Annotated in this window: 53 protein-coding genes (1 of these 53 cut by a window edge); 36 read left to right on the top strand and 17 right to left on the bottom strand. The window is 57.0% G+C overall.

Features of this window, described 5'->3' with window-relative positions:
- The 3 genes from GYRE_RS19605 to GYRE_RS19595 form a co-directional block, all read left to right on the top strand.
- Positions 1-283, top strand: the 3' portion of a protein-coding gene (locus tag GYRE_RS19605; RefSeq protein ID WP_038257698.1) for a TehB family protein. The gene continues 77 nt to the left of window position 1, outside the view; only the last 283 of its 360 coding nucleotides appear in the window; the start codon falls outside the window, past its left edge; it ends in the stop codon at positions 281-283.
- 10 nt (positions 284-293) lie between these two features.
- On the top strand, positions 294-476 hold the full coding sequence (locus GYRE_RS19600) for a DUF1869 domain-containing protein (protein ID WP_006819847.1): 183 nt from the start codon (positions 294-296) through the stop codon (positions 474-476).
- 118 nt (positions 477-594) lie between these two features.
- Positions 595-987 (top strand): hypothetical protein, encoded by a 393-nt coding sequence (locus GYRE_RS19595; protein ID WP_146748681.1) that lies wholly within the window; start codon positions 595-597, stop codon positions 985-987.
- A 2-nt stretch (positions 988-989) separates the two neighbouring features.
- Here GYRE_RS19595 and GYRE_RS19590 read toward each other — a convergent pair whose 3' ends face one another.
- Positions 990-1790, bottom strand: coding sequence for an MBL fold metallo-hydrolase (locus GYRE_RS19590; protein WP_038257696.1), 801 nt, complete (start codon positions 1788-1790; stop codon positions 990-992).
- 356 nt (positions 1791-2146) lie between these two features.
- Here GYRE_RS19590 and GYRE_RS24015 point away from each other — a divergent pair, with 356 nt between their 5' ends.
- From GYRE_RS24015 to GYRE_RS19570, 4 genes are all read left to right on the top strand, one after another.
- Positions 2147-2431 carry a hypothetical protein gene (locus tag GYRE_RS24015; RefSeq protein ID WP_006819850.1) on the top strand — a complete coding sequence of 95 codons (285 nt, stop codon included), beginning with the start codon at positions 2147-2149 and terminating at the stop codon, positions 2429-2431.
- Between the two features lie 115 nt (positions 2432-2546).
- Positions 2547-2822, top strand: coding sequence for a metal/formaldehyde-sensitive transcriptional repressor (locus tag GYRE_RS19580; RefSeq protein WP_038257693.1), 276 nt, complete (start codon positions 2547-2549; stop codon positions 2820-2822).
- 24 nt (positions 2823-2846) lie between these two features.
- Positions 2847-3965, top strand: coding sequence for an S-(hydroxymethyl)glutathione dehydrogenase/class III alcohol dehydrogenase (locus GYRE_RS19575; protein ID WP_038257691.1), 1119 nt, complete (start codon positions 2847-2849; stop codon positions 3963-3965).
- A gap of 156 nt (positions 3966-4121) precedes the next feature.
- Positions 4122-5792 (top strand): methyl-accepting chemotaxis protein, encoded by a 1671-nt coding sequence (locus GYRE_RS19570; RefSeq protein WP_038257690.1) that lies wholly within the window; start codon positions 4122-4124, stop codon positions 5790-5792.
- Positions 5793-6059: 267 nt separating this feature from the next.
- Here the strand turns inward: GYRE_RS19570 and GYRE_RS19565 are convergent, their stop codons facing one another.
- On the bottom strand, positions 6060-6983 hold the full coding sequence (locus tag GYRE_RS19565; protein ID WP_006819855.1) for a LysR substrate-binding domain-containing protein: 924 nt from the start codon (positions 6981-6983) through the stop codon (positions 6060-6062).
- Positions 6984-7216: 233 nt separating this feature from the next.
- On the opposite strand from GYRE_RS19565, the gene hglS reads away from it, so the two are divergent.
- Positions 7217-8560 carry a 2-oxoadipate dioxygenase/decarboxylase HglS gene (hglS, locus tag GYRE_RS19560; RefSeq protein WP_038257689.1) on the top strand — a complete coding sequence of 448 codons (1344 nt, stop codon included), beginning with the start codon at positions 7217-7219 and terminating at the stop codon, positions 8558-8560.
- Positions 8561-8600: 40 nt separating this feature from the next.
- On the top strand, positions 8601-10109 hold the full coding sequence (locus GYRE_RS19555; protein WP_038257687.1) for a carboxylesterase/lipase family protein: 1509 nt from the start codon (positions 8601-8603) through the stop codon (positions 10107-10109).
- Here GYRE_RS19555 and GYRE_RS19550 read toward each other — a convergent pair.
- Complete coding sequence (locus tag GYRE_RS19550) at positions 10096-10944, bottom strand: LysR family transcriptional regulator (protein WP_038257686.1); 849 nt, start codon at positions 10942-10944, stop codon at positions 10096-10098. The two genes, GYRE_RS19555 and GYRE_RS19550, sit on opposite strands and share 14 nt — an antisense overlap.
- A gap of 112 nt (positions 10945-11056) precedes the next feature.
- On the opposite strand from GYRE_RS19550, the gene GYRE_RS19545 reads away from it, so the two are divergent.
- The 4 genes from GYRE_RS19545 (at position 11057) to rimL (ending at position 15491) form a co-directional block, all read left to right on the top strand.
- Positions 11057-12226: a pyridoxal phosphate-dependent aminotransferase gene (locus tag GYRE_RS19545; RefSeq protein ID WP_038257685.1), complete on the top strand. Its 1170-nt coding sequence runs from the start codon at positions 11057-11059 to the stop codon at positions 12224-12226.
- 11 nt (positions 12227-12237) lie between these two features.
- Positions 12238-13011 (top strand): transporter substrate-binding domain-containing protein, encoded by a 774-nt coding sequence (locus GYRE_RS19540; RefSeq protein ID WP_006819860.1) that lies wholly within the window; start codon positions 12238-12240, stop codon positions 13009-13011.
- 210 nt (positions 13012-13221) lie between these two features.
- On the top strand, positions 13222-14877 hold the full coding sequence (locus GYRE_RS19535) for a glucan biosynthesis protein D (RefSeq protein WP_038257684.1): 1656 nt from the start codon (positions 13222-13224) through the stop codon (positions 14875-14877).
- A gap of 56 nt (positions 14878-14933) precedes the next feature.
- Positions 14934-15491, top strand: a complete 558-nt coding sequence (gene rimL, locus GYRE_RS19530) for a 50S ribosomal protein L7/L12-serine acetyltransferase (protein ID WP_006819862.1) — start codon at positions 14934-14936, stop codon at positions 15489-15491.
- Here rimL and ydcK read toward each other — a convergent pair.
- The gene (gene ydcK, locus GYRE_RS19525) at positions 15483-16412 is read right to left on the bottom strand and encodes a YdcK family protein (protein ID WP_038257748.1); all 930 of its coding nucleotides are present in this window, start codon (positions 16410-16412) and stop codon (positions 15483-15485) included. The two genes, rimL and ydcK, sit on opposite strands and share 9 nt — an antisense overlap.
- Before the next feature lie 119 nt (positions 16413-16531).
- Between ydcK and tehB the strand changes: the two genes are divergently transcribed.
- Both tehB and GYRE_RS19515 read left to right on the top strand, forming a co-directional pair.
- Positions 16532-17128, top strand: a complete 597-nt coding sequence (gene tehB, locus GYRE_RS19520; protein ID WP_006819864.1) for a tellurite resistance methyltransferase TehB — start codon at positions 16532-16534, stop codon at positions 17126-17128.
- 136 nt (positions 17129-17264) lie between these two features.
- Positions 17265-17933: a DUF3313 domain-containing protein gene (locus GYRE_RS19515; RefSeq protein WP_006819865.1), complete on the top strand. Its 669-nt coding sequence runs from the start codon at positions 17265-17267 to the stop codon at positions 17931-17933.
- Positions 17934-17968: 35 nt separating this feature from the next.
- Here GYRE_RS19515 and GYRE_RS19510 read toward each other — a convergent pair whose 3' ends face one another.
- Positions 17969-18874 (bottom strand): DMT family transporter, encoded by a 906-nt coding sequence (locus GYRE_RS19510; protein WP_038257683.1) that lies wholly within the window; start codon positions 18872-18874, stop codon positions 17969-17971.
- A gap of 182 nt (positions 18875-19056) precedes the next feature.
- On the opposite strand from GYRE_RS19510, the gene GYRE_RS19505 reads away from it, so the two are divergent.
- Positions 19057-19926, top strand: a complete 870-nt coding sequence (locus GYRE_RS19505; protein ID WP_038257682.1) for a helix-turn-helix domain-containing protein — start codon at positions 19057-19059, stop codon at positions 19924-19926.
- On the opposite strand, the gene GYRE_RS19500 is transcribed toward GYRE_RS19505, so the two are convergent.
- Complete coding sequence (locus GYRE_RS19500; RefSeq protein ID WP_038257681.1) at positions 19909-21069, bottom strand: benzoate/H(+) symporter BenE family transporter; 1161 nt, start codon at positions 21067-21069, stop codon at positions 19909-19911. The two genes, GYRE_RS19505 and GYRE_RS19500, sit on opposite strands and share 18 nt — an antisense overlap.
- An 88-nt stretch (positions 21070-21157) precedes the next feature.
- On the opposite strand from GYRE_RS19500, the gene GYRE_RS19495 reads away from it, so the two are divergent.
- The 3 genes from GYRE_RS19495 (at position 21158) to GYRE_RS19485 (ending at position 26162) form a co-directional block, all read left to right on the top strand.
- Positions 21158-21712 carry a helix-turn-helix domain-containing protein gene (locus tag GYRE_RS19495; protein ID WP_038257680.1) on the top strand — a complete coding sequence of 185 codons (555 nt, stop codon included), beginning with the start codon at positions 21158-21160 and terminating at the stop codon, positions 21710-21712.
- A gap of 80 nt (positions 21713-21792) precedes the next feature.
- Complete coding sequence (locus GYRE_RS19490; RefSeq protein WP_038257679.1) at positions 21793-23757, top strand: peptidase U32 family protein; 1965 nt, start codon at positions 21793-21795, stop codon at positions 23755-23757.
- Positions 23758-23978: 221 nt separating this feature from the next.
- Positions 23979-26162, top strand: coding sequence for a glycosyl hydrolase family 18 protein (locus GYRE_RS19485; RefSeq protein ID WP_245939521.1), 2184 nt, complete (start codon positions 23979-23981; stop codon positions 26160-26162).
- Positions 26163-26218: 56 nt separating this feature from the next.
- Here GYRE_RS19485 and GYRE_RS24010 read toward each other — a convergent pair whose 3' ends face one another.
- Genes GYRE_RS24010 through GYRE_RS19475 form a run of 3 tightly spaced genes read right to left on the bottom strand, consistent with a single transcriptional unit; the run spans position 26219 to position 28751 of the window.
- Complete coding sequence (locus GYRE_RS24010; RefSeq protein ID WP_072009095.1) at positions 26219-26344, bottom strand: DUF2474 domain-containing protein; 126 nt, start codon at positions 26342-26344, stop codon at positions 26219-26221.
- Positions 26344-27354 (bottom strand): cytochrome d ubiquinol oxidase subunit II, encoded by a 1011-nt coding sequence (cydB, locus tag GYRE_RS19480; protein WP_038257678.1) that lies wholly within the window; start codon positions 27352-27354, stop codon positions 26344-26346. Before cydB ends, GYRE_RS24010 begins: the two co-directional genes overlap by 1 nt.
- Complete coding sequence (locus tag GYRE_RS19475; protein ID WP_038257677.1) at positions 27354-28751, bottom strand: cytochrome ubiquinol oxidase subunit I; 1398 nt, start codon at positions 28749-28751, stop codon at positions 27354-27356. The genes cydB and GYRE_RS19475 overlap by 1 nt, the downstream gene beginning before the upstream one ends.
- 232 nt (positions 28752-28983) lie before the next feature.
- Between GYRE_RS19475 and GYRE_RS19470 the strand changes: the two genes are divergently transcribed.
- A complete protein-coding gene (locus GYRE_RS19470; RefSeq protein WP_038257676.1) occupies positions 28984-29268 on the top strand; it encodes a hypothetical protein in 285 nt (94 codons plus the stop codon).
- A gap of 54 nt (positions 29269-29322) precedes the next feature.
- Here GYRE_RS19470 and GYRE_RS19465 read toward each other — a convergent pair whose 3' ends face one another.
- Positions 29323-29832 (bottom strand): hypothetical protein, encoded by a 510-nt coding sequence (locus tag GYRE_RS19465; RefSeq protein ID WP_006819877.1) that lies wholly within the window; start codon positions 29830-29832, stop codon positions 29323-29325.
- Between the two features lie 147 nt (positions 29833-29979).
- Here GYRE_RS19465 and GYRE_RS19460 point away from each other — a divergent pair, with 147 nt between their 5' ends.
- The 6 genes from GYRE_RS19460 to patD all read left to right on the top strand — a co-directional run bounded on the left by GYRE_RS19460 (position 29980) and on the right by patD (position 36965).
- Positions 29980-31395, top strand: coding sequence for an aminotransferase-like domain-containing protein (locus GYRE_RS19460; protein WP_006819878.1), 1416 nt, complete (start codon positions 29980-29982; stop codon positions 31393-31395).
- 208 nt (positions 31396-31603) lie between these two features.
- The gene (gene ydcS, locus GYRE_RS19455; RefSeq protein WP_038257675.1) at positions 31604-32749 is read left to right on the top strand and encodes a putative ABC transporter substrate-binding protein YdcS; all 1146 of its coding nucleotides are present in this window, start codon (positions 31604-31606) and stop codon (positions 32747-32749) included.
- Positions 32750-32766: 17 nt separating this feature from the next.
- A complete protein-coding gene (locus GYRE_RS19450; protein ID WP_038257674.1) occupies positions 32767-33780 on the top strand; it encodes an ABC transporter ATP-binding protein in 1014 nt (337 codons plus the stop codon).
- A gap of 1 nt (position 33781) precedes the next feature.
- Entirely contained in the window at positions 33782-34723 is a 942-nt protein-coding gene (locus GYRE_RS19445; RefSeq protein WP_051860999.1) for an ABC transporter permease, read from the top strand.
- Positions 34713-35519 carry an ABC transporter permease gene (locus tag GYRE_RS19440; protein WP_006819883.1) on the top strand — a complete coding sequence of 269 codons (807 nt, stop codon included), beginning with the start codon at positions 34713-34715 and terminating at the stop codon, positions 35517-35519. The genes GYRE_RS19445 and GYRE_RS19440 overlap by 11 nt, the downstream gene beginning before the upstream one ends.
- 21 nt (positions 35520-35540) lie before the next feature.
- Positions 35541-36965, top strand: coding sequence for an aminobutyraldehyde dehydrogenase (gene patD / locus GYRE_RS19435; RefSeq protein WP_006819884.1), 1425 nt, complete (start codon positions 35541-35543; stop codon positions 36963-36965).
- A gap of 49 nt (positions 36966-37014) precedes the next feature.
- Here patD and yncL read toward each other — a convergent pair whose 3' ends face one another.
- On the bottom strand, positions 37015-37110 hold the full coding sequence (yncL, locus tag GYRE_RS25365) for a stress response membrane protein YncL (RefSeq protein ID WP_071777529.1): 96 nt from the start codon (positions 37108-37110) through the stop codon (positions 37015-37017).
- Between the two features lie 191 nt (positions 37111-37301).
- Between yncL and GYRE_RS24000 the strand changes: the two genes are divergently transcribed.
- A complete protein-coding gene (locus GYRE_RS24000) occupies positions 37302-37475 on the top strand; it encodes a GhoT/OrtT family toxin (protein WP_006819886.1) in 174 nt (57 codons plus the stop codon).
- A gap of 143 nt (positions 37476-37618) precedes the next feature.
- Positions 37619-39085: a C69 family dipeptidase gene (locus GYRE_RS19430; RefSeq protein WP_038257673.1), complete on the top strand. Its 1467-nt coding sequence runs from the start codon at positions 37619-37621 to the stop codon at positions 39083-39085.
- A gap of 48 nt (positions 39086-39133) precedes the next feature.
- Here the strand turns inward: GYRE_RS19430 and GYRE_RS19425 are convergent, their stop codons facing one another.
- Genes GYRE_RS19425 through GYRE_RS19415 form a run of 3 tightly spaced genes read right to left on the bottom strand, consistent with a single transcriptional unit; the run spans position 39134 to position 45645 of the window.
- Complete coding sequence (locus GYRE_RS19425; RefSeq protein ID WP_038257672.1) at positions 39134-41281, bottom strand: virulence factor SrfC family protein; 2148 nt, start codon at positions 41279-41281, stop codon at positions 39134-39136.
- A complete protein-coding gene (locus GYRE_RS19420) occupies positions 41278-44259 on the bottom strand; it encodes a virulence factor SrfB (protein WP_038257671.1) in 2982 nt (993 codons plus the stop codon). The genes GYRE_RS19425 and GYRE_RS19420 overlap by 4 nt, the downstream gene beginning before the upstream one ends.
- Positions 44260-44262: 3 nt before the next feature.
- Positions 44263-45645, bottom strand: a complete 1383-nt coding sequence (locus GYRE_RS19415) for an SrfA family protein (protein WP_038257670.1) — start codon at positions 45643-45645, stop codon at positions 44263-44265.
- Positions 45646-45928: 283 nt separating this feature from the next.
- On the opposite strand from GYRE_RS19415, the gene GYRE_RS19410 reads away from it, so the two are divergent.
- Complete coding sequence (locus GYRE_RS19410) at positions 45929-47524, top strand: ABC transporter substrate-binding protein (RefSeq protein ID WP_006819891.1); 1596 nt, start codon at positions 45929-45931, stop codon at positions 47522-47524.
- 9 nt (positions 47525-47533) lie between these two features.
- Entirely contained in the window at positions 47534-47767 is a 234-nt protein-coding gene (locus GYRE_RS19405; RefSeq protein WP_006819892.1) for a YdcY family protein, read from the top strand.
- A 2-nt stretch (positions 47768-47769) separates the two neighbouring features.
- Here GYRE_RS19405 and GYRE_RS19400 read toward each other — a convergent pair whose 3' ends face one another.
- Complete coding sequence (locus GYRE_RS19400) at positions 47770-48219, bottom strand: DMT family transporter (RefSeq protein WP_006819893.1); 450 nt, start codon at positions 48217-48219, stop codon at positions 47770-47772.
- A complete protein-coding gene (locus GYRE_RS19395; RefSeq protein WP_038257740.1) occupies positions 48216-48734 on the bottom strand; it encodes a GNAT family N-acetyltransferase in 519 nt (172 codons plus the stop codon). The genes GYRE_RS19400 and GYRE_RS19395 overlap by 4 nt, the downstream gene beginning before the upstream one ends.
- A gap of 107 nt (positions 48735-48841) precedes the next feature.
- Between GYRE_RS19395 and GYRE_RS19390 the strand changes: the two genes are divergently transcribed.
- The 3 genes from GYRE_RS19390 to GYRE_RS19380 all read left to right on the top strand — a co-directional run bounded on the left by GYRE_RS19390 (position 48842) and on the right by GYRE_RS19380 (position 51395).
- Positions 48842-49417, top strand: coding sequence for a helix-turn-helix domain-containing protein (locus GYRE_RS19390; RefSeq protein WP_006819895.1), 576 nt, complete (start codon positions 48842-48844; stop codon positions 49415-49417).
- A 44-nt stretch (positions 49418-49461) separates the two neighbouring features.
- Entirely contained in the window at positions 49462-50499 is a 1038-nt protein-coding gene (locus tag GYRE_RS19385; RefSeq protein ID WP_006819896.1) for an NADP-dependent oxidoreductase, read from the top strand.
- Between the two features lie 236 nt (positions 50500-50735).
- Complete coding sequence (locus GYRE_RS19380) at positions 50736-51395, top strand: GntR family transcriptional regulator (protein WP_038257669.1); 660 nt, start codon at positions 50736-50738, stop codon at positions 51393-51395.
- A 73-nt stretch (positions 51396-51468) separates the two neighbouring features.
- On the opposite strand, the gene pqqU is transcribed toward GYRE_RS19380, so the two are convergent.
- Positions 51469-53580: a TonB-dependent receptor PqqU gene (gene pqqU / locus GYRE_RS19375; protein ID WP_038257668.1), complete on the bottom strand. Its 2112-nt coding sequence runs from the start codon at positions 53578-53580 to the stop codon at positions 51469-51471.
- A 258-nt stretch (positions 53581-53838) separates the two neighbouring features.
- Here pqqU and yncE point away from each other — a divergent pair, with 258 nt between their 5' ends.
- The 3 genes from yncE (at position 53839) to GYRE_RS19360 (ending at position 56984) form a co-directional block, all read left to right on the top strand.
- On the top strand, positions 53839-54900 hold the full coding sequence (gene yncE, locus GYRE_RS19370; RefSeq protein ID WP_038257666.1) for a 7-bladed beta-propeller protein YncE: 1062 nt from the start codon (positions 53839-53841) through the stop codon (positions 54898-54900).
- 81 nt (positions 54901-54981) lie between these two features.
- A complete protein-coding gene (locus tag GYRE_RS19365) occupies positions 54982-55200 on the top strand; it encodes a YgdI/YgdR family lipoprotein (RefSeq protein ID WP_006819900.1) in 219 nt (72 codons plus the stop codon).
- Between the two features lie 419 nt (positions 55201-55619).
- Positions 55620-56984 (top strand): BigA/YdbA N-terminal beta-barrel domain-containing protein, encoded by a 1365-nt coding sequence (locus GYRE_RS19360; RefSeq protein WP_038257664.1) that lies wholly within the window; start codon positions 55620-55622, stop codon positions 56982-56984.
- The last annotated feature ends 5 nt before the right edge of the window (positions 56985-56989 follow it).

The raw sequence follows: 56989 nt of genomic DNA, 5'->3' as shown, positions 1-56989 counted from the left end.
CTTTCAGCGTCACCTCGATAAAGGCACCCGTCCGGGCGTCTACCCGCGCCTGTCGGTGATGAAAGGCACGGTCAAATATTTAGGTTATGCCGACGAGCACAGCCCGGAGCCGGTAGAAGTGATGGTCATTGAGGCAGGGCATTTTGCCGTCTTCCCACCGGAGAAATGGCATCACCTTGAGCTGGTTGGCGACGATACCTGGTTTAACATCGATTTTTATGTTGCACCTGAAGTGCTGCTCGCCGGGTCCGGCATGCAGCAGAGTGCAAAAGCGAAGAAGTAAGGAGAAGAAAATGGCGAAGGCAACCTATACCGTGACGGTCACAAACAACAGTAACGGCGTGTCTGTCGATTATGAAACCGAAGCGCCGATGACCCTGCTGGTGCCGGAAATTGCCGCTAACGTGGTGAAAGATCTGGTTAACGTCGTCAGGGGCTATGACACCGAAGAAGACAAAGAGGTTTGTGGCTGGTAGTCATTAACCTGCAATATGCATGACGAAACGAGTTGTGCTTACCACATTAACCACAAAATCCGGGCGTATTATTCCTGCGTAACTTGAGGGATTAATGCAACCCAATCAGGAGATTTTTGTGGTTAATAAAATTGCAGAGCCTACGAAACCAGCGACTAAACCCACGGGCAGCACAGCAGGCTGGAAGGCGCTTTCGCCCGGCGGCGATCAGAACTTTACGGCGCTTCTGAGCAATGTCAAAACGGAGGCGAAAAGTAAAGTTCACTTTGCCAGACTAACGCCCTCCGTGCTCAAGCAAACGGTGAATTTTTTCAGCGCCCACAGCATGAGCACTCCGCATCCGGCGGCACATAAAAGCACGACAGCGAAGCCGCTATCTGACGAGCATAAAGCGCTGTTGCAGTTTAAAACGGCCCTGCTGGCGTCGCGTGAGAACTACGTCTCAACCACCCGGCAGTTGCTCAAACCTGATAGCGGGCAGTCGAAACTGCCGTACATCAAGCTTTCCTAGTATTATTCCAGCACGATGACATCGCCCGTTGCCGGGGAGACCATCTTCGGCAACCACAGCCGCGCCCAGTCGCCGGTGCAGTGGCAGCCCATCACCAGCTCCGGCTTTTCCTGCTTTAGAAACTGGCGAACCTGTAACAGCGTGCGCGGTGAGGCGCTGCGTAAATGGAATCCGCCAATCAACGCGTGAATGCGCTTGATACCGGTTATCTTCTGGCAGTGGCGCACAATATTGATAATCCCGCGATGCCCGCAGCCGGTCACAATCACCAGCCCGCGATCGGACTTATAGATAATCACCCCTTCGTCAATCACGTAGTCGATTTCTTCCGCTGCCCCACCCAGAGCACCGTAGGCGCGGGGATTGTCGACATGGATTTCGCCAGACCACATAAAGCGCTCGCTGATGTGTAGCGGCTCTGTGCGGTAATCCATCTGATGACGACTGTAGTCGTTAGCACGGGAGAGGGTTTTGATTCTTCGGCTAAAGCCAGCCAGCCTGACGACGGCGAAGCGTTCGCGGCCAACCTGGGGGTGGCAGATGATGCGCGTATTGTCGGCAAGCCAGGGCACACCACCGCAGTGGTCGTAGTGGCCGTGCGACAACACAACGGCGGTAAGATTGGCGAGTGAAATCCCCATACGTTGCGCATTATGCTGAAAACTGGCGTCCGGTCCGGTATCAAACAAGATGCGGGTCTCGCCGTCCTGCAGCAGCAGGCTCAGCCCGGCGCGGGCGATGAGGGCAGGGTCTGCGCCCGGGGCGCGGCGGTTTTCCAGCAGCACGCTGAGGGTAAGGGCCATGGGACTCGTTCCTGTGAGTTTCCGTTGCGTAGCAGTATATCCTGCGGCTTACGTCGCACCCAGCAAAAAAGATGCTCGCAAGCGCTAATGAAAAGGTGCTATATACTTAACCCTGGTCTTTGAGTGGTTATCAAAGACAGACTGTGAAACTGCAGCCGAATCGTCAGTGAAAGGCTTTACCTTAGCTGGCGTGCTCGAAAAGAGCGCATGAACATGCCGGTAACGCTGAACCATAGACCCACCAGTTATCGGAACATTTTCGCGAATACTTTCCTGGATGGTTGCGACACTATCGCGAGATAGGCTGACCTGCACTCCGTCTTCCTGTCCGCGTTTTATCAAACAGGAGGAAGAAAGTGAAAGCTGAATACCTCATCATTGGAAATGGACTGGACGGCGAGGTTATTGTTGAGGATTACCCCCAGAGAATACTCTCCCTGTCAGGCACCCCCCCGAAACTGACGGGTTCCCACCGTGGCCAGACCGCAAAAACGTTCGAAGTTGACCATATCCGCCATAACCGCCAGTTTTACGCCGTAGCGGTAGGCCGGGCGACCTGCGCCCAGGAAATTGTCACGCTGATTGAAAATAGCGGTATCAGGCCAATCCCAGAGGAGGTGCTGGACGTTTTTCATGCTTAACGGTTGGTAGTGAATGTTTCACCGGAGCCTGATCAACTCCGGTGAGATGGCGAGCCCCGTTTACAGGACAGAATAATATAGATACCATACCCCCCTATAGTATACAGGAGGGTTTATGCCACATTCCCCGGAAGACAAAAAACGCGCCCTTACGCGCGTGCGTCGCATACGCGGCCAGGTAGAAGCGCTGGAAAGGGCGCTGGAGTCTGGCGAGCCGTGCCTGACTATCCTGCAACAAATCGCCGCCATTCGCGGGGCCGCCAACGGCCTGATGGGCGAAATGGTTGAAATGCACCTGAACGATGAACTGGTCAGCGGGGACACCACGCCGGATCAGCGCGCGCTCAGAATGGCGGAAGTGGGTCATCTGCTACGCTCATATCTTAAATAATTCACCAATAAGGGAAGAGACAATATGAAATCACGTGCCGCCGTTGCGTTCGGGCCAGGTCAGCCGCTTAAGATTGTCGAGATTGACGTGGCGCCGCCGAAAAAAGGCGAAGTGCTGATTAAAATTACCCATACCGGCGTCTGCCACACCGATGCCTTCACCCTGTCTGGTGACGATCCGGAGGGGGTATTCCCGGCGGTGCTCGGCCATGAAGGCGGCGGGATTGTGGTTGAAGTCGGCGAGGGCATCACCAGCCTGCAGCCGGGTGACCACGTTATTCCGCTGTACACCGCCGAGTGTCGTGAATGTAAGTTCTGTAAGTCGGGCAAAACCAACCTCTGCCAGGCCGTGCGCGCCACCCAGGGCAAAGGGCTGATGCCGGACGGCACCACCCGTTTCTCTTATAACGGCGAGCCGATTTACCACTACATGGGCACCAGCACCTTCAGTGAATACACCGTTTGTGCCGAGATCTCTTTGGCGAAGGTGAACCCGCAGGCGCCGCTGGACAAAGTCTGCCTGCTCGGCTGCGGCGTGACCACCGGCATTGGTGCCGTCCACAACACCGCTAAAGTTAAAGAGGGCGATACCGTGGCGGTGTTCGGCCTTGGCGGCATTGGTCTGGCGGTTATCCAGGGCGCGGTGCAGGCGAAGGCCGGACGCATTCTGGCAGTCGACACCAATCCGGAAAAATTCACTCTCGCGCGTGAAATGGGCGCCACCGACTGCATTAACCCGAACGACTACGACAAACCGATTCAGGACGTGATCGTTGAGCTTACCGACGGCGGCGTCGACTTCAGCTTTGAGTGCATTGGCAACGTCAACGTCATGCGCGCGGCGCTCGAGTGCTGCCACAAAGGCTGGGGCGAGAGCGTCATCATCGGCGTGGCGGGCGCGGGCCAGGAAATCAAAACCCGTCCGTTCCAGCTGGTGACCGGTCGCGTATGGCGTGGTTCGGCGTTTGGCGGCGTGAAAGGGCGCACCCAGCTGCCGGGCATGGTAGAAGACGCGATGGCGGGTAAAATTCGCCTCGATCCGTTTATCACCCACCGTATGCCGCTGGAGCAGATCAACGAGGCGTTCGACCTGATGCACGAAGGCAAATCCATTCGTACCGTTATCCACTTCGGCGAGAAGTAATCTCTCTCCCGCGCCGGTTCCCGGCGCGGGCTATTCATAAATTGTGCTGAAGTGTGACCTGTGTAGCGATTTTAGCCGTAAGCAAAACAGCGGGCGGGCCGATGACAATCTTACGGGCGTGTTTGTACGCATAACGATAAGAGAGAGTCGAAGGTCATGGACACAACAGCAGCGCAAAAGCTGAGTTTTTTGCATCATATTCGCCTGGTTCCCCTGTTCTCCTCTATCCTCGGCGGCATCATGCTGCTGTTCGCGCTGAGCTCTGGCCTGGCGGGCTATTTCCTGCTGCAGGCAGATCGCGACCAGCGCGACGTCACCGAAGAGTTGCAGGTGCGAATGGGGTTATCTAATAGTTCGAACCACCTGCGCTCGGCGCGTATCAACCTTATTCACGCCGGGGCCGCCAGCCGTATCGCCGAAATGGACGATATGAAACGCAATATCGCCCAGGCGGAAGAGCGCATTGCCCAGTCGCAGGCCGGTTTTAATCAGTACATGGAGCGGCGGGTAAAAACCGACGCCGGAAAAGCGCTCGACAACGAACTGACCACGCGCTTCCAGGCCTATATTGCGGGGATGCAGCCGATGCTGAAATATGCCCGTAACGGTATGTTTGAGGCGATTATTACCAGCGAGAACGAGCAGGCTCGCCCGCTGGACGATGCCTATAACCAGGTGCTGCTGCAGGCGATTAATATCCGCACCGAGCGCGCTAATCACCTCACCGAACTGGCCCAGCAGCGCACCCGTCTGGGGATCATCTTCATGGGCGGGGCGTTTATTCTGGCGCTGGTGCTGTCGGTGTTAACCTTCGTCGTACTGCGCCGGACGGTGATCCATCCGCTGGTGCGTGCGGCAGGGCGCATCGAGCGCATTGCGGCAGGCGATCTGACCGTCGCCGATGAAGCGACCGGACGCAGTGAAATCGGTAAACTAAGCCGCGACCTGCAAAAAATGCAGCGCTCTCTGGTGCAAACGGTCGGTACCGTGCGTCAGGGCGCGGAAGAAATTTATCGTGGCACCAGCGAAATCTCCGTCGGTAACACCGATCTCTCTTCCCGTACCGAACAGCAGGCCGCCGCCATCGAAGAGACTGCCGCCAGCATGGAGCAGTTGACCGCCACCGTGAAACAGAACGCCGACAACGCTCATCACGCCAGCAAGCTTGCGGAAGATGCTTCCGGCAAAGCCACGCGCGGCGGGCAGATTGTCTCAGGGGTGGTCAGCACCATGGGCAGCATCTCTGCCAGTTCGAAAAAAATCTCTGAAATCACCGCGGTGATTAACAGTATCGCTTTCCAGACCAATATTCTGGCGCTGAACGCGGCGGTTGAAGCGGCGCGCGCCGGTGAGCAGGGGCGCGGTTTTGCGGTGGTGGCGAGTGAAGTCCGCACCCTGGCCAGCCGTAGCGCCCAGGCGGCAAAAGAGATCGAAGGGCTTATCAGCGAATCGGTGACGCTTATCGATCGCGGCTCCAGCGAAGTGGTTGCCGCAGGCAGCACCATGGGCGATATCGTTGACGCGGTGAAACGCGTGACCGACATTATGCTCGAAATTGCGGCGGCCTCCGATGAACAGAGCCGGGGTATTACGCAGGTGAGCCAGGCGATCACCGAGATGGATAACGTCACCCAGCAGAATGCGTCGCTGGTGGAAGAAGCCTCGGCGGCAGCGGCATCGCTCGAAGAGCAGGCGGCACGTCTCACCGAGGCCGTCGGTGCGTTTCGTTTGCAGAGCAGCCCGGCTGCCCGCAGGACGTCAACGGCACCGCTGCGCCAGCCGCTGCAACCCGCTACGGTTGAAAGTGAAAACTGGGAAACGTTCTGACAATTAAAGGGACCTGCGGGTCCCTGAGAGTGATCGCAGCCCCCTGCGTCGCGGTTTTGCCGGATGGCGCTTTGCTTATCCGGCCTACAAAACCCAATTATTCAGCGGATTGTAGGCCCGGTAAGCGAAGCGCACCGGGCATTCTCAGTTCACAGTAGATGCTTTTTTTCGACAGCGACTCACCTTCAAAGTGAGCTAAGTACCCGCTCTTTCACCGCCTGAATCTAAGGTGCTGATATATTCTGCAGCCGCGTGCCCGGTAGCTTATCAACCCGGCATGGATTTTCGAATCGCGCTCAGCAGCGTCTGTACCGCGGTCGAGTGCTGAGGATCCACACGGGTGATAATCCCGATCGGCTCACCGGCTCCTGGTACCGGGATCGGCAGCGAAACCAGCGCGGCGCGGCGCAAATCATCTTTCACCGCACCGGATGGCACAAACCACACGTAGTCATAGTCGACGGTAAGCTGGCGTGAGAGCGAAGCCGACAGCGTCTCAATGCAGCCTGCCGGCATTTTACAGCCCTGGCTTTGCAGCAGCGTATCGGCAATCTGGCGCGGAACCGTGCCTTTTGGCGAAGCAACCACCGGCCACTCCATCACCCGGCTTAAGGTCATGGTTTCCTGTAGCAGCGGATGATTCGGGCGCACAACCAGTTTTAGTGATTCGAGGAACAGCAGCTCGTAGTTCAGGCCGCTCATCAGCTCAGGATCGGACATCCGGCCAATACCGAGATCGATTTCACCGGTTTTCAACCCGGCAAGCAGCATCGGGTTGCTCATGGTGGCAACCTGGAGGGTGATGTCTTTCTGCTCTTTATGGAACTGACCAATGACGGCAGGAAGAATACCGAGCGCGGCGGTGGGCAGGGCACCCACGCGCACAATGTCGTTTTCCTGGCCTTCTTTACGCGTGAGGGACTGCCCGGCGGTGTTCAGGGCATCGAGCACTCTCACCGCATGCGTGAGGAACTGTTCCCCCATCAGCGTCAGCTGCGCGCCCAGCCGCCCGCGTTCAAAAAGTCGCGTGCCGGTAAGCTGCTCCAGCTCATTCAGCGTTTTAGACAGCGCTGGCTGGCTGAGGTTAAGGGTTTCAGCCGCGCGCCCCAGAGTTCCCTGTTGGGCGACGGCAACGAATGTATGCAAATGGCGCAAGCGGATGCGCTGACTGAACAAACCGTTTTTTTCCATAGTGAATGTTAAAAACAGAGCGACGAGAGAAACAAGTAAAGTTGTTTAATTTTGATAACCTGCTAGCAAAATATTATTAACATTCGATCTGTTTGACTTACAAGTAATTTCTGCTTTTGAGCTCGTTTTTTGCGCAAACCATCGCATCCGCGATCACAATTTATACATTCTCCCCAACGCGAATCGATGGCCTTCTCTACACTCCAGGTAATATTCACTGGAGACATGAGATCATGGCGAACACCATCACGGCGGATGAGATTCGGGAGCACTTTTCGCAGGCAATGTCGGCGATGTACCAGCAGGAAGTTCCGCAGTACGGTACCTTGCTGGAGCTGGTGGCGGACGTCAATCTGGCGGTACTGGAGCACAATCCTAAGCTGCATGAAAAATTAGCCAACGCCGATGAACTGGCGCGGCTGAACGTAGAGCGCCACGGCGCTATTCGCGTCGGCAGCGCCGAAGAGCTTTCCACGCTGCGGCGGATGTTTGCCATCATGGGGATGTACCCGGTCAGCTATTACGATCTTTCCCAGGCGGGCGTGCCGGTGCACTCCACGGCGTTTCGTCCGGTAGATGACAGCTCGCTCGCCCGTAACCCCTTCCGCGTGTTTACCTCGCTGCTGCGCCTTGAGCTTATCGATAACGCTGTGCTGCGCAAACGTGCGGCCAGCATTCTTGCTAAACGCGATATTTTTACTCCGCGCTGCCGCGAGCTGATTGCGCGTCATGAGAAGCAGGGGGCGCTGACCGAAGCCGAGGCGCAGGAGTTTGTCCGCGAAGCGCTGGAAACCTTCCGCTGGCACCAGCACGCGACGGTTGACCAGGAAACCTACCAGGCCCTGCACGACGAGCACCGCCTGATTGCCGACGTGGTGTGCTTCCCGGGCTGTCATATCAACCATCTCACGCCGCGCACGCTCGATATTGACCGGGTGCAGGCGCTGATGCCGGAGCGTGGGATCACCCCCAAGGTGCTGATCGAAGGGCCGCCGCGCCGTGAAGTACCGATTTTACTGCGCCAGACCAGCTTTAAAGCGCTGGAGGAGAAAGTCCTGTTCGCCGGTGAACACCTGGGGACCCATACCGCGCGCTTTGGGGAAATTGAACAGCGCGGCGTGGCGCTGACGCCAAAAGGCCGCGAGCTGTACGACTCGCTGCTGGGCGATGCGGGAACCGGCAAGGATAACCTGAGCCATCAGCAGCATCTGCTGGATATCTTCAAAGCCTTCCCGGACAGTGAACTGCTGATGCGTCGTCAGGAGCTGGCCTATTTCCGCTACCGTCTGACCCCTGCCGGAGAGGCGCATCGTCACGCCATTCGCCCGGGCGATGATCCGCAGCCGCTGATTGAACGCGGGTGGGTGGTGGCGCAGCCCATCACCTATGAGGACTTCCTGCCGGTGAGCGCGGCGGGGATATTCCAGTCGAATCTCGGTAATGAAACCCAGGCCCGCAGCCACGGTAACTCAAGCCGCCTGGCATTTGAAGAAGCGCTCGGCTGCCCGGTGCTGGATGAGTTTACCTTGTATCAACAGGCAGAAGATCGCAGTAAACGACGTTGCGGTCTGCTCTGAAACAGGTAATCTGCAGGGGTGTGCAGTAGAAGGACGGATCATGCAGAACCCCTCAACACCCCTCGTTATGACCACTCATGGCCCGCTGGCGGGCGTCGTGGATGGCAATATTCACCTCTGGCGTGGCATCCCCTATGCCGCGCCGCCCACAGGGCCACTGCGCTGGCGTGCGCCGCAGCCGGTTGAGCCCTGGCAGGACGTTCGCGTCGCCAATACCTTTTCTCCCGCGAGCTGGCAAAGTCTCGATTACTGCTGCGAGCTCGGCGGCGGTGACCCGGGCCAGTTCTCCGAAGATTGTTTGTATCTCAACGTCTGGTCTCCGGCGGTGCGCAGTGAACCCCTGCCGGTGATGGTCTGGCTGCACGGCGGTGGTTTTACCATTGGCTCCGGCAGCCTGCCACCCTACGACGGCAAGGCGCTGGCCGGACGCGGCGTTGTGGTGGTTACGCTCAACTATCGCCTCGGACACCTGGGCTTCTTTGCCCATCCGGCGCTTGAGAATGAGGACGGTGAGCGGCTCTATAACTTCGCGCTACTCGATCAAATCACCGCCCTGCAGTGGGTGCGCGATAACATTGCCGCGTTTGGCGGCGATGCCGAAAACATTACCCTGTTCGGTGAATCCGCCGGGGCGCGCAGCGTGCTGTCGCTGCTGGCCTCGCCGAAAGCGAAAGGGCTGTTCCACAAGGCGATTATTCAGAGCGGGTATACGCTGCCGGATACGCCGCGCGGTGATGCGCTGGTCAAAGGCGAGCAGATTGCCGCCCATTTCGGTTTCGAACGGGCTACCGCCGATGAACTGCGCGCTATCCCGGCGGAGGCGTTCTGGCCGTTGGAAGCGCCGCTCAACCGGGGGCCTACGCCCATTTCCGGCGATGCCGTGCTCCCGCACCCGATGCTGGATGTTTTCTTCGCCGGCGCGCAGCACCCGATGCCGGTGATGGTGGGCTCAAACAGCGACGAAGCCAGCGTCATGGAGGTGTTTGGCGTAGATGTGGCGCAGGAGATCCAGAAGCTGCGCCGCGATCGACGGCTGGGCCTCGGGCTGATTAAGCTGCTGTATCCCGGCGTCAGGGGAGATGCCGCGCTCGGGCGTCAGGTGTGTCGCGATATGGCATTTACCACGCTGGGTTATGTGGTGATGCAGGCGCAGCAGCGCGCAGGCGAACCCTGCTGGCGCTACTGGTTCGACTACGTCGCCGAGGCCGAGCATGAGACCTATCAACACGGCACCTGGCACGGTAACGAAGTGCCATACGTGTTCGACACGCTGCGTTTAGCGGAGCCCGCGCGCCAGTACGTGAACGATAACGACGTCGCCTTTGCCGGACATGTGGCCGATTTCTGGGTGAATTTCGCCCGTCACGCCAGCCGGGAACACACTACGCTGAACGGCGTGACACGCTGGCCTGCCAGCGTAAAAGGCCGCGACCGCCTGCTGCGGATTGGCTTAGACAAGCGCGCCGGGTTTAAGCTCGAAAAACGCTTTATGCGCGCCAGGCTGGCGCTCTTTAAGCGGGTGATGAAGCACCACGTTACCCTGGATTAACCAGCTCCTCGCGAAACCGCGCCAGCCCGTCCGCCTTGCCGGGAGATTCCCGCAGCAGCAGGCGGTAGCTGGCGCCGGTTTTCACACTCAGTGCATAAGGACGCACCAGCCGTCCACCGCGTAAATCCTCTTCTACCAGCGTTTCGTCGGCAATTGCCACGCCAAATCCCTGCACCGCGGCGGTGATCGCCAGATCCATGGTGTCGAAGTGTTGATTTTTTTGCATAGCCACCGGCTCGACGGGGGCGTAGCCCGCCAGCCACAGCGTCCAGTCGGTTTTATCGCGAGTAGGGTGCAAAAAGGTTTTCCCCTGTAGCGGGCTGTCACAGGCGAGAACCGGGCTTAACACCGGCGTTAACGACTCTTCAAACAGCAGGTCACCCATGGTCAGATGTGGGCCAAAGACAATCGCGGCATCGAAGGGTTCGGTCTTGAAGTTCACCTGATGGGCGGTGGTGGTGGTGAGCGCAATTTGCAGCTCCGGGTAGCGTTGTTCAATGGCAATCAGGCGCGGCACCAGCCAGCGCATGGCGCAGGTCGGCGCTTTTAAGCGCACCACGGTCTGCTGCTGGCGGGCCTGCTCGGCAATCACCAGCATTTTGCTGAACGCGCTTAAAAGCTCGGGATATAGCGCGCTGCCGTGCGGCGACAGGCGCAGCCCCCGGGCGTGACGTTCAAAGAGCGGAAACCCGAACCAGCTCTCCAGCGAGGCAATTTTGCGGCTCACCGCGCCCTGGGTCAGGCACAGCTCGCGCGCCGCATGGGTCAGGTTGAGATGACGGGCGGTCACGAGGAAGGTTTCAACGGCATTCAGCGGCAGGGTGCTACGCGACATCAGAGGCTCCAGCTATGCGTTTTTCTCATGGCTATTATGACAACAATTCGTTTGTCGCCACAACTGACTTTGGTTTGAATAGTTATGCACCTGAATCGAGAAGGGAAAAATAATGACTGTTCGTACACCTGTGAAAACGCGTTCTAAATTACCCGATGTCGGCACCACGATTTTTACCGTGATTGGCCAGCTTTCGGCGCAGCACGGCGCCATTAACCTCTCTCAGGGAGCGCCAAATTTCTCCTGCGATGCCGCGCTGATGGCGGGTGTCACGAAGGCGATGGAAGAGGGGCGCAACCAGTACGCGCCGATGACCGGCCTGCGGGCGCTAAAGGAGCGCATCGCGGAGAAAATTACCGGCCACTACGGCACCACCTACGACGTTGATGACGAAATTCTGGTGACCGCCAGCGCCAGCGAAGGGCTCTATTCCGCCATTAGCGGGCTGGTGCACCCCGGCGATGAGGTTATCTATTTCGAACCTTCCTTCGACAGCTATGCGCCGATTGTTCGCCTGCAGGGGGCAACGCCGGTTGCTATCAAACTCACGGTACCGGATTTCGCTGTGAACTGGGATGAGGTACGCGCCGCCATTACCCCGAAAACGCGGATGATCATCGTGAATACGCCGCATAACCCGAGCGGCCAGGTGTTCTCCCGTGAGGATCTCGACCAGTTGGCGGCGCTGACCCGCCACACCGATATCATTATCCTCTCTGATGAAGTGTACGAGCATGTGGTGTTCGACGGCGAAGTGCATCACGGCATGGCAACGCATCCGGCGCTTGCCGAGCGTAGCGTGATTGTCTCGTCGTTCGGTAAAACCTTTCATGTCACCGGCTGGCGCGTGGGGTACTGCGTGGCACCCGCTGCGCTAATGGATGAAATCTGCAAAGTGCATCAGTTTATGATGTTCTCGGCCGATACGCCGATGCAGTACGCCTTTGCCGAGCACATGAGTAATCCACAAACCTGGATGACGCTGTCGGCGTTTTATCAGCGCAAGCGCGATCTCATGCAAACGCTGCTGGCCGATTCGCCGTTCCGCCTGTTGCCAAGCGCCGGGTCGTTCTTCATGCTGGCGGATTACGCGCATTTCAGCGATGAAAGCGACAGCGAGATGGTGAAGCGGCTGATAACCGAATACGGCGTTGCCACTATTCCGCTGTCGGCGTTTTACACCGACGGAACAGATAACAAACTGATTCGCCTCTCTTTTGCCAAAGACGAGGCGACATTACGGGCCGGTGCGCAGGCACTGTGTCGCGTTAAGCCGCGTTAAGGAGCGATACCATGAAGATGAAAGCACTTTTCCTCGCCCTCGGGATGTTCAGCGCATTTTCCACCTTTGCCGCAGGCGATCTGCGCTACGGCGTAGAAGCGGAATACCCGCCGTTTGAAAGCCGCAACGCCGCCGGGCAGCTGGAAGGCTTCGACATTGAACTCGGCAACGCGATATGCGCCGCCGCAGAGCTTAAATGCGGCTGGGTCGAGACCTCATTCGATGCGCTGATCCCGGGCCTGACGGCGAAAAAGTTTGATGCCATCAACTCGGCAATGAACATTACCGAGCAGCGGCGTAAGAGTATTGATTTCACCCAGCCGATTTACCGCATTCCGTCGCAGCTGGTGGGTAAAGCCGACAGCGGTATGCAGGCGACGCCGGAAGGGCTGAAGGGCAAAACCATCGGCGTGCTGCAGGGCTCAATTCAGGAGACGTTTGCCAAAGAGCACTGGGAGAAGCACGGCGTCACGGTGGTGTCATACAAAGATCAGAATATGGCGTGGGCAGATTTACTTAACGGGCGTATCGATGCCTCGCTGGTGATGTCCGCTGCCGGTCAGGCCGGGTTCCTCAGCAAGCCGCAGGGCAAAGGGTTTGGCTTTATTGGTAAACCGGTTGCTGACGATACGATCCTCGGTAGCGGTATTGGTTACGGTATTCGTAAAGGCGATGACGCGACCAAAAAGCAGCTGGATACGGCGATCGACAAAGTGCGTGCCGACGGCACCATCACCCGCCTGGCGGCGAAATACTTCCCGGGAATTGATGTCAGCGTTAAGTAATCTCTGCACAGCCACTGCAACTTTTCACCCCTGCTGACGATGTCGGACAGGGGTTTTTTTATAGACACAAAATATTTACCTTTTTGCCTCATTTTTCTGCCCCCAACAATTGGATTATCAATCGTTTTTGTCTAGAGTGGGCGAATTCACGAGGCACCTGTTTTTCGCCGTAGCGCATCAATGGACTTACTAAAGGACGCTTTTTCAGGCATGAACCGCAGACGTTTTCTAAAATCCTCAATGGCTGTTGCCGCAGTATGTGGCACTTCCGGCGTAGCATCTCTTTTTACCCAGGCAGCCTTCGCGGCTGATTCGAACATCGCCGATGGCCAGACCCGCCGTTTTGACTACAACGTATTGCAGTCGATAGCGAAGGATCTGGCGCACCAGCCGTGGGGGGGAGCGCCGCGCGCGCTGCCTGACACTCTGGCAACGATGACCCCGCAGGCCTATAACGCCATCCAGTATGATGCGTCACAATCGCTGTGGAATAACGTTCCCGAACGCCAGCTTGATGTGCAGTTCTTCCACGTCGGGATGGGGTTCCGCCGTCGCATCCGCATGTTCTCCGTTGATGCCAGCACCCAGCAGGCGCGTGAAATTCACTTCCGCCCGGAGCTGTTTAAATATGACGGTACCGGGGTTGATACCCGCCAGCTGGAAGGGCAGACCGACCTCGGTTTTGCCGGGTTCCGCGCCTTCAAAGCGCCGGAGCTGGCGCGTCGCGATATCGTCTCGTTCCTGGGTGCCAGCTATTTCCGCGCCGTGGATGATACGTTCCAGTACGGCCTGTCCGCGCGCGGTCTGGCGGTTGATACCTTTACCGACACGCCGGAAGAGTTTCCGGACTTCACCTCGTTCTGGTTTGAAACCGTTAAACCGGGCGCCACGGTGTTCACCGTCTACGCGCTGCTCGACAGCCCAAGCGTGACCGGCGCCTATAAGTTCGTCATCAACTGCCAGCAAACGCAGGTGATTATGGACGTCGAGAACCACGTTTACGCGCGTAAAGACATCAAGCAGCTCGGCATTGCGCCGATGACCAGCATGTTCAGCTGCGGCAACAACGAGCGCCGGATGTGCGACACCATCCACCCGCAGATCCACGATTCCGATCGTCTGTCGATGTGGCTGGGCAACGGTGAGTGGATCTGCCGTCCGCTGAATAACCCACAAAAACTGCAGTTCAACGCCTATATGGATAAAAACCCGAAGGGCTTTGGTCTGCTGCAGCTGGACCGCGATTTCAGCCACTATCAGGACGTGATGGGCTGGTACAACAAACGCCCGAGCCTGTGGGTGGAGCCGCGTAACGCATGGGGGAAAGGAGCCGTCTCGCTGATGGAGATCCCGACCACCGGCGAAACGCTGGATAACATCGTTTGCTTCTGGCAGCCGGAAAAAGCGGTGAAAGCGGGCGATGAACTTGATTTCAAATATCGCCTCTACTGGAGCGCGCAGCCGCCGGTGCGTTCACCGCTGGCTCGGGTGATGGCAACCCGCACCGGCATGGGGGCGTTCCCGGAAGGCTGGGCGCCGGGCGAACATTTCCCGGAGAAATGGGCCCGTCGCTTCGCCATCGATTTTATCGGCGGCGACCTCAAAGCCGCTGCGCCGAAGGGCATTGAGCCGGTTATCACGCTCTCAAGTGGTGAGGCCAAACAGGTCGAGATCCTCTACGTCGAACCGTTTGACGGTTACCGTATTCTCTTCGACTGGTACCCGACCTCCGACTCGACTGACCCGGTTGAGATGCGCATGTTCCTGCGCTGTCAGGGAGACGCCATCAGTGAAACCTGGCTGTATCAGTACTTCCCACCGGCGCCGGACAAACGTACCTACGTTGACGACCGTATCATGAAATAACGCCCGAGTTCGCCCCGCCTGACGGTGGGGCGTTTCACTAAGCAGGGAGAAGAGGCATGACTTTGTGCAACGACGCGGTGATTGCGGTTGATGACCACATCCGGCTTCAGGCCATCGACGAGCGCTTTGTGCCAGAACTGCACCAGCTGGTGGTGAAGAACCGGGCGTTTTTGCAGCAGTCGCTGGACTGGCCACAGCACGTGACGGACGAAGCCGCGAGCCGCCAAAATGCCATCGGTAACGTGATGCTGCACCAGCGTGGTTACGGCAAAATGTTCCTGATTTTTGTCGATGAGCAGATGGTGGGCGTGCTCTCCTTCAACCTGATTGAACCACAGAATAAAACCGGCTATATCGGCTACTGGATAGACGAGTCGTGGCAGGGAAAGGGCATTCTTTCCCGGGCGCTTAACGCGTTTGTGGCGTTCTACAGCAAGGCCGGGATCGTGCGCCGCTTTGTTATCAAATGCCGGGTGGCTAACCTCGAAAGCAACCGCGTAGCGCTGCGCAACGGTTTCGTGCTGGAAGGCTGCCTGAGGCAGGCCGAATTCCTCAACGGCGAATATCACGACCAGAATATTTACGCACGCATTGTGGACCCCACCTCAGAGTGAACCCAGCAGCGGTGAGCGGGTAATGCGCTCGCTGCCGTTAATCACTTTTTGCCCGTGAACGTGGATCCGTTCGCCGTCGAAGGTTTCAATCACCGCGTCATCGCTCATTTCCACCTGGTGCTCCACAATCACATCTCCCCGGATCCGCGCGCGCCCCTGGATAATCACCCGGTCGTCCAAAAGTACCGGGCCGCCCTGGATCCAGGCACGGCCTCCAACCAGCACATGACGGCGCAGCACGCAGTTGCCTTCCACCACCGCGTTCTCGGCCACCTGCGCGTTGTAGCGTAGCGTGGGGATCGCGTCTTCGCCGAGCCCGGCGATAAGCCGCGCATTGCCATAGACTTTGGCGCAGTCGCAGACCCAGACGTTGTTCTCTTCATTACCTTCAATCATGGCGGTATCAAAAATCTCAGCGCGGTGCTCGATAAAGCCCTGATGCACAATCGCATCGCCGTAAATTTGCGCCTGATGAACCACTCGGGAGCGGCTGACCGTGGCGCGATCGTAAATCTGCAGGTACTGGTCGTGCTCCGGCGTCATGCCCCGGGCGGCAATGATTTCGCTGCCATCAAGAATACGGGCGTGGCCGAAGAGGTGACACTCGCCGCGAATTTGTGAAGCCTGTATAGTGACGTTGTCACTGATTAACGCCTGGTGACTGATAACGCAAGGGTCGACAATCCGGGCGTTATGCTCAATGCGCGCACCGGCAAAGGCCACGCTCTCCGGGTCGTAGATCCAGCAATGCCCCTCCTGCGACAGCACCGAATCCTCGCTAATCCAGCCGCCGTAGCTACCCGCCGTGACGTCGGCGAAATCGCGCAACGCAATAATCTGCCGCAGCGAGACGCTTGTCCTGTTTCCTGCATGCAGGTAGTCATAGGTGCGGGTTTCTTCACTCAGGCGATACTTGTTCATCATGCGCATCTCTTCACGGACGGGTAACATAAACGTAGCAAAGAAAGGCGTAGCGCGGGTTTAAAGGTTACTTTAAAATGCATGTTATAAATTGCGCCTGTTGATAAAAAGGAAGAGCTATGACCCGCTGTGATGACAACTACTTTACCGACAAATACGGCATGACCCGCACCCACTCAGAGGTGGTCCACGCGGCAACGATAGTCGCGCCCGGGAAGACCCTCGATCTTGGCTGCGGCAATGGGCGCAACAGCCTTTATCTCGCGGCAAACGGTTTTGACGTCACCGCGTGGGATAAAAACCCCAACAGCATCCAGAATCTGGAAAATATCCGTCGCGAAGAGGGGCTGGAAAACCTGCACAGCGCCATTCAGGATCTGAATAACCTGAGCTTTGACGGGGAATACGATTTTATTCTTTCAACCGTCGTGCTGATGTTCCTCGAAGCGAAAACCATTCCGGGACTGATTGCCAATATGCAGCGCTGCACCAAACCGGGCGGCTATAACCTGATCGTCGCGGCAATGGATACTGAAGATTATCCGTGCACCGTCGGCTTCCCGTTTGCGTTTAAGCCGCAGGAGCTCAGCAATTATTACGCCGGCTGGGAGCTGCTGAAATACAATGAAGAGGTGGGCGAACTGCACCGGACCGATGCTAACGGTAACCGGATTAAGCTGCGTTTTGCCACGATGCTGGCGCGTAAGCCTTTCTAATTACATCTGAATCGTGCCGCTCTGCCAGAGCGGCACTTATTTTTCATTCCTGAGATCTGCCACACTTTTGCCTCAACAAATTCCCGCTCCGTTTGCTATAACTAACTGGCACTCTTGCATTTACAGGGATTATTTCATGCGTACTAAAGTACTTTTAAGCGTTGCTGCGCTTACAGCAATGCTTGCTTTGACGGGCTGTGCTTCTAAAATTGCGCAACCCACTCAATATTCGGGATTTTTAAAAGATTATTCTAATCTGAAGGAGACAACATCCGCTTCCGGCGCGCCGGAGTTACGTTGGATTGATCCAAACTATAATCCGGCGAATTACGACAACGTCGTCTACAACCCGATTATTTATTATCCGGTGCCGAAGCCGAATACTCAGGTAGGGGAAAAGGCGCTCGATCAGATCCGTAACTACACCAACACCCAAATGAAAAAGGCGATTGCCGAGCGTAAACCGCTGGCAACCACCGCGGGTCCGCGTAGCCTGATCTTCCGTGGCGCTATCACCGGCGTAGACTCCAGTAAAGAAGGATTGCAGTTCTATGAGGTTATCCCTGTCGCGATGATTGTTGCGGGAACTCAGGCGGCAACCGGCCACCGTACCATGGATACCAGCCTGTACTTTGAAGGCGAACTGATTGATGCCCGGACCAACAAGCCGGTTATCAAAGTGGTGCGTAAAGGTGAAGGGAAAACGCTTGCCAATGAAAACACGCCAATGACCATTGATACCCTGAAGCAGGTTATCGACAATATGGCGATTGACGCGGTTAAGTTTGATCCGACCCAGAAGTAAAACCGGTAGCGCCATCTTCCGATGGCGCTTTTTTATCATGCCGCGTTTCGTACCGCCCGCCCTCTGAACCAGGTCTCTGGTTTAGCAAACATCACCAGGTTACCCAGCAGGATCAGCGCCAGCCCGGCCACCGCGTTAATATGCCAGACATAGCCCTCATAGAACGTGGAGATGGTGAGCGCCACCAGCGGGAACAAAAGGGTGCTGTAAGCCGCATTGCTGGCGCCGATGCGTCCGACCAGCGTGAAATACGCCCCAAAGGCAATCACCGAGCCAAACAGCGCCAGGTAGAACAGCGCGCCCATGTAGCTTATGGTGAATTCCGGCATAAAGCTGTCCCCGCGTACCAGCGCGATAGCCCCCATGACGATGGTGCCGTAAAGCATCGCCCAGCTGTTGGTGGTGAGCGTTTCCAGCCCGCGACGCTGATGGCGCAGGCTCAGCATGTTACCCAGCGAGAAGCCATAGGTGCCAAGCGCGCTGAGGCCAATACCCAGCAGCAGAGAGGCGTTAAGCCCGCTTGCCAGCAGATCGTCCCAGAACAGCGTCACAATCCCGAGCAGACCAAGCAGGGCGGCAAGATAAAAACGGCCCGGCGGCTGCTGGCGGAAGAAAATAAAGCAGTTGATGGCGTTAAACAGCACCGCCATCGAGAAAATCACCGATTCGAGCCCGGTATTGATATACGCTGCGGCGGTATAAAAGCACCAGAAGTTGAAGCAGAACACGCAGCAGCCCTGCACCATACAGAACAGGTGATCGCGAAGTGTCAGCCTGCGCAGCCGACGCATCACCAGCAGCACGACCATCAGCGTGATGCTTGCCACCGCAAAGCGCCAGAAAATAGACACCGGGGCCGGAACGGGGCCCTGTTGCAGAAAAATCGCTATCCATGTGGTTCCCCAGATAACCACCACCAGCACGTACAGTAATGCGTTCATTTTTTCTCTCTTATGATGACTGCCAACGGACAGTCTGGCCCGGATCGCGGTCGGGCGCTTTCACCATGCTGCGCTGAACTTGCAAATTCTTGCGCTTTTTATCCGGCGGGTTGATGTGGGGCTGGCATCAGCGCACGTCTGTACATAGACTAGAGTTTTACTGAACAGGAAACGCTGCCGGAATGTCTCACGCCTACGATACCTTTGAAACGCTACGCAAACAGAAAGCCATTCTGCGGGATACCGTTTCACTGAATTCAGGCATTCAGCTGGCGGCGTGGTACAACAAGCGCGATACGGTCACGGTGCAGAGCTCGCACCACACGCTGAGCCTGTACGTGGCGGATGGCTACGAGAGTTACCAGAAAACGCCACAGGGGTGGAAAAACGGTGGCGGGCCGGATCGCTTTTGCCTGATGCCGAAAGCCTGTGAAACCACCTGGGACATTCGCGACGATCTGTCGTTTGTGCATCTGTACTGTACCGACGAACACCTGCGTGAAGTGGGAGAGAAAATCTGGGATCGCAGTCCGGCTAGCTTTACCCTCGATGAAAAAACCTTCGCCAACGATCCGAAAATCACCGCCGTCTACCGCCAGTTTCTGCTCGGCTGCGACTGGCAGCAGCAGGCCAATCAGCTGACGCTCAGCACCGCCAGCACGCTGCTGCTGACCCATCTTATTCAGCATTATTCGAACGTGCAGTGGCAGTTGCCCGTGGTCACCGGCGGCCTGGCGCCGTTCGTGCTGCGCCATATCCTTGGCTTTATCGAAGCGCACCTTGCCGAACCGCTAACGCTTGCCACGCTTGCCCAGCAGGCGGCGCAGAGCGAATATCACTTCGCCCGCATGTTCCGCCACTCCATGAAGATGGCCCCGCATCAGTACGTGATGCAGCGGCGGATGGTGAAGGCGACCGAGCTGGTGCGCCACTCAACGCTGTCGCTCACCGAGGTGGCGCTGGCCTGCGGATTCAGCTCTGCCAGCCACTTCAGCAACCGATTTAAGGCTTCAACCGGGCAAACCCCTTCGCAGCTACGCGCGGCGCAGTGACAGCACCGCATAGCACAGCCCGCCCGCCACTAATCCCCAGAATGCCGAGCCCACGCCCGCAATCGTGATGCCGCTGGCGGTGACGAGAAAGGTGACCATCGCCGCATCGCGTTCATTTTCCTGCGCCATTGCCTGCACCAGGCTGCCGCCGAGGGTGCTGAGCAGCGCCAGCCCGGCGAGCATCTGGATCCACGCCGCCGGTAATGCGCTCATCAGCGCGGTGATGGAGCCACCAAACGCACCTGCCAGCAGATAAAATCCCCCGGCTGCCGCCGCGGCGCGCCAGCGCTGGCTGGGCTCCGGGTGAGCGTCCGGGCTCTGGCAGATGGCGGCGGTAATGGCGGCAATGCAAATCGAATACACGCCAAACGGCGACAGCAGCAGCGCCAGCGCGCCGGTGAAGATAATCAGCGGTGATACCGGCACCTGATAACCGTTGGCCTGCAGGGTGGCAAAGCCCGGCGCATTTTGCGATGCCATGGTGACGAGGAAAAACGGGATCCCAACGCTAATCAGCAGCTGTGGCGTAAAGACGGGGGCGATAAATTCTGGTGCGGCGAAGCTAAAAGAGAGCGCAGAAGTATTCACTTCACCGTTCATCAGCGCCGCCGCGCATCCCACGACCAGCGCCGCCACCACCGCATAGCGCGGCGAAAATGCTTTTAACGCCAGCCACGCCAGCAGCATACTGCCGCAAAGCAGCAGGTTGTCCTGCAGGCTGACGAACGCCTGTAAACCAAAATGCAGCAGGATCCCGGCAAGCATTGCGGCGGCAAGCGAATGGGGGATCACCCGCATCAGGCGGGCGAAAAGCCCGGTCACGCCGCAGAGCACAATCAGGGCGTTTGCAAAGATAAATACCCCGACGGCTTCGGCGAGAGTCACATGCTGCAGCCCGCCCACCAGCAGCGCGGCTCCCGGCGTGGACCAGGCGGTGAGCACCGGCGCTTTGCGCCAGAAGGTCAGGGCGAGGGTGCTTATCCCCATCGCAAAACCCAGGGCGGTCATCCACCCGGCGATTTGTGCAGAACTGGCCCCGGCGGCGGCCGCGGCCTGCCAGATAATCGCCGCCGAACTGGCGTAACCCACCAGCACGGCGACGAAGCCGGATAGCAGCGTCGGAAAGGGAAGTATCTGGCGCATGTTGACTCCTTGTGCGTTATAGCGTCCGAGAAATGTAGCACTGTGCGCTATAGCGTACAAGTGATAAACTGATGAAAAAGGAGACGCTATGGAACTTGCTCACCACTTATCATCAACGCTCAAATCCCTTCGCCAGCAGCGAGGCTGGAGCCTGTCGCGGCTGGCAGAAGAGACGGGCGTGTCGAAAGCGATGCTGGGCCAGATTGAGCGTAACGAATCCAGCCCGACGGTTGCGACGTTATGGAAAATCGCTACCGGACTCAACGTACCGTTCTCGCTGTTTATCAGCCCGCCGCAGGCCAATGAGCCGCCGGTGTTTGACCCGCAGCAGCAGGCGATGGTGGTTACGACGCTGTTCCCGTGGGATCCGAAGCTGCATTACGATCACTTTTCTATCACTCTGGCGCCGGGGGCGCTCAGCGAATCGACGCCGCACGAAGCGGGGGTGATTGAGCATGTGGTGGTGATAGCGGGCGTGCTCGACATGTGCATCGATGGTGTCTGGCAGTCGTTAAACGCCGGTGAAGGACTGCGTTTTGCCGGTGACCGCGCGCATGCCTATCGCAACAGCGGCGAGGCGACGGTGCATTTTCACTCGCTGGTGCACTATCCTGAAGGAAAACCCGGCAAAGCCGTAGCGTAAACGGTGGAAAATGATTTCGTCCGGCGGCAGTTCTGACTACAATAGCCGCCATTTTGACCATAACGGATAAAAACCAGAGTATGCGCCTGCAAAACCATCATCTTGAACTGCTCAGCCCGGCACGTGACGCGTCGATTGCCCGTGAAGCTATTCTTCACGGCGCGGACGCGGTGTATATCGGAGGGCCGGGATTTGGTGCGCGTCATAACGCCAGCAACAGCCTGAGCGACATCGCCAGCCTGGTGCCCTTTGCTCATCGCTATGGCGCGAAGGTGTTTGTGACGCTGAATACCATTCTTCATGATGACGAGCTGGAACCGGCGCAGAAGCTGATTACCTCGCTGTACGATGCGGGCGTGGATGCGATGATCGTGCAGGATATGGGGATCCTCGAACTGAGCCTTCCGCCGATTGAGCTGCATGCCAGTACCCAGTGTGATATCCGTAGCGTCGAGAAAGCAAAATTCCTCGCCGACGTTGGCTTCACCCAGATCGTGCTTGCCCGCGAGCTGAACCTGCAACAGATTGCCGACATTCGCGACGCCACCGATGCCACCATTGAGTTCTTTATTCACGGTGCGCTGTGCGTGGCTTACTCCGGCCAGTGCTATATCTCTCACGCCCAGACCGGGCGCAGCGCCAACCGCGGTGACTGCTCTCAGGCTTGCCGTCTGCCGTACACCCTGAAAGACGATCAGGGGCGCGTGGTATCGTTTGAGAAACACCTGTTGTCGATGAAAGATAACGATCAGACCGCCAACCTTGGCGCGCTGGTTGATGCCGGTGTGCGTTCCTTCAAAATTGAAGGTCGCTACAAGGACATGAGCTACGTGAAGAACATCACCGCCCATTATCGCCAGATGCTCGATGCGATTATCGAAGATCGCGGCGACCTGGCGCGGGCCTCTTCCGGGCGTACCGAGCACTTCTTCATTCCGTCGACCGATAAGACCTTCCATCGCGGCAGCACCGACTATTTCGTTAACGACCGTAAAGGGGATATTGGCGCCTTTGATTCGCCGAAGTTTATCGGCCTGCCGGTGGGCGAAGTGCTGAAGGTCAGCAAAGACCACCTGGACGTTGAAGTGACCGAGCCGCTGGCGAACGGCGATGGGCTGAACGTGATGATCAAGCGCGATATCGTCGGTTTTCGCGCTAACACCGTGGAGAAAACCGGGGAAAACCGCTACCGCGTGTGGCCGAACGAGATGCCGGCCGACCTGCACAAGGTGCGCCCGCACCAGGCGCTCAACCGTAACCTCGATCACAACTGGCAGCAGGCGTTGACCAAAACCTCAAGCGATCGCCGCGTGGCGGTGGATGTTGAGCTTTCCGGATGGCATGAGCAGCTCGTGCTGACGCTGACCAGTGAAGAGGGCGTCAGCGTCACCCACACCCTGGAAGGCCGCTTTGAAGAGGCGACCAACGCCGAAAAAGCGATGAACAGCCTGCAGGACGGGATCGCTAAACTTGGGCAAACGATGTACTACGCCCGCGAAATTAGCGTCAATTTGCCGGGTGCACTGTTCGTACCGAACAGCATGCTCAATCAGCTGCGACGCGAAGCGGTAGAGATGCTGGATGAGGCGCGTCTGGCGAATTACCAGCGTGGCAGCCGTAAGCCGGTGTCTGTACCGCCGCCGGTGTTCCCGGAGACGCATCTGAGCTTCCTCGCGAACGTCTACAACCACAAGGCGCGTGAATTCTATCATCGCTACGGTGTGCAACTGATTGATGCTGCTTATGAAGCGCACGAAGAGAAGGGCGATGTGCCGGTCATGATCACCAAGCACTGCCTGCGTTTTGCCTTCAATCTGTGCCCGAAACAGGCGAAAGGCAATATCAAGAGCTGGCGCGCCACGCCGATGCAGCTGGTGCACGGCGATGAGGTGCTGACGTTACGCTTTGACTGCCGCCCGTGCGAGATGCATGTGGTCGGGAAAATCAAAAACCACATTCTGAAGCTGCCGCAGGCGGGCAGTATTGTGGCTTCCGTCAGTCCGGAAGATCTTCTGAAGACCCTGCCAGGGCGTAAAAATAGCTAATCAATAACAGGAGCCTCGGCTCCTGTTTCTTTATTTGTTCATTATGTTTGTTTGTGCAGATATTCACAATATCGATAAATTAATACAGTGAATATATTAGTTTTTCTTAATTTACAACTCAACTATTTCTAAATTGTCGTTAGTGTTTCTATTCATTAAATTCCCCTCCGAAGTATGAAATAAACCGAAGCGAAACAATAACTCACAGTCAAGGAATGAAAATGACATTAAATAAGCTAACAAAAGCGATGCTTTTTAGCGGGCTGATTTTACCTTTCGCCGCCTCCGCGGCATCGCTCACCATGAATGATGACACCAATACTATTAGTGGCCTGACCACCAGCGAGATGCTGAGTAAAGATAATGGTGAATCCTGGGTAGCTTATACCAGTGCGACACAAAATAGCTTCCCGGGCACCGTCACCGTGACGGTGGCGACCAAAGATGATAACGCGATCAAGGCCGTGGCCTACGATCCTGACTCATCCTATGCGGGGGGGGCCGTGGTGAGTTACAACGGTCATTACTGGAGCGCGCAGTGGTGGGCTGAAGCGGGCCAGACGCCGGGCTCCAGCAGCGGCAACATGTGGACAGATTTAGGCGTTATTTCTATCAATACGCTGGCAACGTTCAAATTCACACCTTATACCGGGCAGAAAGCCGCCGATATTCAGAGCAATGGCAAAGCGACCGTTGCTGCCCAGCGCAAGATCATCGGTTATTTCCCGGAATGGGGCGTCTATGATGCCCATAATAACTTCACCCCGGATAAAATTGATTTCACGGGCCTGACGCACCTCAACTACGGCTTTGGTATTGTTGAAGACGGGGAGGTCATTATCCACGATACCGATAAAGGCCCGGGTCTGCTGAAGCAGCTCGATGAGCTGACCGAAGAGAACAGCGTCAGCTATATGATTTCAGTCGGTGGCTGGGACAACTCACAGGAAGGCGTCTTTGAGACGGCAACCAAAACCCAGGACGGCACCGATAAGCTTGCTGACAGCATGATTGCCTTTATGCAGAAGTACGGCTTTGACGGTATCGACGTTGACTGGGAATATCCGGACACCGATGCAGAAAAAGCCCAGTTCACCAGCCTTATCCAGACGCTGCGCAGCAAGCTGGATACCGCAGGTTTAGCCAGCGATAAGTATTATCAGCTGTCGGCGGCGGTGACCACCAATCACAATAACATTCAGTACATTAACCCGAAAGTGACCGCACCGCTGCTGGACAGCGTTAACGTGATGGCGTACGACATCCACGGCGCCTTCGACGCGATCACCGGGCATAACGCGCCGCTGTTTGCTAACAGCATGGATAGCGATCCGCTGTTAAACGTGGCATCGACCATGAAGGAGTATAACGAGACCTGGGCGGTACCGAAGCAGAAGCTGATGATGGGGCTGCCGTACTATGGCCGTGGCTGGGGTAGCGTCGCGTCAACCGAACTGGAAGCCGGCCTGCCGGGGCTGTTTGCCGCCGGTTCGGCGACGGTTCACGGGCAATGGGATGATGAGGGTCAGTACACCGGGACGAACCCATACGCGACCCTGAAGACCATGCTGGCGAGCGGGAAGTATACCCGCTACTGGGACGATCAGGCGAAAGTGCCGTATCTGTACAGCAACTCGACGCAGGAGTTTTTCACCTATGACGATCCGGAGTCGATTCAGGGGAAAGTCGACTACATCAACGCCCAGGGCTTCGGCGGCGCGATTATCTGGGATCTGAGCGGTGACACCACCGATCATGAGCTGGGTGATATCGTTAAGCCGTTAAAAGATACCCAGCTGACCGGCTACCTGGGGTATACCACCAATACTATTGCCAACTCCACGACAAACAATGTCAAAACCACGTTCATGATCCTGAACCTGGACAAATCCTTCCAGGAAGGGAGCTATGAATATAAGCTGACGCTCAACGGCAATGTCGTGTGCAGCAGCAGTAACGGTAAAGTCACTGGCGGAACTAAATCCGTTAACGGCAGCACCGTATCGTTATCATGCAACCTTAAAACGCCGGTAGCGGGGGATGTACTTACGTTCACCGTAGGTGGTACGACTATTTTTGAAAAAACATTGACCGATGACATTCGTTTTGAGACAGACAATAATATAAAGGCACTGAATCTTAACGGGACCTCATTTACTTTCGATTTCACCCCTTCCGGCAGTGAGCAGTATGTTATTTATCTGAACAATAAATATAGTGGGGATTTCCGTACCAATCCTAATAACAAGAATGGTATGGGTACAACTGCTTATTTGTCTTATGTCACTATGGCGAATGGCGAACTCAATATCAGGGCGCGTTCGTGGGGTAATATTAAGTCTGGTGATAAGATCGAGATTATCCGTAATGGCAATACGTTGGTAGGGACTCTCATCGCACCATAACTGTTGTGAATATAACAACCCCCTCAGTAATGAGGGGGTTGATTTAATTTACATCATCACGATTTAAAACCTGCAGCCGTCATCAACAGCCGGAAAAATGAACCGACTGCTGCCAGCGCCATAACGCTGCCGCCCCACAGAATAACCAGCCAGAATAGCCGCTTGAACAGTGGTTGTTGCATCAGTGATACCCCTCGCCGTGTTGAACTTTGCCGCGAAAGACGTAGTAACTCCAGAAGGTGTACACCAGAATTACCGGAATGATAAGCAGCGCGCCCACCAGCATAAAGCCCTGGCTTTGCGGCGGCGCGGCGGCCTGCCACAGGGTGACATCAGGCGGGATGAGGTTCGGCCAGATGCTGATCCCAAGCTCGCTGAAGCCAAGAAAGATAAGCCCAAGAGTGAGTAAAAACGCCGAGGCATGGTACTCCGGATGCGTCAGCACGCCCCACAGCCACAGACTCAGGGCCACCACCAGAATCGGTACCGGCAGCAGGAAGAACAGATTCGGCAGGCTGAACCAACGCTCGGCGATGGCGCTGTGTGCCAGCGGCGTCCACAGGCTGATAATGCCTATCACCACCAGCAGTGCCAGCAGCAGTTTTTTCGCCGTGGCGCGCATTTTTTGCTGCAGGGCATTCTCCGTTTTCATGACCAGCCACGTCGCGCCTAACAGCGCATAGGCAATCACCAGCCCCAGGCCGCAGAACAGGGTGAAAGGGGTGAGCCAGTCGAACGGCCCGCCGCTAAAGGTGCGGTTAGCCACCGGGAAACCGTTCAGTACGGCACCCACCACCACGCCCTGGCTGAAGGTGGCGAGGAGTGAGCCGCCGAGGAAGGCTTTATCCCAGAAGGGGCGGTGCGATGGCGTTGCCTGAAAGCGAAACTCAAACGCGACGCCACGGAAAATCAGACCAATGAGCATAAGCGTCAGCGGAATGGTCAGCGCATCAATAATCACCGCGTAGGCCAGCGGAAAGGCGCCAAACAGCCCGGCACCGCCGAGCACCAGCCAGGTTTCGTTACCGTCCCAGACCGGGGCGACGCTGTTAACCATCACATCGCGGTCGGCGGCGTCACGGGTAGCCGGGAAGAGAATGCCAATCCCGAGGTCAAAACCATCCATCACGATGTACATCAGGGTGGCAAAGACGATAATCACAAACCAGATGACGGAAAGATCGATACCCATCAGCGCTGCTCCTCAGAATGAAAATGTTCTACCGCCGCTGAGAGCGGGCGAGCCGGCGTCCCGGTTGGTTCAGGGACAAACGCCTGCGGGCCTTTACGAATCAGGCGGATCATGTAGCTATAGCCAACGCCAAACACCGCGCTGTAGACCACAAAGAACGCCAGCAGGCTGATGCTCATGTGCAGGTCACCGTGGGCGGAGACCGCGTCTTTGGTGCGCTGTAAGCCGTAAACCACCCACGGCTGGCGGCCGACCTCCGTCGTCACCCAACCGGCAAGAATAGCGATAAGCCCGGAAGGTCCCATCCACAGCGCAAAGCGCAGGAACGGGCGAGACGTATAAAGACGCTGTTTTCGACGCAGCCACAGTGCGGCGACGCCAAGCAGTATCATCAGCATGCCGAGCCCGGCCATAATGCGAAACGACCAGAACACCATCGTCGAGTTGGGGCGGTCCTCTTTCGGGAAATCCTTCAGCGCCGGAACCTGTTTATCAAGGCTATGGGTCAGAATAAGGCTGCCCAGCGCCGGGATTTCCAGACCATAACGGGTACGCTCCTGCTCCATATCCGGCCAGCCGAACAGCAGCAGCGGCGTAGGCTCGCCCGGCGGGTTTTCCCAGTGACCTTCAATGGCGGCAATTTTGGCAGGCTGGTGCTTGAGCGTGTTCAGACCGTGCATATCGCCAATCATCGCCTGTAACGGCGCGACAATCAGCGTCATCCACAGCGCCATCGAGAACATCGCGCGAATGGCTGGAGTGTTATTACCGCGCAGCAGGTGCCAGGCGGCAGAGGCCGCCACGAACAGCGCACTACTAAGAAATGCCGCCGTTGACATGTGCAGCAGGCGGTAAGGGAATGACGGGTTGAACACCACCGCGAACCAGTCTACCGGCACGACCTGACCATTGACGATTTCATAGCCCTGCGGGGTCTGCATCCAGCTGTTGGAGGCAAGGATCCAGAAGGTGGAAATAATCGTTCCGAGCGCCACCATGCAGGTGGAGAAGAAGTGCAGCCCGGGGCCGACTTTCTTCCAGCCGAACAGCATCACGCCGAGGAACCCGGCCTCGAGGAAGAAGGCGGTGAGCACTTCGTAGGTCAACAGCGGGCCGGTAATACTCCCGGCAAACTGGGAAAAACCGCTCCAGTTAGTGCCGAACTGATAGGCCATCACCAGGCCTGACACCACGCCCATCCCGAAGTTAACGGCAAAGATTTTTGACCAGAACTGATACAGCGAGCGCCATACCGGATTTTTACTTTTTAGCCATAACCCTTCGAGTACCGCCAGATAGCTGGCAAGGCCGATGGTTATCGCCGGAAAGATAATGTGGAAGGAAACCGTAAACGCAAACTGGATCCTTGCTAAATGAAAGGCATCAAGACCAAACATGCAGAACTCCGCAGAAAATTGATTCAGCGCAATTCTAGAGCCAGGGGATGGGCAGCGGCAGAAACAGAAAAGGCTTATTTATGTATAACAGTTGCCATACTGTTATGATTCTGCGAAAAGGCCGCCGTAATAAAGTGTTACTTTCTCCAGCATTCCAGGCTACAAAAAAATAAGCGCCGCTCTTCATACTCCCGACTTCTTGTTATTTCCTCATTTATTGCGAGATATTCTTGTGAAGAGACGTTGCTTATTGGCAGTGGCATTGATGGGTTGTACGGGTATGGCGATGGCGCAGAACGTGACGGTGGATGTTCCCAGTGGTTATAAACTGGTGATGGTGCCATCGTCGGTGAGCGTGCCGGAATCAACAACGATTGTCAGCACCGCACCGCAGACGACCTATGTTGCACCGACGCAAACGGCGGCACCGGCACCGGTGTATCATCCCCGTGCGCGGCATGTGGCAAGCGTAGCGGAAGGTATGGTGATAGAACATCAGTATGACGATCACCACTAAGCGTTAAAACGTAGCAAAACCCCGCCAGTATTCTGGTGGGGTTCACGGTGGGTGCTACAGCGAAATGTTGCAGGCAGAAATAAACTTCTTCACTGATTTGTTCGCGAACGACACCGAGCCGGCGCCGGACGAGAGCTGATTACCTTTACCGTCTTTCACCCCGACCAGAAAATCTTCTCTGGACTGCTGGGCCAGCAGCTGCGACAGCAGGGTTTTAATTTTGCCATTCTCACGGCTTTCGAGCTGAATAGACTGCGGGTTGCGTCTGGCAAGCGTGGCGTTAAACGTCAGCGGCGCGTTGTCTGCTACTTTAATCAGCGACTGGTAATGGTGCGTGCCTTTTACGACGGTGTTGCTGTTTTGCTCAACCTGGCTTACCGAAAGCTGCCCGGCGGCGCAATCAAAGATAAGCGACTGGTTTTTATTGCTGATATCACCGACCAGTTCGGCACTTTTCCCGCCGGTAAAAATATCGTTTTCAACGTTGGTTTTCCATGCCGCCTGAGCGAAGGGCAGATAACCTGCCAAAAGAAAGGCGGAGGCTAAAACGGTTTTCTTAAACATATAATAAGTCCCACGCAAAAGCGCCTTTCTACCAGTATTCTGGTCATGGCTTGTGATTAATATTGCTTTATTTTTTTAGTGAATTTATCCGTATAAACCCATTTGGTTGGGATATGATTGTGAACCGGCTCCAGCAGGAACTCATTGATGAAAAAGTATCAGCGTCTCGCCCAGCAAATTACCGAACAGATAGCCCTTGGCGTCTGGCAACCGGGCGATCGACTGCCGTCCCTGCGTGAGCAGGTGGTCAGCAGCGGGATGAGCTTTATGACCGTGGGGCATGCCTATCAGCTGCTGGAGAGCCAGGGGCGGGTCGTTGCGCGTCCGCAGTCGGGCTACTACGTGGCACCGCGCCCGGTCAAACCGCAAAAAAGCATGCCGCCGCAGCAGGTGATGGGCGACGAGAGCGTCGACATTAACACCTATATATTTGAAGTGCTGCAGGCGAGCCGCGATGCGTCGGTGCTGCCGTTTGCCTCCGCGTTTCCCGATCCGCGCCTGTTCCCGCTGCCGCAGCTTAACCGCTCTCTGGCGCAGGTGAGTAAAACCGCCACGGCGATGAGCGTGATTGAAAATCTTCCCCCGGGCAATGCTGATCTGCGGCACGCCATCGCGCGGCGTTATGCGCTGCAGGGAATGAATATCTCCCCGGACGAAATTGTGATTACCGCAGGCGCCCTGGAGGCGCTGAACCTCAGCCTGCAGGCGGTGACCGAACCCGGTGACTGGGTGATTGTCGAGAACCCCTGTTTCTATGGCGCCTTGCAGGCGCTGGAGCGTCTGAAGCTGAAAGCGCTGTCGGTAGCGTCTGACGTAAAAGAGGGGATCGACATGCAAGCGCTGGCCCAGGCGCTGCGCGATTACCCGGTGAAAGCCTGCTGGTTGATGACCAACAGCCAGAATCCGCTCGGATTTACGCTAACCGCTGAGAAAAAAGCGCAGCTGGTGGCGTTATTAACCGAACACAACGTGATGCTGATTGAAGATGACGTCTACAGCGAGCTCTATTTTGGCCGTGAGAAACCGCTGCCTGCCAAAGCCTGGGATCGCGATGACATGACGCTGCACTGTAGCTCGTTCTCTAAATGCCTGGTGCCGGGTTTTCGTATCGGCTGGGTCGCCGCCGGGAAGCACGCCAGAAGGATCCAGCACCTGCAGCTGATGAGTACGCTCTCGACCAGTTCGCCCATGCAGATGGCGCTGGTGGATTACCTGTCGACCAAGCGCTACGACGCGCATTTACGCCGCCTGCGCCGTCAGCTTGCCGAACGCAAACAGCTCGCCTGGCAATCGCTGCTGCGCCACATGCCCGCAGAGGTGAAAATTCACCATAACGACAGCGGCTATTTTCTGTGGCTTGAGCTGCCGGAGGGCATCGACGCCAGCAAACTGAGCGTGCTGGCGCTTGAGAAACACATCAGCATAGCCCCCGGCAAGATGTTCTCCGTCAGCAACAGCTGGGCGTCATTTTTCCGCTTTAATACGGCGTGGGGATGGGGCGAAAGGGAGGAAAAAGCGGTCGCAGAGCTCGGCGATATTATTCGCCAGATTCTTGTTTCCTGAACAACTTATTCACGTTGCGAAAGCAACTCCCGCCCGTCAGCATTCTCTTTTTTATCAGCGTTTTCAGCGTAATGCGCGGCTTGTCACAACCTGAGCAAAATTCCTGGCAGCGGCGGGTGCGTCGTCACTCTGCCGTCTACTGTTAATGAGGGAGATATTTTTACGGCACGGCTGCCGCCAGAATTCATTGTGACAGGAGTAAGATTCTATGAGCAAGAAATTTGCCCGCAGCAGCCTGTGTGCGCTGGGAATGACCGTGATTGCCGCGCAAGCCGCAGAGCCGCCAACGACGCTTGATAAAGGCGAAGGGCGGCTGGATATCATCGCCTGGCCGGGCTATATCGAACGCGGCCAGACGGATAAAAACTACGACTGGGTCACCGCGTTTGAAAAAGAGACCGGTTGTGAAGTCAACGTCAAAACCGCCGCCACGTCTGACGAAATGGTCAGCCTGATGGCGAAGGGGGGCTATGACCTGGTGACCGCCTCCGGGGATGCCTCTTTGCGTCTGATTATGGGTAAACGCGTGCAGGCGATTAACCCGGCGCTGATCCCTAACTGGAAAACCCTCGATCCACGCCTGGTGAAAGGCGGCTGGTTTAACGTTGGCGATAAAGTCTACGGTACGCCGTATCAGTGGGGCCCGAACCTGCTGATGTATAACACTAAAACCTTCCCGACGCCGCCGGACAGCTGGAACGTGGTGTTTGTGAAGCAAAATCTGCCGGATGGCAAAACTAACCAGGGCCGCGTACAGGCCTACGATGGTCCTATCTATATCGCCGATGCGGCGCTGTTCGTGAAAGCCACGCAGCCGCAGCTGGGTATCAAAGATCCGTATGAGCTGACCGAAGCCCAGTATCAGGCGGTACTGAAGGTGCTGCGCGATCAGCACGCTCTTATCCACCGCTACTGGCACGACACCACCGTGCAGATGAGTGACTTCAAAAACGAAGGCGTGGTGGCCTCCAGCGCCTGGCCGTATCAGGCCAACGGCCTGAAGGGTGAAAATCAGCCTATCGCCACCGTATTCCCGAAAGAGGGGGTTACCGGCTGGGCGGATACCACCATGCTGCACTCCGAAGCAAAACACCCGGTCTGCGCTTACAAATGGATGAACTGGTCGCTGACGCCAAAAGTACAGGGCGACGTTGCGGCATGGTTCGGCTCGCTGCCGGTGGTGCCGGAAGGCTGTAAAGCCAGCACCCTGCTGGGCGATAAAGGCTGCGAAACTAACGGCTACAACTTCTTCGACAAAATAGCGTTCTGGAAAACGCCGGTGGCGGAAGGCGGGAAATACGTGCCTTACAGCCGCTGGACGCAGGATTACATCGCCATTATGGGCGGGCGCTAACGCCGCAGGAGTGTAGTATGACGTACGCAGTAGAATTTCAGGACGTCTCGCGCCTGTACGGGGACGTGCGCGCCGTGGATGGCGTCAGTATGGCCATCCGCGACGGCGAGTTATTTTCTATGCTGGGGCCGTCCGGCTCCGGCAAAACCACCTGCCTGCGCATGATTGCGGGGTTTGAACAGCTTTCCGGCGGCTCAATTGCCATTTTTGGCAAGCAGGCGAGCGAGCTTCCGCCGTGGGAGCGTGACGTCAACACCGTGTTTCAGGACTACGCGCTGTTTCCGCATATGTCGGTGCTGGAGAACGTCGCCTACGGGCTGATGGTGAAAGGTATCGACAAAAAAACGCGGCTTGCCCGCGCCCAGGAAGCGCTGGAGAAGGTGGCGCTGGGCTTTGTGCGCGACCGCCGTCCATCCCAGCTTTCCGGTGGTCAGCGTCAGCGCGTGGCGATTGCCCGTGCACTGGTCAATCAGCCGCGTGTATTGCTGCTGGATGAACCGCTGGGCGCGCTGGATCTCAAACTGCGCGAGCAGATGCAGCTGGAACTTAAAAAGCTGCAGCAGGAACTCGGCATCACCTTTATTTTCGTCACCCACGATCAGGGCGAAGCGCTGTCGATGTCCGATCGCGTTGCGGTATTCAATAACGGGCGCATTGAGCAGGTTGATTCACCGCGTGACCTGTACCTGCGGCCGAAAACCCCGTTTGTGGCCGGATTTGTCGGCACCTCCAACGTCTTTGATGCCGCCATGAGCGAAAGACTGTGCGGAATGCCGGGGACCTGGTCGCTGCGCCCGGAGCATATTCGTCTTAATGAAGGCGGCGAACTGCAGGCGAACGGCGTGGTGCAGGCGGTGCAGTATCAGGGGGCGGCAACCCGGTTTGAAATAGCGCTCGACGGCGGCGGCAGGCTGTTGGTCAGCCAGGCCAACTTCAGCGGCGGCATTCTGCCGGCCGGGCCGCAGCCGGGGCAGAACGTGCTGGCATCCTGGGCACGCGATGCGATGGTTCCCCTCGACGGAGGGAGGTGAAATGGAGATGAGCGTTTCACCGGTTTCCTCACCCTCATTACTTAGCCGTGTATCAGGCCTGTTCTGGCGCAGGCCATCGCTGGGCCTGTTCCTGCTGTTGCTCGGGCCATTGATGTGGTTTGGCATCGTCTATTTAGGTTCGCTGCTCACGCTGCTGTGGCAGGGGTTCTACACCTTCGACGACTTTACCATGTCGGTAACGCCGGATCTGACGCTCGCCAACCTGTGGGCGCTGTTCAACCCGGCCAACTACGACATTATTATCCGCACGGTGGTCATGGCGCTGGCGGTGACGATTGCCAGCGCGATTCTGGCGTTCCCGATGGCCTGGTACATGGCGCGCTACACCAGCGGTAAATGGAAGGCGTTCTTCTATATTGCGGTGATGCTGCCGATGTGGGCGAGCTACATCGTGAAAGCCTACGCCTGGACCCTGCTGCTGGCGAAAGATGGCGTGGCGCAGTGGTTTTTAAGCCACATGGGGCTGGAAGGGCTGCTGAATCAGTTTCTCCTGCTGCCCGCGGTGGGCGGCAACACGCTGTCAACCTCCGGACTCGGGCGTTTTCTGGTGTTCGTCTACATCTGGCTGCCGTTCATGATCCTGCCGGTACAGGCGGCGCTGGAAAGACTGCCGTCCTCGCTGCTGCAGGCTTCCGCCGATCTCGGGGCGAAACCGTCCCAGACCTTCCGCTTTGTTGTGTTACCGCTGGCCATTCCTGGCATTGCCGCCGGGTCGATTTTTACCTTCTCGCTGACGCTCGGCGATTTCATCGTGCCGCAGCTCGTCGGGCCGCCGGGGTATTTCATCGGTAACATGGTCTATTCTCAACAAGGGGCGATAGGCAACATGCCGATGGCGGCGGCGTTTACGCTGGTGCCCATCGTACTGATCTCTCTTTATCTGGCGTTCGTGAAGCGCCTGGGAGCCTTCGATGCACTCTGAACGCGCACCCTGGTTCCTCAAACTGGCGGCGTGGGGCGGCGTCATTTTCCTCCATTTCCCGCTGGCGATTATCGCCATCTACGCCTTCAACACCGAAGATGCGGCGTTCAGTTTTCCGCCGAAGGGGCTGACGCTGCACTGGTTTAGCGTGGCCGCCAGCCGTGGTGACATTCTGGATGCGGTGACGTTGTCACTTAAAATTGCCGCGCTGGCGACGCTGATTGCCCTGGTGCTTGGCACTCTGGCTGCAGCGGCGCTGTGGCGCAGTACGTTCTTTGGCAAGAATGCTATCTCGCTGCTGCTGCTGCTTCCCATCGCGCTGCCGGGGATCATCACCGGTCTGGCGCTGCTGACCGCGTTCAAGGCCATCAATCTTGAGCCGGGCTTCCTGACCATCGTCATCGGCCACGCCACCTTCTGCGTGGTGGTGGTGTTTAACAACGTAATTGCACGTTTCCGTCGTACCTCGTGGAGTCTGGTTGAGGCGTCGATGGACTTGGGTGCCAACGGCTGGCAGACCTTCCGCCACGTTGTGCTGCCTAACCTGGGGTCAGCGCTGCTGGCCGGGGGCATGCTGGCGTTTGCCCTGTCATTTGACGAAATCATCGTGACCACCTTTACGGCAGGTCACGAGCGGACTTTGCCGCTATGGCTGTTGAACCAACTTGGCCGTCCTCGCGACGTGCCCGTAACTAACGTGGTAGCGCTGCTGGTGATGCTCGTTACTACCGTTCCAATTCTGGGAGCCTGGTGGCTGACCCGCGATGGCGAAATGGTCGCCGGTAGCGGGAAATAAGTGAAAAGTAAGGAGTGAGTGATGCAACATAAATTACTGATTAACGGTGAACTGATTGCAGGTGAAGGCGAAATGCAACCAGTGTACAACCCGGCAACGGGAGAAATTATTCTCGAAATTGCGGAAGCCACCGCCGCACAGGTAGATGCGGCGGTACGCGCCGCCGACCGGGCATTTGTTGAGTGGGGGCAAACCACCCCAAAAGCACGTGCTGAACTGTTACTGAAACTGGCTGACGCCATCGAAGAACACGCCGATGAATTTGCCGAGCTGGAATCGCTGAACTGCGGTAAACCGCTGCACTGTGCGCGCAACGACGAGCTGCCGGCGGTGGTCGACGTATTCCGCTTCTTTGCCGGGGCAGCGCGCTGCCTGAACGGCATGGCGGCCGGAGAATACCTTGAAGGCCACACCTCGATGATCCGCCGTGACCCGATAGGCGTTATCGCCTCTATCGCGCCGTGGAACTATCCGCTGATGATGGCGGCCTGGAAGCTGGGGCCTGCGCTTGCCGCCGGTAACTGCGTGGTGATTAAACCCTCTGAAATCACGCCGCTGACCGCGCTGCGCCTGGCTGAGCTGGCGAAAGATATCTTCCCGGCAGGGGTCGTGAACGTCCTGTTTGGCCGTGGTAAAACCGTGGGCGATCCGCTGACCGGACACGAAAAAGTGCGCATGGTGTCGCTGACCGGCTCCATCGCCACCGGCGAACACATCATTCGCCATACCGCATCATCGATTAAACGTACCCATATGGAGCTGGGCGGCAAAGCGCCGGTCATCGTCTTTGACGACGCCGATATCGATGCGGTGGTGGAAGGGGTTCGTACCTTTGGTTTCTACAACGCCGGGCAGGATTGTACCGCCGCATGTCGTATTTACGCGCAGAAGGGCATTTACGATCGTCTGGTGGAAAAACTCGGCACCGCTATCTCCAGCCTGAAAATTGGCGCGCCGGATGACGAATCCACCGAACTGGGCCCATTGAGTTCGCTGGCTCACCTTGAGCGCGTAAGCGCCGCCGTGGATAAAGCGCGTCAGCTAAGCCACATCACCGTGGTCACCGGCGGTAGCAAAGCGGAAGGCAAAGGCTACTGGTACAAACCGACGCTGCTGGCGGGTGCGCGCCAGAATGACGAAATTGTGCAGCGTGAAGTGTTTGGCCCGGTGGTGAGCGTCACGGTATTCGACGACGAAGCGCAGGTGCTGGAGTGGGCGAACGACAGCCAGTACGGCCTGGCGTCATCGGTGTGGACCCGCGACGTAGGCCGCGCGCACCGCATGAGCGCGCACCTGCAGTACGGCTGCACCTGGGTGAATACCCACTTTATGGTGGTAAGCGAAATGCCGCACGGCGGGCAGAAGCTCTCTGGTTACGGCAAAGACATGTCGATGTACGGTCTGGAAGATTACACCGTGATCCGCCATGTGATGATTAAGCACTAAGACCGCTCCCCCCAAAGCTGCAATGGCGATGGGGGGAAACCAATGTGTATCAGCTGAACACGTTAAATCTGAAGCAAAGCATGCTAATCAGCAGGAGCGCCGCGACGACGTTGATTACCGCTACGGTTTTACTGGAGACGTCCATAACATCACCTCTTTGATTTGACCTCCTGTTATATAGTCGTGTATTCCGGGTTGCGCAATCGGACAAAGGGTGAGATTGATTAAAATCAGACTTCTTACACTTTTTAACATTTTTCCCCGGCTTTACTTGATGGCTGTCAAAAAAAGAGGCATAGTGCGGCCGTTTTATCTCCAAGGAATGGCACTTCCCCCATGACGCTGTACCAAAAAATGCTGATCTTCTACGCCATCATGGCGGCGATCTGCGCCTTTATTACCTGGTTTTTGACCAAAGAATCCCTGTGCATTCGTCTGATTGCTGCTCTGCTGATAGGGGCGACCTGGCCTTTTAGCTTTCCGGTGGCGCTGCTGCTCTCTCTGTTCTGACGAAAGTAGTCAAATCTTCCGGTGATGGCGGCAATCTCTGCTTACAAAAACTATTCCACATGTTCCTTATGGTATTTGTAACTGGTTTTCGATAGGTCTATGGTGGTTTTGTTTTCTGAAACAAAACTTTAATGGAGCTGTCTATGAAAATCTCAGTACTTGCCTCAGCCATAGCGTTGTTAAGTATGGGGCAGGCAATGGCGTGTACCACCATTCTGGTCGGCGATAAAGCCTCGGACGACGGATCGTTTATTGTTGCCCGTAACGAAGACTATTCGGCAACGAACGCCAAGCATATGGTTATCCACGAGGCGGTAGATAACCAACAGGGCGAATTCAAATCCCACAGCAACGATTTCACCTGGCCGCTGCCGAAATCCGCCATGCGCTACACCGCCATTCACGATTTTGATACCCAGGATAAATCGATGGGGGAAGTGGGCTTCAACTCGGCGGGAGTCGGGATGAGCGCCACGGAAACCATCTATAACGGTAAGCCCGCGCTGACGGCCGATCCTTACGTCGAGAAAACCGGGATCACCGAAGACTCCATTCAGACGGTGATTCTACCGGTGGTGAAAACGGCGCGCGAAGGGGCGGAAATGCTAGGTAAAATTATCGAGCAGAAGGGTGCCGGTGAAGGATTCGGCGTCGCGTTTGTCGACAGCAAAGAGGTCTGGTACCTCGAAACCGGCAGCGGCCATCAGTGGCTGGCGGTGCGTTTACCGGCCGATGAATATTTTGTCTCTGCCAATCAGGGACGTTTACGCCAGTACGATCCCGCAGACACCGCCAACTATATGGCTTCGCCTACGCTGCTGAGCTTTGCGGAAAAACACGGGCTGTATAACCCGAAAGACGGCGCGTTTGATTTCCATAAAGCCTATTCCCAGGATGTCGAAAACGATGTGGTTTATAACTATCCGCGCGTCTGGACGTTACAGCACATGTTCAACCCGGCGCTGAAAACCACCGTTGAAGACGGGAAAAACTTCCCGGTATTCCTCAAACCTGAGAAAAAAATCAGCGTCGCGGATGTCAAACAGGCTCTGCGTAACCACTATCAGGGCACGTCTCACGATCCATATGCCAACAACAATCCGAAAGAGCCATGGCGGCCGATCTCCGTTTTCCGCACGCAGGAATCGCATATTCTGCAGGTAAGACCGAATCTGCCGAAGGCGATTGGCGAGGTGCAGTACGTGGCCTACGGCATGTCGACGCTTGGGGTATACGTTCCCTATTATCAGGGGATGAGCCATTATCTGCCGGGCTATGACAAAGGCACCGATCAGGCGAGCGACGACTCGGTGAACTGGAAATTCCGCAAACTGCAAACCCTGGTGATGCAGGATTACAACGCCTATGCGCCGGACGTGCAGCGCGCGTATCTGGCGTTTGAGCAGCAGACCGCCGAGAAGCAGAAAACGATGGAGCAGGAGTATCTGAAACTGTATAAATCGCAGCCGAAAAAAGCGCAGGAACTGCTGCAGAGTTTTGAAGATAAAACCATGCAGGACGCGCTGAATCTTACCGATAGCCTGACGAATCAGGTGTTCAGCAAAATGACGCACGCCACGGACATGAAATACCACTTCGAAGGAGCGTAACGTAAAGAAGGGCCTGTCTTACCGCGTGATGGTAAGACAGGTCAGGCATCAGGAAAAATAACCCTGTAGCTGGCGGCGTGCCTCGGGAGAAATATCATGAGGATGCTGCCAGCCGGCGTTTTCGGTGGCGCGGCTGTACAGCGCTACCAGCCAGTCATAGACATAGCGGGTGGCGGCGTGGACCGGCTGTTCTCCAAGCTGCGTCAGGCGTGCGCGGGTATCCGGCGCCTTCAGGGCAAAAATGGGGCTACCTTTCGCAATACGGCTCGCCGGACGCGTTTGCGCGGGCATTCCGGCATAATCAAACCAGGCAATAAAATTACCGATAGTGGCGCGCAGCTGTGCGGCGCTCGGATTTTCGCTGCGCATCACCTGCTGCAGCCGTGCGGGCAGGCCAAGACGGTAGCTGGTGACGATAATGCTTTCAGCCAGCTGATGCAGCACGTCCGCCGATAGCCCACTCTGGGCGGCAATTTCCTGGCGGCGGCTCCACTGGCGCAGATAACGCACCCACAGCGCATGGGCCAGGGTACCGGTATCCTGGTCGTCGGCGGCGGCGAGCGCGCCGTCTTCCGGTTGAGCAAACAGATCCACGCTTTCGCTGAATAGCCCGGCGACTTTCTCTTCGCGCGGCTGCTGCGCCTGGCACAGCGCTTCAAACGCCTGTAGCGGCGGCAGCAGACCTTCGAGCATTTCACCTAACACCGCCGCCCGCGCCTGGAGCTGACGCACGATGTTTTCCGCCTGGGTCTGCATGGTGGCAGCGTCCTGATGTGCCGGGTTGAGATACTGGCTCAGCAGGGCGCGGGCATTGCCGTGGAGTTCACGTTCAATCAGCTGTAAACGCGCATCACGCAGCGTCGGGTTCAGCGCCTGCATTAGCCATTCGGTTAAACGCTGCAGGCTGCTACTGTCCAGCGCCTGTAACGTTCCCCAGCGCTGGCCCGGGTGCTTAATCAGCTGCTGCACGGCTTCATCGAGGTTTTGTTTACGGGTGAAGCGGTGATCCTGCGGGGTGATCGCCCACACCAGGCCCGGCAGGGCGCTTTCCTGCATCGGCTGCGTTTCCGTTACCCACTGCACCAGCGTTCGGGCAATGGACGGCGTTTGTGAACGTTGCACGCTGGCGTTGCACACCAGCAGCACGTCCGGCTGCAGCTGCTGACGGTAGCTATCTAAAAGCCACAGGCACTTGGTTTGCCACAGCGGCGCGTTGGCTTCCGGAGCGGCGGCAGGCATGTCGAGGATATCGATATTGCCAAGGCTACCGGCCTCTACCGGCAGAGTCAGCTCGCGGGTCAGCAGTGCCAGCTTTGCAAGCGGCAGGCTGATGGCGTTGAGCAGTTTACCGTTGTGCAGGGGATGAACGACCACTTCATCGTCCAGCTCGAACTCCGGGGTCAGAAAACCTTCGGCTGGCAGGGCGAAGCTGTCTACCAGCAGGCTCAGCGGCGCGGCAATCTCGCGGGCGTTTCCCGCCTGATGCAGCGTGTGTGCCAGGCTCAGCCACTGTTGGGTTAAGCCCTGGTGTTCTCCCCACAGCAGAGACCATGCGCTGGCGCGGGCGCTGAGATCGAGCGACGGAATAAGCTGCGCAAACTGGAACCACAGGTCGTCATCCATCTGCTGGCGAGACGTGGGTACGGCCTCCTGCCAGAAGCGGGCAATGGCGGCCACTTCCTCGCGGGTGATGCCGGGCACCTGTTGCGGCTGGCGCAGCGATTGCCAGGTTGCAATACGGGCGACAATGGCGCTTTTACTGACCGGGCGGATCTCCGTCTGGGTTTGCGCCTGGGCGATAAACAGCTGCACCAACTCCGCCTCGCTTAAGAGCGTAAGGCGCAGCGGGAAGGCGTCGTCAGGAGGCGCCGCGTGCGGACTAAAACGCAGCGCCATGCGGGTTACGCCGTGGCCCGGATTGATGTGGGTAAACCAGTCGAGGGTTTTCACTCCAACATGAATGCTGAGGTGTCCGCTCGGGCTGTCGCACAACGTGGTCAGCAGATGCGCTTTTGCTTCCTGAGAATGGCCATACAGGCCAATGGTCAGGGGACGCGTGCGGGCGTGCTGTACCGCCTGCTCGCGATGACGCAGCGCCAGCAGGCGCGTGAGCAGGGCGTTGGCGTCGTTGTTCAGAAGCAAGGCGTGGCTGCGTGTGGTTTCGGTCCACGTAATGACCTTCTGTAAAGCACTCATTTCAGGTATACGCTCCCGCTATCAATCCAGTAGTGGCTGCCGGTATGTCGGCGATCGGCCAGGGTGTTCAGTTTTAAGGTCAACGCATCGGGGGCCACCGCCGTGCCGTCCTGTAGCCAGGCATCGGCCAGTTCGAAGGACTCCGGGGCCTGGTGCTTGCCGCCGCCTGCCAGCGTTAAACGCACGTGCAGCACGCCGTCTCCGGCAATGGCTTTTGCCAGCTCCGGGCTATTGATGCTGAGGGTGTACAGCGGCGTGGCGGGCCAGCGGGCGTTGGTCAACTGGCGGAAGCCAAGCGTGACGTTACCGCGCAGCGGGAAGTGCAGCCTGGCATCGACTTTCGCGCCAGGCATATCGAGGTCGATGTCCGAATACCAGACGTTCTCCTCGCGCAGGGTGTTAACCACGTTGTCGAGCACCCCGAGGTAACGCACCGTGGAATATGCGCCAATATCCGCCGCTTTAAAGTTGAAACGCGGCAGACGCAGATCCAGCGCCAGGCTGCAGAGCATCGCCCCCACGGCCGCCGTCGATTTCGGGTTACCAATCTTGCCCTGCTGGTTGAAGGGATACCATTCATGGACATGATATTTATCCAGCCACACCATCCGGCTTGCCGGCACCGGCTGCAGATGGCGGATCAGCGCCTGCACGCCGGGCAGGCAGCCAGGGCGCCCGGTCACCAGCAGCACGTCGCAGTGATAATGCGAAATGGCTTCACACACCGCATGCAGCGGTGAAGCAATCGTGAACTCGCCTTTCAGCATGGCCTGCTGCAGGGTGCTGAAGTTCACCTGCAGCGGTACGTCCAGCAGCGAGAACGGCTCGGCGTTGGCCGGGAGCGCATGTTCAACCGCGTGGGTGATGTAGTTCATCACGTTGCGGGTCGGCTGCTGCTTCAGCAGTTCGCCGAAGGTGGCGTACAGCCCGGCGAGCGGATCGCTGGTGTCACTTTGCTCCCAGGCCGCAAGAATGGCGTGACCCACCGGCATAAACAGCTGTAGCGCGGTTTGCTGGCGCAGCACCGCCTGGGTATCGATACGCCCGGAATCACCAAACAGCGTTGCCATCAGCGCAGGTGCATCGGGGATGCCGCACTTCTGCAGGTGAGTTTGCAGCGCCGGCAGCACGCAGCGCTGAATAATATCGAGCAGGATATCGTCCCCGGCGACCTTAAACCCTTCGCGGAACAGCAGCTGCGGGGTGATTTTTACGTTGCTGCCGGTGCCGTCGTCGAGCTGGTACTGGGTGATGGCCATATCGGTCGTGCCACCACCAAGATCCACCGAAGCCACACGCAGGGTGCGCCCCGGACGCTCTCCCTCAGCCTCGGTGCGATCCGGGCGAGAAAGGGCGGCAAAGAAGGCTTCGGTCTGGCCGCCGTAGTGGGAAACCGCTTCGTTATACAACCACACCAGTTGGCCGCAGCTGGCTTCGTCCCATTCCATCTGGATGCGTGGAACCGGCACCACGCTGTTACGCTGCTGCGAGGGGGTTGCGAAATCGTCATCCTGCGGGTGCCAGCCGAGTGATTTCCACACCAGCGCAATCGCTTCAAACATACGGCGGCGGAAAATCTCGCGCTCCTGCTTCGGCATTGCTGACGGCAGCGTCAGAATAATGGTGCGCAGCTGGCGCGGTGAAGAGGGGAACCCAAGACGCAGACGCGTGGCCACGCTGTTGATCTGCCCCAGCGCCTGGGCCAGCAGTTCGCAGAGCATATGGGTCATCAGCGTACTGCGGCTGTACTGCGGTGAGAACACCGGCAGGCGGTCTTCCGGCGGCAGCGTAAACAGCGGCTGACCGTCGTCGTTCATCAGGTTCATCAGCGGGAAGGCGGTGGCCAGCGGTTCGCGCTGCGTTTTGGCATTGATCTGGCTAAAGCGCCAGTCCTGCACGGTGGGGGTTTCATCCCACAGGTAGCGGCGCGGGCTGGAAAGGCCGCTGTAGCCGTCGGTACCGAGGCGCTGCATGGCGAGCTTGCGCGCTTCGTCACCGACGCGAACGATAGAGGGCCAGACAAAGGCATCGTCGCGGCCGCTCTCTACCGAGCAGTGCTGTTTACCAAAGCGCGCTTCGCAGAACTCCACGCGGCTGGTGAACATTGGCTCGTTCAGATACTGCGGCTCCGTCAGCGAGCGGACCTGCAGTTCGGCGGTCTGCCGCAGGCCGTCGTTGGCATCGCCATGATCTTCAATGATCACCCCACAGGTATGGGTGTTACCCACGTCGAGGATCAGATCGACCGGAATAGCCGGCGTGCTGAGGGTGGCGGTGACGATTTTAATTTCCGGTACCGCCAGCTGTTCGCCGAGCAGAGTCAGCACATTAAGCCAGTGACCCTGGTACTCGAAGCTGCGCAGGGCCTGGGTTACTTCGCGATCGGTACGGTCTTCCTGCTGGTTGACGTGCTGGGTGAAGACTTCCCGCAGCCAGCCGTCAATCCACGTCTGGTCGAGGAAATCGGCAATCTCCTCGTCGCGCCAGGCGAGGGCGAAGCGGGTGCCGTTGAGAATATCGTTCTCAACCGGGGCCAGCGCTGCCGGGCTTTCGCTGCTCATCTGGCTGTCGAAGGCGAGCGTGACGCGGTGCGTGTGCCCGGCGCTGTCCGGCTCGGCGAGTTTGCGGATCTGCATCCTGGCCCAGTTGTCCGGGCCTTCCACGAAGGTGCGCGGTGGATTAAAGCGGAAGAACGGCAGCGGCAGCCACAGGCCGTCCAGCACCCCAAGCGATTGCTCAAGCGTCAGGGTGGTTTCCGGTTTCACGACTTCCGCCTGTTCGCCGTTGCGGGCGGGCAGCGTATAGCGTCCGTTGACCAGATCATAGTCGAGGCGCAGCAGCGGCCCGTTGGCGGTTTTACGTACGAAGCGTCCGCTGTGCAGCGACTCCTGCGGCGTCAGGCCGAAGTCGAGAAACTGCACACCGCTGTTGGCAATAAGCGTAACGCTCTGTTTGTAATCGCAAAGTGTAACCAGCATAAATCAGGCACCTGTTTTCTTGAACGTCAGCGGGACGACGGTGTTGGCATCATAGCGACCAGTACATTCCGCGATATCGCTGGTACCGGCTTTACAGGTAATTTCGGGCATCGGATAGCGCGAACCGTCGCTGCAGCGGGCGGCGCCCCGGCTCTTGATCATCAGCTCACCGTTTTGATGCAGGCCGGAGAAAATCTCAGCGCGGCAGACGATGTTGTCGCCATGCACCAGGCGGGCGGTGCCCTTGTTGTTCTGCATCTGGTAGCGCAGCGATGGCGGTTTACCGGTGACAGGATCTTTAATGTCGATCAGGACACGCCAGTTCCCGTTGAGGAATTTGGTGGTGCCAGCGCGCATCTGTGCCGCTTCCATCACCAGCGCATCTTTTGGGATCGCGGCAATCACCACCGGTTCGGCAGGCGCAGCGGGTTTCTCTTCTTCTTTAGTCTTTATGACGTCGGCGCGATGCAGCGGCAGGCTGGCGGCAACCTGCGGCAGCGCCGGGCGGGCAGGGACAGGCTGAACGACAGGCGCAGGCACCGGGGCGGCAGCCACGGTTTCAACCGGCTCGGCGACAGTGGTGCTCTGTTTCCATAACAGCGGTGCGGCGACGGCAACAACGATGATAGCCGCGACCGGCACGCTCCACAGCGGGAGGCGGCGCTTCGCGCGCTTAACCGGAACCGGGTCCGCGACGGTGTTGATTTCCGGCTCTGCTTCCGGTTCTTCGGCTTCCGGCTGGGCGACGGCGTAGGCCTGCATCACGGTATCCGGCAGCTTACTCACCGCTGCGGGAGTGGGTTCTGGCATGAGCAGAGGCTGCTCTTCGTCGACGAATACCACCGGCTCTGGCTCGGCTTCGGCAGGGGCTGGCGGGATGACTTCAATTACCGGCGGCTCCGGCTCCGGCTCACGCAGGCAGTCGAGAATGTCGTCGCGCACGCTGTCGTTAAGGTTGATAAAGCCCCAGAAGGTGATAACCGGCTTGCCGTCGACGAGGAAAACGTGGTTCTCGCCGGGGAACTGCAGCGCTTTTTCCAGCAGGGCGCCGAACAGCTGTTGGGTGGTTTTACCGGAGGCGAGCGATTTACGGCTGAGCGTCAGGGCACTGTCGAAGGTGCTGCGCAGGTAGCGGCGGGCGCGTTCACGAACCGCTTCATCGGCGGCTTTCCAGCTGCTGGCGCTCCCCTCAACGGGCGAGTACCAGGCCACACGGTCGCCTTCGTCATTAACCTGCGGTATGGCGAGGCAATCGACCAGCGCCTGTTGTTTGCGCAGGCGCAGGGTTTCGCGGATTTGCAGGGCGGAGTCAAACACGGCCTGGCCACCGCCGCCGACCGCCTGAAAATCATCGAGGCTGCCGCTGCGTAATAGAGTTTTTGTCACGTTGTCATCCCATAGACTTCTTCACACCATGACTTTACGCCACCTCATGTGCATCTAAACGGTGAAAGACAGGCTAAAAAACGAGAATTCTCGTGCTATTGAGACGGCAAATTACGCTTGACCTTTTGGGATTTACTTAAGTCAAACGAGGTGCAGGGCGTTGGTGAATAAAGCAGCGAAAACATCTGCTTTCGCATAACCTGATGCGGATTGGTTATTTGTCAGTTATTCAGGGCTGTGCTGTTATTAAAGTCCATATAATTAAAGATAAAGGCTTATAACCATGTCTACAGGGAAAACGTTGCTGGCGCTGGCGCTCGGCACGCTCTTTTCGGCAAGCGCCTTCGCGGCAGATCACGACACGCTCATCTACTGTTCGGAAGCCTCTCCCGAGTCGTTTAACCCGCAGATTGCCAGCTCTGGCCCGTCGTTTGTGGCAAGCTCGCAGACGCTCTACAACCGCCTGATCAACTTCGACCCGGTGAAAAATACCCCAGTACCGTCGCTGGCGACCGAGTGGACTATCTCCCCGGACGGCAAAACCTACACCTTTACCCTGCGCAAAGGGGTGAAATTCAACAGCAACAAGTTCTTTAAACCGACGCGCGATTTTAACGCCGACGACGTGATTTTCTCGGTGATGCGCCAGAAAGACCCGGCGAACCCGTACCACAAGGTCTCGCAGGGGACGTATGAATATTTCAACGATGTCGGCCTCGACAAGTTGATTACCGATGTGAAGAAGATTGACGATTATCACGTCCAGTTTGTGTTGAGTGAGCCGAACGCCGCCTTCCTTGCCGACTGGGGCATGGACTTTGCTTCTATTCTTTCGGCGGAATATGCCGACGAAATGCTGAAAAAGGGCACTCCGGAAAACGTCGATACCTGGCCGATTGGCACCGGGCCCTACGTGCTGCAGCAGTATAAGGTCGATTCACTCATCCGCTACGTGGCGAACCCGAACTACTGGGACGGCGAGGTGCCAACCAAACACCTGATCTTCTCCATTACGCCGGATGTCCAGACCCGACTGGCGAAGCTGCAGACCAACGAGTGTCAGATTATCCCGGCACCATCGCCGGTGCAGTTTGATGCCATCAAAAAGAACAAAGATTTAGCCCTGCATGCGGTAGAAGCGCTGAACGTCGGCTATCTGGCGTTTAATACCGAGAAAAAACCGTTTGATAACGTGCTGGTGCGTCAGGCGCTGAACTACGCCACCGACAAAAAAGCCATCGTCAACGCCGTGTTTATGGGCTCTGGCACCGTAGCCAAATCGCCATTGCCGCCGAACATGCTCGGCTACAAGAAAGATCTGCCGGATTATGACTACGATCCGCAAAAAGCCAAAGATCTGCTGAAAAAAGCGGGGCTGGAGAAGGGCGCGGAGGTGACGCTATGGTCAATGCCGGTGCAGCGTCCGTATAACCCGAATTCGCGTCGCATCGCTGAGATGATCCAGAACGATTGGGCGAAAGTGGGCATTAAAGCCAAAATTGTCACCTACGAGTGGGGCGAATATCTCTCCGGAATGCGCAAAGGTGAGCATGATTCGGCGCTGTTCGGCTGGATGTCGGACAACGGCGATCCGGACAACTTTGCCGACACGCTGCTGGGCTGTAACAGCATAAAAACCGGATCGAACGCCGCGCGCTGGTGTGATAAGGGGTACAATGCGCTGGTACAGAAAGCGAAGCTGACCAGTGACCCGGCGGCCCGCGCGAAGCTGTACGGTGAGGCACAGGAGATTTTCTACCAGCAGGCGCCGTGGATTGCGCTCGCCAACGGGAAAACCTTCTACGCCACCCGCAGCAACGTGAGCGGCTTCAGCGTCAGCCTGATGGGCAGCGATTTCTCGAAAGTAAAGATTAACTAAGGAGCAGGTATGTCACATCTGGATGAGGTCATTGCCCGCGTGGATGCGGCAGTTCATGAAAGCGTGATTACGCACATGAATGAGCTGCTGGTGGCGCTGAGTGATGATACTGAAATCAGTCGCGAAGAGCGCTATACCCAGCAGCAACGGCTGCGCAATGCGATTGCCCACCACGGGCGTCAGCATAAAGAAGACACGGAAGCGCGTCACGAAGCGCTCACCAAAGGTGGCACTATTCTGTAGCCTTAAAACTGGCGTCTGGCGACAAGCCAGGCGCCAATCACCAGCAATACCGCACCGCATACCGGCCCGACCAGCGCCCGCCACGGGATCCCCTGGCTGCGCACCACGTCCATCACCAGACCGCCAATCAGCTGGCTTGCCACCAGTACCGCAATGGTTGTGGCGGCGCCAACGTACTGATAGCCGCTGATGCTGGCAAAAACAAAAAACGAGCCCAGCAGGCCAGGAATCAGCGTCCACCACTTGATGCTGTGCACCAGCTCCTGTGCGCCCGTCAACCCGTGCTTTATCAGCAAAATAGAGACAAACAGCACGATCCCCACCAGCGAGTTGAGCAGCATAGCGATAAGGATCGTGGACGAGCTTTGGGTGATGCGCACCATAATGGTGTTTTGCACCACCAGGCCAATCCCGGCGGCGACAAGAAAGGCCAGCGTCAGCGACTGGTTCATGGGATAGCGTCCGGATCCTGGCGATCGTCGAGCTGTAGCTGCATGAAGGTGAGATCCAACCAGCGGCCAAACTTGGTGCCGACCTGCGGCATTTCGCCGGTGGTGATAAAGCCAAGCTGGGCGTGCAGTTTAAGCGAGGCGTGGTTTTGCGATTCAATACCCGCGACCATCACGTGTTTCCCGGCGCGGCGCGCTTCGGCAATCAGCCGGGTGAGCAGGGCGCGGCCAAGGCCTTTACCCTGATGCAGAGGGTGAACATAGACGGAATGCTCGACGGTATGGCGAAAACCATCGAAGGCGCGCCAGTCGCCGAAGGACGCATAGCCGGTGATCGCACCATCTTCTTCACTCACCAGCACCGGATAACCGGCCATCTCCCGCGCCTCGAACCAGGCCAGGCGGTTGTGAATATCGACGGTTTTATCGTTCCAGATAGCGGCGGTATGCAACACCGCGTGGTTATAAATTTCAGCAATAGCGCCGCAGTCATCTTTACAGGCATAGCGAATCATCAGGGAAACCTCAGCGGTGTACACTATAGTAGTACGACATTATTACAATACTATACACCCGGCGCGCAAGCGCTTCCTTAATGAAACGTCATACACTATAGTGATACGTCATGACGACTATCGAAGACAATCTCAATCAGCGCATCAGCGCACGTATCCGCATCGAGCGGGAATCCCGTAGCTGGTCACTCAGTGAACTGGCTGAGCGGGCCGGTGTTTCACGCGCGATGGTGCACAAAATCGAGCGCGGAGAGAGCAGCCCCACGGCGATGATGCTGGGCCGTCTCTCCGGCGCGTTCGGTATCAGTATGTCCACGCTTATCGCCCGCGCCGAAATGCAGGAAGGCAAACTGCTGCGCCGGGAAAACCAGCCGGTGTGGCGCGACCCGCAAACGCACTATCTGCGGCGGCACGTCTCGCCGCGCAGCGATCTGCCTATCGATCTGGTACAGGTCGAACTTCCCGCCGGGAGTGATATTCCCATGCCGGCCTCTTCCTACGCGCTGGCGCGTCAGCTTATCTGGCTGCAGGAGGGGAAGCTGCTGTTTATCGAAGGCGATACCCATCATCAGATGCAGGCCGGGGATTGCCTGGAGCTCGGGCCGCCCAACGATTGTCGCTTCGTCAATGAAACCGACGAGCCCTGTGTTTATCTGGTTGTGCGCTTAAATCAGGCCGCCAGCTGAAACGGGCTACGCTTTAGGCTATTGACCACGATAAGGAGCGCGTAATGAATCAGATGACTTTACAACAACGTCGTTGGGTACTCGCATCACGTCCGCACGGTGAACCGGTGGCGGCAAACTTTCGTTTTGAAGAGGGCGACATTCCCGCGCCTGGGGCCGGTGAGCTTTTGCTGCGCACGGTCTATTTATCCCTCGATCCCTATATGCGTGGACGCATGAGCGATGCCCCGTCGTATTCGCCACCGGTTGAGATCGGCGCGACGATGGTGGGCGGCACCGTGAGCCGCGTCGTCTCTTCGAACCACGCCGGTTTTAAACCCGGTGACTGGGTGCTGAGCTACGGCGGCTGGCAGGCGTATGAGGTGTCGAACGGTGAGGGATTGGTCTCGCTTGGCGCTCATCCACCGCATCCTTCCTGGGCGCTGGGCGTACTCGGCATGCCGGGTTTCACGGCCTATATGGGGCTGCTCGACATTGGTCAACCGAAGCACGGTGAAACGCTGGTGGTCGCCGCGGCGACCGGGCCGGTGGGCGCGACGGTGGGGCAAATCGGTAAACTGAAAGGTTGCCGGGTGGTGGGCGTGGCGGGGGGTGCAGAAAAATGCCGCTATGCGGTAGAGACATTGGGTTTCGATGTTTGCCTCGATCACTATGCCGACGACTTTGCCGAACAGCTGCGCGCCGCCTGTCCACAGGGGATCGACGTTTATTTTGAAAACGTCGGCGGTAAAGTGTTCGACGCGGTGCTGCCGCTACTGAACACCTCTGCCCGTGTGCCGGTTTGCGGCCTGGTCAGCGGCTATAACGCCACCGGACTGCCCGCAGGGCCGGATCGCCTGCCGTTATTGATGGCGACCCTGCTCAGAAAACGAATTCGCATGCAGGGATTTATCATTGGCCAGGATTATGGTCATCGGATTGATGAATTCCAGAAGGAAATGGGTCGCTGGGTGCAGGAAGGAAAAATTAAGTACCGCGAACAGATTGTTGACGGTCTGGAAAATGCACCTCAGGCCTTTATTGGCTTACTGAAAGGACAAAATTTCGGCAAGCTGGTTATTCGCGTCGCGCCTGATGCTTAATTTATGCACTGCGGTGTGATAAACACCGCAGTTCTACGTGCAAATTTCTGAAATTGCGTCTTTAATTAACGGACGAACGTCGTGAAAGGACGTGCAGTGTTATATCAATAAGTAAACTAATAATTTAGATGCGTTAATTTGTTTTATTTTTTATTTCCCACGCCAGAGTAAGATACAGGATATATCTTTACTGTCCTGTAACAACGATAACGATGATTAGGCAACAGGAAGTAGACATGCTTGATTTTGAGAAAGCGCAGCGAATGAGTCTGACCACCCAGGTCGAGGTAAACTTAAAGAGTGCGTTGATCATTGGTGCCTTAAAGCCGGGCGCCAGATTAGTAACCAAAGACATTGCTGAACAGCTTGGCACCAGTATTACGCCCGTCCGTGAGGCCCTGCTGCGTCTGGTATCTTCCGGCGCACTGCAAGCCACTCCTGCACAGGCGTTTTTAGTTCCGGAAGTCACGCTGGAGCGTTACCGTGAAATTAACGCGATCCGTAAGAAACTGGAGGGAATGGCAGCTTCGGCGGCCGCGTTACTGATGACTGCAGACAAGCTGCGTGAGCTGCGCGGCCTGGCTGATGAGTTCCAACGGGCAGTCGGCAACAGTGATATTGAACAGACGCTGCAGGCGAATTACCGCTTCCGCTTCCGTCTCTACCACTATGCTGAAATGCCAACCCTGACCGCACTCATCGAGCAATTATGGGTGCGAATCGGACCCAGCTTTAATTACCTTCATCCGCAGCCGGAAATGGTTTTCCACGGTTCTGATTTTTACCAGGAATTACTGGCGGCGCTGGAGAAAAAGGACGAGACGGCGAGTTATCAGGCCATTTGCACTGCTATTGATCAGGGAGCGGCGGTGTTACAACGTCAGTACCTGAATTAATTACCGCGTTAACTATCTTATCTGTTATTAACTTTTCCGGGTTTACAGACCCGGAAAAGTTACTTTCTCGAATTTACTCGAATTGATACGCAATAGCCAGGCCAACACCATAATTGCGGCCCGGCGCGGGTTCGTAGTAGCGGCCGTTAGATTCATTGACAATAACCGAACCGACATATTCCCGGTCAAATAAGTTATCTATTCGACCAAACAGATCCATTTGCCACTTCCCTAAATCAAATTTATAGCCGGTGTTCATTCCAACGATGGTCCATGAAGGGGCTTTGGCGCTGTTTTGATCGTTGGCCATAATATCGCCCATATAGCGAATATCCGCCCCGGCGTACCAGCCTTTTTCCGGCTGCCAGCCAAGCGACGCGAAGCCCATATTCTGCGCGATACCCGGAATGCGGTTGCCGTTGCAGTCGCCGGTATTGCACACGTTGCTGAGGTAGGTGGCGTCGAGCCAGGTCCAGGCGGCGTTGAGCTTCCAGTTTTCGGCAAACCGCTGATCGAGCGACAGCTCGGCGCCCTGGCGGCGGGTCTTCCCGGCGTTTTTATAGCTGGTGCGGCCACCGCTGTTGCTGTCGACCACGATTTCGTTATCGGTGTCGGTCTGGAACAGCGCGGCGGTCAGCAGACCGTTGCCGATGCGGGTTTTGCTGCCGGTTTCATAGGTGGTGCTGGTCGAAGGCTGCAGACCAAAATTGAGGCCGCTCTGGCCGCCGGAGCGATAAGAGAGCTCGTTAATCGTCGGGGTTTCAAACCCTCGTCCGGCTGAGAGATACAGGTTCCAGGCATCGGTCATCGCGTATTTCAGCGAGCCTGCCGGAAGCCATTTATGGTAGCTGGCGTCACCGCTGTCGTCAGGATTGCCCGGCGTGACGTAGTGATCGTTCGAGTCGAACCACACCGAGCTGTAGCGCACCCCGGCGTCGAGCGACAGCTTTTCCGTCAGCTGCCATTGGGATTGCAGGTACGGATCGAGATTCCACATCAGGTTGCGTTCGTTGCGGCGCAGCGCGCCTTCTTCGCCATACTGCGGTGCGCCGTTGACCAGCACATAGTTCTCGTAGCCTTTCCGCTTTTCGCTCATCGTTTCGTAATCGAGCCCGGTGGTGAAGGTCACCGGTACGCCGAGCTGCCCCTGATGCGTCCAGCGGCTGTCGATGCCCTGATAGTGGCGGTCGAGGGCGATAACGCCGCCGGAATGCGCCGGATTGAGCTGCGGCGCCATCGGGATCGACTGGTACTGGGTGGTTTGTCGCTCCCCGGCGTACATCATCACGCTGAGCGCATCGCGCTCCGTCAGCTGGCGTTCATAGCGCAGCCCGGCCTGGGTCTGTTTGGTATCTTTGCGGGTGTTGTACTGATCACCGCGCGGCGACTGGCGCGGGTCGGCCTGCCATTCGCTGTAGCTGAGTCCACCCGGATCGTTGGCTTTGATATCCACGCTGTTAAACAGCAGCGTCAGCTTGCTGGCATCGTCAATACGCACGCCAAGTTTGGCGTTACCGAGGTTTTTACGCGCGCCGCTGTGGTCGCGATAGCCTCCGGTGACAAAACGGCTGGTGGAAACGGTGTAATCAACGTCACCCGCGTGGCTGCCATCGCCGACGGCGCCGGTGGCTTTCAGCCCGTAGCGCCAGGAGCCATAGCTGCCGTAGTAGCTGCTGGCTTCAATGGTCGGCGGCTGCTGACCGGTCTCGGTGGTGATGTTCATCACGCCGCCAGAGGCGTTGCCGTAGAGGGCAGAGAAGGGGCCGCGCAGCACCTCGATACTCTCGACGCTGTTGATATCAATGTTCGAGGTTTGCCCCTGGCCGTCGGGCATGGTGGCGGGGATCCCGTCCACGTAGAGGCGGATCCCGCGCACGCCAAAGGTGGATCGCGAACCAAAGCCGCGAATCGAGAGCTGAAGATCCTGGGCGTAGTTCTGGCGGTTCTGCACCTGCAGGCCAGGCACGCCGCCAAGCGACTCTGAAAGGTTAACGCGCGGTTGGGCGTGGCGCATGTCGTCGCCGTACACCACGCTCACCGCCGCCGGGGTATCAAGTTCGGAAACCACCTGCGGCGTTGCCGTCACAATCATGGTTTGCTCATCGGCGGCCTGAGCCTGCACGACAGCAACAAAAGGGAAGAGAAGAGCCGGAAGCGCCACCCTGCGAACCGCAAAAATTTTCATGTCACGCACTCAATAGAAAGCAAATCTAAGAATTTATTTGAACATGTTAATGGTCATGTTAATTAATTGAAAAGTTTAACGGCACATTTGGTTAATGCCAGGCAACTGAGTGGCGATACAGAGCACAATCTGCGGAATAGTGCTCCACTTTTAACTGAATAATGATTACTATTCGCATCTAAAAAACGCAAAACCACGAGTTTGCGAACCGGAAGTGCTGTGGAGCAGCAAACAATTCTGTAGAACAAGGGAGTCGTCATGTCTTTACGTCATCTGTCCGCACCACGCCTGCGCCGTTCACTGTTGCTGAGCACGTTGCTGCTGGCGGGGAGCTTTAGCGCCCATGCCGCCGACGAAATGCTGCGCAAAGCGGTAGGGAAAGGGGCTTACGAAATGGCCTTCAGCCAGCAGGAAAATGCGCTGTGGGTGGCTACCTCTCAGAGCCGCAGCCTGGATAAAGGCGGCATTGTGTATCGACTGGATCCGGTGACGCTCGATGTCACCCAGATTATTCACAACGATCTCAAACCGTTTGGCGCAACCATCAACCAGCAGACCCAGACGCTGTGGTTTGGTAACACCACCAACAGCGCCATCACCGCCATCGATGCCAAAAGCGGCGATGTGAAAGGGCGCATTGTGCTGGATGACCGCGTTCGTAGCGAAACGGTAAAACCGCTGCAGCCGCGTGAGCTGGTGGCGAACGACAAAACCAACACCGTCTACGTGACCGGCATTGGTAAAGAGAGCGTGGTGTGGGTGATTGACGGTGCGAACCTGAAGCTCAAATCCACCATTACCGGAACCGGCTCCTTTGGCACCGGCCTGGCGCTGGATGCTGACGCCAGACGTCTGTACCTGACCAACGGTGACGGCGAGCTGGTGACCATCGATACCGACAGCAACAAAGTGCTGAGCCGTAAAAAGCTGCTGGACGATGGTAAAGAGCACTTCTTCCTTAACCTGAGTCTCGACACCGCGGGCCACCGCGCGTTCATTACCGATTCCAAACAGCCGGAAGTGCTGGTGGTGGACATCCGTGACGGCAAAGTACTGGAAAAAATCGCCGCGCCGGAATCGCTGGCGGTGCTGTTTAACCCGGTGCGTAATGAAGTGTACGTAACGCATCGGCAGGCCGGCAAAGTCAGCGTCATTGATGCGAAAAGCTACAAAGTGGTTAAAACGCTGGATACACCGACGCATCCGAACAGCCTGACGCTTTCTGCCGACGGTAAAACCCTCTTCGTGACCGTGAAGCAGGCTTCCAGCCGCCAGAAAGAGGCGACCCAGCCGGACGACGTTATCCGTATCGCCCTGTAATCATCCGCTGTTACAACCCGCTGCTAGCCACGCCTCGCGCGTGGCTATACACTTAAGGGACTATTTTAGAAGGGAGTTGTTATGAAAAAGTCTTTAATTTGCCTCTGTGCGGGTGTGGCGCTGTTCACCCTGGCGGGCTGCAGCAGCAACTATGTAATGACCACCAAAAGCGGCCAGACCATTGTCACCCAGGGCAAACCGAAGCTTGATAAAGACACCGGTATGACCAGCTACACCGATCAGAACGGCGATGAACGCCAGATCAACAGCAGCGACGTTGCGCAGCTGGTTGAAGATTAAAACCTCTATCGTGCGATAATCCCCTCACCGTGAAGCATTTTTTACCCTCACGGTGAGGTTTTTTTATTAATAAATGATGCCGCTTTGTTATTTTTTATTCGACAAAATACCGGAATGTTATTTATAAGTATCATAAATGATTTATTTTTATAAATTCATCTATTGTATTTATTAGTTTTTATTAATTCAGATTTAAGTAAATATAACTCCAGAAAAATGAACTGTTTTTTCCTTTTAAAATAACAACCTGGCTTTTGGTTTGGTATTTTGCTTGTTATTGCGCCATTGCCACCCCGTATTGTTATTACTCCGGTAAATGTATTCTCTCCTCCCATGAAACAATTTTTTATCTAAATAAAATTACCCTAAATGGAGGATGGAATATGCATAAGCGGAAGATACTTCCATTGTGTATTGCAATGGCATTAAGCAGTAATGCCTGGGCGACAGATACGGACGACGTCAACGATTCAAAAGTGAAATGTCCAACCCAGGTCAGCCAGCTGACGGAAGCCGAAAAAGCGGCGCTGCCAGCAGAATGTAAAACCGATGACGACAGCCTGACGGGCTGGGTCCTCGGCGGTGCCGCCGCCGTGGCGGCCGCCATTGGCGTGGCGATGTACAACGACAATGGTGGCGGCTATGCGCACCACGATAACCACTCACCGGCGCCGCCGGACGACGGCGGTGATTCCGGTATTCTTCCTGATGATGGCGGAGATTCCGGTACTCTTCCTGACGACGGCGGTGATTCTGGCACTAATCCGGATGACGGTGGAGATTCCGGTACTGACCCCGACGATGGCGGCGACTCCGGTACCGATCCGGTCGCCACGACATATTACTACGATAACGGCGTCACGCTGGATACCGATGCCAACACGCTGACCTTCGACACCGTCTCTGTCAACGGCGAGAGCTGGGATAACGTCACCTTTAATTATGTGGAAGAGGGCGACAACTACGTGCTGACGGCGCCGGACGGGCGCACCCTGGTTATCGATAAAAAGTACGTTACCAACGAAAATAACGCGGTAATCGACGGGGCTTATGGCAGCGACGATTTAGCCTGGAAATATGACAGCACCGGCACCTTCTGGTTTGCGGATGCCGATACCAACGTGATTGCAGGCGATGGCGAAGTGACCAGCCTCGGGGATACCACCACAGACGGCGAGAATACAATCGGTACGCTGATTATTGGAGACAACACCGTCAACACCCTCGACGGCGATACCACCGCCAGCAACGGCGCCACTGGCGTGGTGGTCTCCGGCGACGATACCCTGACGACTAATAACGGCGATATTTATGCCTCCGGCGCCGCCACCGGGCTGTACCTCTCCGGCTACGACAACCGGTTTACCAACGTCGGCAGCATTACCGCCGTCGATGACGGTTCCACCGGGGTGATCATCAATGGGGATCTCGCTAAGTTCAGTAACACCGGCACTATTGACAGCAGCCTGAATGCCACTGGAGTTAGCGTCACCGGTAACGGTGACGCCGTAGAGCTCGCCGGGACGATAAACGTGCATGCAGAAAAAGATGCCGACGGCGTGTACCAGGGCGGCACCGGCGTCAGCGTTGCCGGGAATGGCGGTTCGACGGAAATCACCGGCGACGTGAACATTTCCGGCTCCTATGCCGCCACTGACAGCGGCTCGCCGCAAGGCACACTCACCGGTGTGGCGGTCAGCGGGGAAAACGAATACGGTCTTAGTGGATGGTGCGCTGTCGATGGCGCTGGATACACAGGGAACGGTAGACGTAACCGTTTTTGAAGCGC

Origin of the sequence: Yokenella regensburgei ATCC 49455, assembly GCF_000735455.1 — a bacterium.
Classification (GTDB): domain Bacteria; phylum Pseudomonadota; class Gammaproteobacteria; order Enterobacterales; family Enterobacteriaceae; genus Yokenella; species Yokenella regensburgei.
The sequence above is the reverse complement of the archived record's forward strand: the minus strand, read 5'-3'. Positions and strand labels throughout refer to the sequence as shown.

Excerpts from the sequence above, each read along its gene's own strand:
- GYRE_RS19600 (WP_006819847.1), top strand. The coding sequence starts at position 294 with ATGGCGAAGGCAACCTATACCGTGACGGTCACAAACAACAGTAACGGC.
- GYRE_RS19590 (WP_038257696.1), bottom strand. The coding sequence starts at position 1,790 with ATGGCCCTTACCCTCAGCGTGCTGCTGGAAAACCGCCGCGCCCCGGGC.
- GYRE_RS19580 (WP_038257693.1), top strand. The coding sequence starts at position 2,547 with ATGCCACATTCCCCGGAAGACAAAAAACGCGCCCTTACGCGCGTGCGT.
- GYRE_RS19575 (WP_038257691.1), top strand. The coding sequence starts at position 2,847 with ATGAAATCACGTGCCGCCGTTGCGTTCGGGCCAGGTCAGCCGCTTAAG.
- GYRE_RS19570 (WP_038257690.1), top strand. The coding sequence starts at position 4,122 with ATGGACACAACAGCAGCGCAAAAGCTGAGTTTTTTGCATCATATTCGC.
- GYRE_RS19565 (WP_006819855.1), bottom strand. The coding sequence starts at position 6,983 with ATGGAAAAAAACGGTTTGTTCAGTCAGCGCATCCGCTTGCGCCATTTG.
- hglS (WP_038257689.1), top strand. The coding sequence starts at position 7,217 with ATGGCGAACACCATCACGGCGGATGAGATTCGGGAGCACTTTTCGCAG.
- GYRE_RS19555 (WP_038257687.1), top strand. The coding sequence starts at position 8,601 with ATGCAGAACCCCTCAACACCCCTCGTTATGACCACTCATGGCCCGCTG.
- GYRE_RS19550 (WP_038257686.1), bottom strand. The coding sequence starts at position 10,944 with ATGTCGCGTAGCACCCTGCCGCTGAATGCCGTTGAAACCTTCCTCGTG.
- GYRE_RS19545 (WP_038257685.1), top strand. The coding sequence starts at position 11,057 with ATGACTGTTCGTACACCTGTGAAAACGCGTTCTAAATTACCCGATGTC.
- GYRE_RS19540 (WP_006819860.1), top strand. The coding sequence starts at position 12,238 with ATGAAGATGAAAGCACTTTTCCTCGCCCTCGGGATGTTCAGCGCATTT.
- GYRE_RS19535 (WP_038257684.1), top strand. The coding sequence starts at position 13,222 with ATGAACCGCAGACGTTTTCTAAAATCCTCAATGGCTGTTGCCGCAGTA.
- rimL (WP_006819862.1), top strand. The coding sequence starts at position 14,934 with ATGACTTTGTGCAACGACGCGGTGATTGCGGTTGATGACCACATCCGG.
- ydcK (WP_038257748.1), bottom strand. The coding sequence starts at position 16,412 with ATGAACAAGTATCGCCTGAGTGAAGAAACCCGCACCTATGACTACCTG.
- tehB (WP_006819864.1), top strand. The coding sequence starts at position 16,532 with ATGACCCGCTGTGATGACAACTACTTTACCGACAAATACGGCATGACC.
- GYRE_RS19515 (WP_006819865.1), top strand. The coding sequence starts at position 17,265 with ATGCGTACTAAAGTACTTTTAAGCGTTGCTGCGCTTACAGCAATGCTT.
- GYRE_RS19510 (WP_038257683.1), bottom strand. The coding sequence starts at position 18,874 with ATGAACGCATTACTGTACGTGCTGGTGGTGGTTATCTGGGGAACCACA.
- GYRE_RS19505 (WP_038257682.1), top strand. The coding sequence starts at position 19,057 with ATGTCTCACGCCTACGATACCTTTGAAACGCTACGCAAACAGAAAGCC.
- GYRE_RS19500 (WP_038257681.1), bottom strand. The coding sequence starts at position 21,069 with ATGCGCCAGATACTTCCCTTTCCGACGCTGCTATCCGGCTTCGTCGCC.
- GYRE_RS19495 (WP_038257680.1), top strand. The coding sequence starts at position 21,158 with ATGGAACTTGCTCACCACTTATCATCAACGCTCAAATCCCTTCGCCAG.
- GYRE_RS19490 (WP_038257679.1), top strand. The coding sequence starts at position 21,793 with ATGCGCCTGCAAAACCATCATCTTGAACTGCTCAGCCCGGCACGTGAC.
- GYRE_RS19485 (WP_245939521.1), top strand. The coding sequence starts at position 23,979 with ATGACATTAAATAAGCTAACAAAAGCGATGCTTTTTAGCGGGCTGATT.
- GYRE_RS24010 (WP_072009095.1), bottom strand. The coding sequence starts at position 26,344 with ATGCAACAACCACTGTTCAAGCGGCTATTCTGGCTGGTTATTCTGTGG.
- cydB (WP_038257678.1), bottom strand. The coding sequence starts at position 27,354 with ATGGGTATCGATCTTTCCGTCATCTGGTTTGTGATTATCGTCTTTGCC.
- GYRE_RS19475 (WP_038257677.1), bottom strand. The coding sequence starts at position 28,751 with ATGTTTGGTCTTGATGCCTTTCATTTAGCAAGGATCCAGTTTGCGTTT.
- GYRE_RS19465 (WP_006819877.1), bottom strand. The coding sequence starts at position 29,832 with ATGTTTAAGAAAACCGTTTTAGCCTCCGCCTTTCTTTTGGCAGGTTAT.
- GYRE_RS19460 (WP_006819878.1), top strand. The coding sequence starts at position 29,980 with ATGAAAAAGTATCAGCGTCTCGCCCAGCAAATTACCGAACAGATAGCC.
- ydcS (WP_038257675.1), top strand. The coding sequence starts at position 31,604 with ATGAGCAAGAAATTTGCCCGCAGCAGCCTGTGTGCGCTGGGAATGACC.
- GYRE_RS19450 (WP_038257674.1), top strand. The coding sequence starts at position 32,767 with ATGACGTACGCAGTAGAATTTCAGGACGTCTCGCGCCTGTACGGGGAC.
- GYRE_RS19445 (WP_051860999.1), top strand. The coding sequence starts at position 33,782 with ATGGAGATGAGCGTTTCACCGGTTTCCTCACCCTCATTACTTAGCCGT.
- GYRE_RS19440 (WP_006819883.1), top strand. The coding sequence starts at position 34,713 with ATGCACTCTGAACGCGCACCCTGGTTCCTCAAACTGGCGGCGTGGGGC.
- patD (WP_006819884.1), top strand. The coding sequence starts at position 35,541 with ATGCAACATAAATTACTGATTAACGGTGAACTGATTGCAGGTGAAGGC.
- yncL (WP_071777529.1), bottom strand. The coding sequence starts at position 37,110 with ATGGACGTCTCCAGTAAAACCGTAGCGGTAATCAACGTCGTCGCGGCG.
- GYRE_RS24000 (WP_006819886.1), top strand. The coding sequence starts at position 37,302 with ATGACGCTGTACCAAAAAATGCTGATCTTCTACGCCATCATGGCGGCG.
- GYRE_RS19430 (WP_038257673.1), top strand. The coding sequence starts at position 37,619 with ATGAAAATCTCAGTACTTGCCTCAGCCATAGCGTTGTTAAGTATGGGG.
- GYRE_RS19425 (WP_038257672.1), bottom strand. The coding sequence starts at position 41,281 with ATGAGTGCTTTACAGAAGGTCATTACGTGGACCGAAACCACACGCAGC.
- GYRE_RS19420 (WP_038257671.1), bottom strand. The coding sequence starts at position 44,259 with ATGCTGGTTACACTTTGCGATTACAAACAGAGCGTTACGCTTATTGCC.
- GYRE_RS19410 (WP_006819891.1), top strand. The coding sequence starts at position 45,929 with ATGTCTACAGGGAAAACGTTGCTGGCGCTGGCGCTCGGCACGCTCTTT.
- GYRE_RS19405 (WP_006819892.1), top strand. The coding sequence starts at position 47,534 with ATGTCACATCTGGATGAGGTCATTGCCCGCGTGGATGCGGCAGTTCAT.
- GYRE_RS19400 (WP_006819893.1), bottom strand. The coding sequence starts at position 48,219 with ATGAACCAGTCGCTGACGCTGGCCTTTCTTGTCGCCGCCGGGATTGGC.
- GYRE_RS19390 (WP_006819895.1), top strand. The coding sequence starts at position 48,842 with ATGACGACTATCGAAGACAATCTCAATCAGCGCATCAGCGCACGTATC.
- GYRE_RS19385 (WP_006819896.1), top strand. The coding sequence starts at position 49,462 with ATGAATCAGATGACTTTACAACAACGTCGTTGGGTACTCGCATCACGT.
- GYRE_RS19380 (WP_038257669.1), top strand. The coding sequence starts at position 50,736 with ATGCTTGATTTTGAGAAAGCGCAGCGAATGAGTCTGACCACCCAGGTC.
- pqqU (WP_038257668.1), bottom strand. The coding sequence starts at position 53,580 with ATGAAAATTTTTGCGGTTCGCAGGGTGGCGCTTCCGGCTCTTCTCTTC.
- yncE (WP_038257666.1), top strand. The coding sequence starts at position 53,839 with ATGTCTTTACGTCATCTGTCCGCACCACGCCTGCGCCGTTCACTGTTG.
- GYRE_RS19365 (WP_006819900.1), top strand. The coding sequence starts at position 54,982 with ATGAAAAAGTCTTTAATTTGCCTCTGTGCGGGTGTGGCGCTGTTCACC.
- GYRE_RS19360 (WP_038257664.1), top strand. The coding sequence starts at position 55,620 with ATGGCATTAAGCAGTAATGCCTGGGCGACAGATACGGACGACGTCAAC.